Here is a 57529-nt window from a genome sequence, read left to right on the forward strand (position 1 = left end):
AATCGCTTCAGGATTTCCAGCACCTTCTACGATAACCGTGCTATCTTTGTCCACAGTTACTCTCGCTGCTTGACCAAGAGCTTCAATTGTCGCATCTTTCAACTCAAGACCTAGGTCTTCTGTGATAACTGTTCCGCCTGTCAAGATGGCGATATCTTCAAGCATGGCTTTGCGGCGGTCACCAAAACCAGGTGCCTTGACCGCTACCACGTTGAAGGTTCCACGAATCTTGTTCAAAACAAGAGTTGGAAGAGCTTCACCATCTACATCATCCGCAATAATCAATAGTGGACGATTGCTTTGGAGAATACTTTCTAGGAGTGGCAAGATTTCTTGGATATTAGAAATTTTCTTGTCTGTAATCAAAATGTACGGATTTTCAAGGTCAGCCACCATTTTTTCGCTATCTGTCACCATGTACTGTGAAAGGTAACCGCGGTCAAACTGCATTCCTTCCACAACTTCCAGTTCTGTTTCCATACCACGTGACTCTTCGATAGTGATGACACCATCTTTGCCAACTTTTTCCATGGCTTCAGAGATGTACTCACCGACTTTTTCAGAACGAGAAGACACGGCAGCAACTTGAGCAATGGCTTCTTTATTGGCAACAGGGATGGCGTTGTTTTTCAAGGCTTCTACTGCTGCTGCAACTGCTGTTTCAATCCCACGACGAATGCCGATTGGATTGGCACCCGCTGTGACGTTTTTGATTCCTTCACGGACGATTGCTTGGGTCAAGACAGTTGCAGTTGTCGTTCCGTCACCTGCAATATCATTGGTTTTTGAAGCTACTTCTGATACCAATTTGGCACCCATATTTTCAAAATGATCTTCTAATTCAATTTCTTTGGCAATGGTCACACCATCATTGGTAATCAAAGGTGAGCCAAATGATTTTTCAAGAACGACATTACGACCTTTTGGTCCCAAGGTTACTTTAACAGTGTCTGCAAGGATATCGACACCACGGACCATAGCTGAACGAGCATCTGATGAAAATTTAATTTCTTTTGACATACTTACTTTCTCCTTCTATTTTTCAATGATAGCCAAGATGTTAGCTTCGCCTACGATGATGTACTTTTCATCGCCATCTTTGACATCAAGACCTGCGTGAGCTTCAACCAAGACACGGTCTCCAGCTTTAACACTTGGAGCAACCAAGTCACCGTTCAAGGTACGAACACCTTGTCCAGTAGCCACAACTTGAGCTGTTTTGGTTTTTTCTTGGGCTGAACCTGCGAGGACAAAACCTCCAACAGTTTGTTCTTTTTCTTCTACTTTTAAGACCACACGGTCCCCTAATGGTTTCAACATCTGATTTCCTCCATAATGAGATAGATATCATTAGCACTCTTTACACTTGAGTGCTAATTCATAGTTCTATTGTATCACTTGGTCAGAAATAGTCAAGAAAAAAGTCTGACTTTCTCAAGATAAAAAGCCTGAGACCAACTCAGACTTTTTAATGCTTAAAATGGTAGTTCTTCCTCTTCCAAAACCAAGTCCGCTAAGTCTTGGCCTGCGTTATTTTCACGCATGGCACGTTGAGCACGACTTTCCAAGAGTTGGAATCCTGTCACAAGGACTTCAGTCACATAGTTCATCTGACCATTTTTCTCAAAACGACGAGTACGTAATTCTCCATCCACTGAAATGAGACTTCCTTTGGTTGCGTAGCTTGCCAAGCTTTCTGCTAGTCTACCCCATAAAACCATATTAACAAAATCAGCTTCACGTTCACCATTTTGGTCTTTATAACGACGGTTGACTGCAATAGTCGCTCGCGCTACTGACTTGTCATTGTTGGTTTTGTGCAATTCTGGTGTAGACGTCAAGCGCCCGATTAAGATAACTTTATTATACATATTTTCTTCCTCCTACTTATCTATTCGTAGGAAATCAAAAAAAGTTACAGAAATTTGTAACTTTTCGAGGAAATTTTTTAGTTTTTATGAACCATGAAACCTGTCGCCTGTTGATTGGCCATAATGGTCATATCTGTAATCTGAACACGACGAGGTTGACTGGTCACATAGACTACTGTGTCTGCAATATCCTGAGCTTGCAAGGCTTCGATTCCTTGGTAAACGGTCGCAGCACGCTCTTTGTCACCATGAAAACGTACGGTTGAGAAATCTGTTTCGACAATTCCAGGTTGAATGGTTGTCAACTTGATATCCGTTGCGATGGTATCGATTCGCAATCCATCTGAAAAGGTCTTAACTGCAGCCTTGGTAGCTGAATAGACAGCTGCACCCGCATAGGCATAGATTCCTGCGGTTGAGCCCATATTGATGATATGTCCTTGATTGGCTTTTACCATTGCTGGCAAGAAACAGCGAGTGACTGCCATCAAACCTTTGACATTGGTATCCAACATGGTCAGCATATCCAACTCTTCATAGTTTTGATATGGAGCCAAGCCAAGAGCCAAACCTGCGTTATTGACTAGGATGTCAATCTGACCTATCGTTTCTAGAATATCAGAGCAGACAGTCTTCACCATAGTCATATCCGTGACATCTAGTGTAAAGGTCCAGACGGTTTGATTTGGAAAGACTTCTGCAAACTCCGACTTAAGAGCTTCTAGTCTATCTGTCCGTCGTCCTGTTAGAACGACATTCTCACCCTGCTCCAGATAAGCACGCGCAATTGCTTCACCAATACCTGATGTCGCTCCTGTAATCACAACATTTTTTGCCATCTTATTTCCTTCTAGCTGGTCTATCAGATACTAACAACTTCTTAGGCAGTCCAGTGCTTAGCTGGATCAAATGGAGTTCCGACAACTTGGTCTTCTGATAATTCAATAATACCACGTTTTTGCGGAGCATTTGGCAAATGCAATTCACGAGGGCTACACATCATGCCAAAACTCTTTTCGCCACGAAGCTCACCTGGGAAAATAAGATTGCCTTTGGGCATCATAGCTCCAGGAAGAGCCACAATGGTTTTCAACCCGACACGCGCATTAGGAGCCCCTGCAACAATTTGCACTGTCTTGTCACTTGCGACTGCAACTTGGCAGATGTTGAGGTGGTCACTATCTGGATGGGCTACCATCTCAACAATTTCACCAACAACAAACTTAGGTTCCTTGTCATTGACAATTTCTTCTGCAAAACCTTCCGTTTGTAATTCTTGGTTCAAACGAGCGACTTGCTCATCTGTCAAAAAGACTTGACCGCGCTCTGCAATTTCAAACAAACTTGAAACTTCGAAAATATTCCACGCCACTGTTTCCCCAGTTTCTTTGAGGAAAACACGGGCTACTTTGCCTTTGCGCTCCACATCCAGTTTGGCATCTCCGCTATTTTTCGCGATGACCATAAGGACATCACCGACATGTTCTTTGTTATATGTAAAAATCATTGTTTCCTTTTTCTCCTACTTCAGTCCTGCTAAAAAGTCGTTAATTTGTTGCTTGCTTTTACGGTCGCGATTGACAAAACGACCGATTTCCTTGTCTTTTTCTAGAACAACAAGGCTAGGAATTCCGTAAACATCCCAGAGTTTGGCTAGATCCATATACTGATCTCGATCCACTCGAATAAAGGTAAACTCTGGATTACTCTCCTCAATTTCTGGTAAGGCAGGATAGATATAACGGCAATCGCCACACCAGTCTGCCACAAAAAGGAAGACTTTCTTGCCATCTTTTTCTACTAAAGATGCTAATTCTTCTAAACTTGCTGGTTGTATCATAAGACTTCCTCCTCATAGACCAGGTCTTCATTTTCATAGACAAAGGTATAATGACGGCCATCCTCAAAAATGACGCCACCAACCAAGCTCTCCAGACTGCTTTCATAAACTTGAACATAGAGGGTCGCAATTTCTCCCATGTCTGAAAAATGGTCTCGCACAATCGCTGTCAACTCTTCCTGAGTCTTCATGAGCTTGCGGTCATCTGCAACTTTTTTCGTAGCAAGGGCAAGGCTTCCAATACCAAGCAGAGCCAAGCCTGCCATCCACATTTTTTTAGCTTTCATACCATTCATTTTAACACAAAAAAGGCTTCAGGACAAATGAGGAAGCAGCAGAAAAGCAAGTAAAAATCCTCTTCCTTAAAGGAAAAGGACTTCTTATACTCAATGAAAATCAAAGAGCAAACTAGGAAGCTAGCCGCAGGTTGCTCAAAGCACTGTTTTGAGGTTGTAGATGAAGCTGACTTGGTTTGAAGAGATTTTCGAAGAGTATTATTCTTATTGCCAGGCACCTGAGTTGCCAACGTAGTAACCATCAGGCGTGTAGGTATTGCGAAGCATCTTACCTGATGAAGACAGATAATACCACTTACCATTGTCTTTGACCCAATCATTCGCAATCATGGCACCAGAAGAACTTACATAATACCATTCTCCCTTGTCATAAACCCAAGTGCTTGCTTTCATGGCTCCTGAAGTTGATAAATAGTACCACTTGCCTTGATCGTAAAGCCAGTCACTCGCAATCATGGCTCCTGATGATTTAAAGGCATACCAGTTGCTACCTTGATAAAGCCAAGTTTGATTGAACATGACTCCTTTATCATTCATAAAGTACCAAGTTCCCTTGTCATAAACCCAATCCTTCTGCACTAGTTGACCTTGTTGTTGGTAGTACCAGTTTTGGTTTGATTTTAGCCAACTTTCTGCTTTTACAATCGGATAAAGTTCTTTGAAAGATCCTCCATCATCATATTTATGACTGATAGTTTTTAGTTTTTCAAGCTTCAATTCACCATTATCATAATCTGCCCAAGCAAAGACTTTTTGACCATTGACAGTCTCTGGTAAGGTAGCAGTGTAAGTCTTGGTTTGATAATCCCATTTAGCATCTAGGTAAGTGTATTGATTATTTGATTCTTCAATACGATAGTAACCTCTCTTTCCACTATCATTATGAATATCATCCACAACTTTCGTTGACCAGGTCTTTACTTCGTTTCCGCTCTTAGCCTCGACCTTGATATCTCCTCTATAGCCATATGGAACATAGAAATTCAGGTAACGCCCTTCTTCCCCGATCATAGACTTGTCCTTTTCTTGACCTAGGAAATTGACAGTCTGATCTTGACCATCGAGACTAACCGTCCACTCGATTTTCTCAGTTTTTGGCAAATCCAAGACCTTGATATCCACTTCATGACCATTGTTAAACCGAAGAATCTTGCCATCTTGATACTGTACTCCACACTTAACAACCCATTCTTCTTTAAGCTCAAATGCCTGCCCTGAATGTGGAAAAGCCAGTAAAGCTAGACCAGCTAGAGACAAACCAAATAATGTGATTTTTTTCATCGTAGATCCTCCTTAGGATTTTTTATGTTAATTATATCACTATGTTTTTAAATTGCAAATATTATCCTAAATATGCAAGCAAAAAACCTCTGAGATTGTTCTCAAAGGTTATAATCTAGCTAATTGCTGTTCTCAACTGCTGCAGTGACAAAAGCAGTGTAGAGTTCTTCTGGGCGATTTGGACGGCTTGAAAGTTCAGGATGATACTGACAAGCCACAAAGAATTTATTTTCAGGAATTTCCACAATTTCGACCAAACGATTATCTGGAGAAACTCCTGAGAAGACAAAGCCTGCTGTCTCAAACTGCTCACGGAAGGCATTGTTAAACTCATAACGGTGACGGTGACGGCGTTGCACCACTTCTTGATTGTGATAAGCGGCAGCGGCCTTAGAGCCACGTTTCAACTTAGATGGATAAAGTCCCAAGCGAAGGGTTCCCCCCATATCCTCAACGTCAATCTGATCACGCATGATATCAATGATAGGGTATTTTGTTTCTGGTGCAAGCTCTGCAGAATTGGCACCTTCAAGACCTAAAACGTGACGAGCAAACTCGATACATGTCAACTGCATTCCCAAGCAAACTCCCAACATTGGAACATCATTTTCACGCGCATAGCGAATGGCTTGAATTTTCCCTTCAGTACCACGTTGGCCAAAACCACCTGGTACGATGATTCCGTCTGCATCAGACAAAAGCTCTGCCACATTCTCTGCTGTCACATCATTGGCATTGATCCAATTAATCTTAACTTCTGCGTCGTTGGCATAACCAGAGTGTTTCAAGGCTTCAACCACAGAAATGTAGGCATCTTGCAACTCAACATACTTACCGACAAGGGAAATCTTGACTTGTTTCTTGAGGTTCATGACCTTGTCCACCATTGCTGACCATTCTGTCATATCTGCTACTGGTGCGTCTAATTTCAAATGATCACAGACAATTTGATCCATACCTTGAGCCTGCAAATTCAGTGGAATTTGGTAAAGGTGTTCAACATCCAATGATTCGATAACAGCTTCTGGGGCCACATCACAGAACTGGGCTAGTTTGTTTTTAATTCCTTGACCAGCTGGCTCTTCTGTACGAATAACCAACATATTTGGTTGAATTCCCAATCCACGCAATTCTTTTACAGAGTGTTGAGTTGGTTTGGTTTTCATTTCACCAGCGGCCTTGAGGTAAGGAAGCAAGGTTGTATGAATGTACATGACATTATCCGCACCCACATCTGCCTTCATCTGACGAAGGGCCTCTAAGAATGGCAAGGACTCGATATCTCCTACTGTTCCACCAACCTCTGTAATAATGACATCAGAGTCGGTCGTTAGAGCGGCACGCTTGATTTTTTCTTTCAAAGCATCTGTGATATGAGGAATAACCTGAACAGTTGCCCCAAGGTATTCTCCACGGCGTTCCTTACGAAGAACTTCACTGTAGATTTTACCAGTTGTCACGTTGGAATATTTGTTAAGATTGATATCGATGAAACGTTCATAGTGACCCAAGTCCAAATCAGTCTCAGCTCCGTCATCTGTCACAAAAACTTCCCCGTGCTGGTAAGGGCTCATAGTTCCCGGATCGATATTGATATAAGGGTCAAATTTTTGAATGGTTACTTTGAGACCACGATTTTTCAAGAGACGGCCCAGACTTGCTGCGACAATCCCTTTCCCAATAGACGATACCACACCACCAGTTACAAAAATATATTTCGTAGACATAGATTCCTCTTTCTAAAATGCTCAAGGTCTTGCTGACTACGAGGGGACATAGAAAACAAGACCCTACTAATAAGAATAATCTGGGACGACTGCACCAGATTCACAACTAAAATACAAGAAGATAACTTCTTGAAAAAACAAAAATAGCTCCCTAAGAACTAGGGAGCCCCGACCTCCAAAAGAGGTGCCCGAACAATATGATACCTAAAAATAGGATAATTGTCAATAGCTAATTTCTATTCCTCGATGTTTTCAGAATCATCGTCTGAAAACTCATCATCTTCTTCGTTGAGATCCACGTCTTCTCCCAAGTCATCTGGGGCGATTTCGTTGATTTCTGCATCATAAGCTTCCACTTCATTTTTCTCATCATCTGGATTTTCATCATCGTATGAAAGAGCCGGATCTGCTTCGTATGCATCTTCGTCTTCTGGATCATCTGCATTGTAGTCAATGGCATCTGAATCACCATCCATGAAGGCATTGACACGTTTTTTCTTAGCTTTTGGTGCTACTTCATCGTCGTCATTTTCTTCAAGAGCGATGATTTCTTCATCGATTTCGTCCACACCATACCATGAACGAAGACCCCATTTGTTGTCTCCAAGTGAGATGAAGCTACCGTCAAAGTTCAGCTCCGTGTAGAACAAAGGCAAAGCTTCGCGGATATCGCTGTTTGATGTTCCAAGGTAGTTTTGAATTTCGTTTACAAGATCGCTAAAATGCATCTCATGGTCGCGACCACGAAGTTCCAAGATAGCACGTGCTACCTCAATCATAGATAGCTCACTTTTTTCTTGCCCAGCAAATACTTCTAGTTCCAAAGCGTTTCTCCTCATTTTTACTAGTATCGTCAGAGCGAACAGACTCTGACCTCATTTTATCATGTACTCTTTATTGTACGATAATTTTGCGAAATAGTCAAAGGTTAAGGGGGAGAAAGTGATAGGACTTTTTATTTCTTTGCTACCCAGCCGATGGTGTCGCTATGTGGGTTGGTACGGGCACGAATTGACTGAGCTTACTGTGTAGTAAGCTGATTTCTAAAAAAAATTATTGTTCCAATAGACTTTCCTGTATATCGATAAGTTTATCTGCATCAAATTCACTATACTTAAATATCGATGCGATAATAATCTGATTATATCTAAAATCTGTATTCAAAATATTAAACATGTCCTCAATATTCTTTTGATCAACCTCTCTCCCGCTAGGAGAATCAAGCACTATTGGGAGGGTAATCCCTAAGTATTTTTGAATTTCCGTTATATATGCCATTTTATAGCAAAATACTAATTTATGTAACACCGTTCCACTTAGGGATTTCAAATCTGAGGTAAATACAAAATTTTTATCTATATTCAAATATTCTTCAACACCTAACTTTGTAGCAAATTTTAAAATGTTATCAAAAAGATTTTGATTAGTATCATCACGTAAAGAAATTTTTATATAATTTTCAAGTTCTTTCTTTCGTTTCTTTAACCTTCGAATTTCATCCTCAATAATTTCTCTGGGTGCCACTATAAGTTGTAAACGTTGCTCAAATAATTTAATAGGATTCTCAACTCTGACAAGGTATTGAGAATTTTCAATTTCTTGTTTGAGTTCAATTTCTCTTTTGGATAATTTATCAATTTCTTGATTTAAATGAAATATTCGTAAATCAATTATTTTTTGTATATCATCAAAACCTAAAATGTTATCTCTACTTAGTTCAACTATTGCCCCTGTCGAGCATCGCACACTCAACCCCAGGCTCTCGATATATGAAAGATAGCCTTCATTTTTTGTAGCAAGTTCTTTCAAAGTTGATAATTTTTTTAATAACTCATTTTTATTACTCCTAACAATCAAAATGTCTTTTTCTATATCTGAGCTCTTATTGCTTTGGAAATTACTTTGTTCCATTAGGTTAAAATTCTCACTCTGAAATAATACAATCTTTTGTAGCTCTTTAAGTCGCTTTAATTCAGATGTTATTTTTTCTACTTCTATTTTTAAATTAGCTATATCTTTTTCTGATATGCCCTCTATTAAAGTTTCAACCTTAAATTTTATTCCTCCAATGACTGTCCCTCTATTTAGTAATGTCCACCCCTTATCTTGATCTAAATATATACACCCCAGAAGACTTTCTAGAACATTAATATTATTAGTTTCAAATACTTTACCCAAAATATAATATAAATCTCTTGGCAATTCTAAGTTTTCTGTGACACCTTCTATTTCAAGCGAAATATTATTATCTCTGCGACTTAAAATAATCTCTTTTTCAGTTTCAAGGACTAGTTTAGTTTGTAATTTTGAAAATCTAATTTTTTTCGTAGACGGTATTGGATATCCCATTGCATAAAATAATAAGCGTAACAATGTTGATTTTCCCACGCTATTGATATCACTATGAATTTCTGTTTTTTCACCAAACTCAAATAGTTTTGATTCATATCCATTAATAACCTTTAATAACTTAAATTTCATATACTTAACCCCTTTTTGACACTATTTATGTCTGAATATGAAGATAGGATTTGAAACAATATCACTTTTGTTAAATCATCTAAAAAATCGTTAGGTATTACATCTTCCAAACTTAAAATGTCATCCCTATATTTACTGTAGTATTCATTGATGAAACTAATCTCGGTATCTCTTCTTGTAGTACAACTAATAGAAAACCTATTGTATTCAGATATTACTGATGTAATAAGCTCAAAATCTAATGACTTCTTAAAAATTAACTCTGAAAAATCCGTCTTTAAACGTTCTTCACTAATTTGAGGAATATCAAAAATTTCATATACAGTATTCTCCTCAATATTAATACTGTAAAGAATAATCAACCAACCAAATTCTTGTATAGTTAAATCAACTCTTTTAGAAGCATTATTTTTAAATTCATTTTGTAAATAAGCAAAAATTCTATTTGCCTTGTAACCTTTCAGTCCAATACCATTTAAACAATTGATTACTTTCTCTTTAATAAATCGATAACGAGTCTCATCATCATCTTCAGAAAATTCAACTTTTAAAATAAAAAGTTTCTCTTTTAATTTATTTTTATCAAATATAACTTCAGATTTATCAATAATAGAATCGATTTTCTTTCGATGGCCATCAGGGAGATTCTTATATCTTCTCTTGACTCTATTACCTTCGAATAAATTATTTTTTTTATTTGCCCTTATAGGTATTTCAATATTGTTTCCATAAATCACTTCACTATATTCCTCATTAACTTTACTTACAGCATTAATTAAAGAATTAATTGCATTAGTCAAATGTTGAGTAGTTGTAGATTTTGAATGAGGATTTTCTTGTGATTTGGCTTGTATATAAATTGGCTCTTTATTGCGAAAGTAAATTTCAATATCCTCTGTGCTACCCTCTACCTTAAACTTTTCAACTTGTCTAAGATCTTGGTCCATCACCAAATATAATGCTAGATTGTATTGAAAATCCCATCCAAATGCAGAAGCTGTGGCATTTGTATCCTTATTCCTATCAGTCATTAAAAATCGTCCCTCTAAAATATTCTTAATCATTATTATACCAAAAAACACGGTTTTAAACCGCGTTTTAATAGATTAATATTATTTTTTCAAAGCATTGATAATGTTTCTCGTAAGTTTTTTACCAGCACCTTGATTTCTGGGATGAGTCCGTAGATATGCGTGAACTTTAGTACCAGTATCGGAACGAGTATAGCCATTTGTATTGACAATTTTATTTTGTAATATTTTCTTTAAAATTCCCATTTTACTTACCCTAAAAATTTCAAATTAGTTTCTTCATCTCATCAATACGTGCGACGGTCGCGTCATATTTAGCTTGGTAGTCGGCTTGTTTGTCGCGTTCTTTTTGGACGACTTCTGGTTTGGCATTAGCTACGAAGCGTTCGTTAGAAAGTTTCTTGCCGACCATATCCAGTTCTTTTTGCCATTTAGCGAGTTCCTTGTCGAGACGAGCCAGTTCTTCTTCGACATTGAGGAGGTCTGCCAGTGGCAGGTAGATTTCTGCTCCTGTGATGACACTTGACATAGCAAGTTCAGGCGCAGGAATATTTGACGCGATCTCCAAGTGTTCTGGATTTGTGAAGCGTTTGATGTAGTTGACATTGCTGTTAAAGAAGGCCTCCAAGTCGCTATCGCTTGTCTTAACAAGGATGGTGATAGGCTTGCTTGGAGCAACGTTTACTTCCGCACGCGCATTACGAACGGCACGGATCAAGTCTTTAAGACTTTCCACACCAGTGTGAGCCACAAGGTCTTCAAAGACTGGGTTGACAGTTGGGTATTCTGCTGTAACGATAGAGCCTTCTGAGATTTGTCCAAAGATTTCCTCTGTCACAAATGGCATGATTGGGTGAAGGAGACGAAGAATCTTGTCCAAAGTATAAAGGAGAACAGAGCGTGTGATGACTTTCTCTTCTTCATTATCGCTGTAAAGGACTTCCTTAGTCAACTCAACGTACCAGTCCGCAAACTCATCCCAGATGAAATTGTAGAGGATATGTCCAGCGACACCAAACTCAAACTTATCAAAGTTGGCAGTTGCTTTTCCGATAGTTTCATTGAGGTTGTGGAGAATCCAGCGGTCTGTAACGTTGCCAGCTTCCTTGTTAACAACTTTTTCGACATTGGCAGTTGCTTGCTCAAGGGTCAATCCTTCATTGTTCATGAGGATGTAGCGAGAGATGTTCCAGATCTTGTTGATGAAGTTCCACGAAGCATCCATTTTTTCGTAAGAGAAGCGCACGTCTTGTCCTGGTGCAGAACCGTTTGAAAGGAACCAACGAAGGGCATCAGCACCGTATTTCTCGATGACGTCCATCGGGTCAATCCCGTTCCCGAGAGATTTAGACATCTTGCGTCCTTGCTCATCACGAATAAGACCGTGGATAAGCACGTTTTGGAATGGCTGACGGCCAGTGAATTCCAAGGATTGGAAGATCATACGAGATACCCAGAAGAAGATGATGTCGTAACCTGTAACCAAGGTTGAAGTTGGGAAGTAACGTTTGAAGTCTTCTGAGTCGACATCAGGCCAGCCCATGGTTGAGAACGGCCAAAGTGCTGAACTGAACCAAGTATCCAAGACGTCTTCGTCCTGAGTCCATCCGTCACCTTCTGGAGCTTCTTCACCGACGTACATTTCACCCTCAGCATTGTACCAAGCAGGGATTTGGTGACCCCACCAAAGTTGACGAGAGATAACCCAGTCGTGAACATTTTCCATCCACTGGAGGAAGGTATCGTTGAAACGAGGTGGGTAGAATTCGACCTTGTCATCTGTGTCTTGGTTGGCAATAGCATTTTTGGCCAATTGGTCCATCTTAACAAACCATTGAGTAGACAAGCGTGGCTCCACCACAACACCTGTACGCTCTGAGTGACCAACACTGTGGACACGTTTTTCGATTTTGACGAGGCCACCGATTTCTTCCAACTTGGCAACGACTGCCTTACGAGCTTCAAAACGGTCCATACCTGCAAATTCGAAGGCAAGCTCATTCATAGTACCGTCGTCGTTCATGACGTTGACTTGTGGCAAGTTGTGGCGTTGACCAACCAAGAAGTCGTTTGGATCGTGGGCAGGTGTGATTTTCACGACACCAGTACCAAACTCTGGATCGGCATGTTCGTCTCCAACGATTGGGATTAGTTTGTTAGCGATTGGAAGGATAACGTTTTTTCCAATCAAGTCCTTGTAGCGTGGGTCTTCTGGATTGACCGCAACGGCAACGTCCCCAAACATAGTCTCAGGACGAGTTGTGGCAACTTCAAGGACGCGAGAACCGTCTTCTAGCATGTAGTTCATGTGATAGAAGGCACCTTCTACGTCCTTGTGGATAACTTCGATATCAGAAAGGGCTGTGCGAGCAGCTGGGTCCCAGTTGATGATAAACTCACCACGGTAGATCCAACCTTTCTTGTAAAGGTCCACAAAGACCTTACGAACAGCTTTTGACAAACCTTCATCAAGAGTGAAACGCTCGCGAGAGTAGTCTACAGAGAGCCCCATCTTGCCCCATTGTTCCTTGATGGTAGTGGCATATTCGTCTTTCCATTCCCAGACCTTGTCGAGGAATTTTTCACGACCGAGGTCATAGCGGCTGATGCCCTCACCACGCAAGCGCTCCTCAACTTTAGCTTGAGTGGCAATCCCAGCGTGGTCCATCCCTGGAAGCCAAAGTGTATCAAAACCTTGCATACGTTTTTGACGGATGATGATATCTTGCAAAGTCGTATCCCAAGCGTGACCAAGGTGAAGTTTACCAGTTACGTTTGGTGGCGGAATGACGATTGAATAAGGCTTAGCCTTTTGATCGCCTGAAGGCTTGAAAACATCCGCATCAAGCCATTTTTGGTAACGACCAGCCTCAACTTCGGCTGGATTGTATTTAGGTGAAAGTTCTTTAGACATGTGTTTGTCCTTTCTCTATTGTATTCATTTTATTTTGAATTTGCTTAGCAGCTTCTTCTGCAGACAAATTCGTATTATTTATTTTAAAGTAGTGGTGCAACTCATTCGGTTGATGTTGGGAATTTAATTGAAGGGTTTCAGCTGTCTCTAAAATTTCTCTTTCAGATACCTCAATATGTCGTTTTAAGGGTTTGTGCTTTAATCGATTCTCCGTTCGATTTCGACGTAAGCGCTCTTCAAGGCTTGTTTCCAATTCAACAAAAAGAATCTCTTGATGATAATCATCCAACAAATTCTGAATTTGCTTCAAATACATCAGCTGGTACTGATTTGAAAAATCAATCACGTCTGTTAAAATCACATATCGCTGATTTCTAGCGCTAGCTCCAAGGAAAGAAAAGGTAATTCCACGAACAAATTCCCACATTTCCTCTGTAAAGCCCTGATAGATTTCCAGTGCAAAATCGATGGCTTGATGGTTATAAAAGAGGGTAGCATCTGTCAGTCGAGATAACTCTTGACCAATCGTCATTTTTCCTGAGGCCGGAGCACCAATGATGAAAAGATGCATCAAATCACCTCCCACTCACTTCTCAGCAAACCATATATCAGACTGTCACAGCGGTTTCCTTGAACATCCTTTCTGTCTCTTATTCGAGCTTCGAGGGTAAATCCAAGCTTCTCTGAGACTCGTTGACTTTGGACATTGTATCCAAAACAAGTCAGTTCAATCTTGTGAAGATCCAAATCTTTAAAGGCTAAGTCAATCAAGGCAAGCGCTGCTTCTGGTACATAGCCTCGACCCCAATAGTCTGGATGCAAGGTATAGCCAAGCTCTAGCACATCATCCGCATAGCGGTGGTTGAAGTCAACCGAACCAATGACTTTATCTGTTCCTTTGACGACAAGCCCATAGCCAGCTGGGAGATTTTCCTTTTGATTGCGTTCTGGAAGAATATGCTCTAGATAGTAAACCTCATCTTCCAAGGTCTTGACTGGAGGAAAGCCTGCTGGATAGGCGACCTCTGGGAGACTAGCGTAGGTATACATATCCTCAGCATCTGCGACTGTCCGGACTCGTAAAACGAGACGTTCTGTTTCCAAGCGTTCTGGTAATTCAGCTCTTGACATCCTTCTTCCTCGCTTTCTTGATAAAGCTTCCCATGGGATTGACTCGGTCATCTAGATAACGATAAACGCGCTGATGGCCGTCCCCCATAAAGTAAGTCGGTGAAAAACGGTCATTTTTAAAATGCCCTTTCTCATCCAAGAGATCTGTATCAGCAAGTCGCTCGATAATCTTAGCAAAGATATGACAGATTCCATCTTCCTCGATAATCCGATCTACCTGACAGTCCAATACGACTGGACAGGCCTCTAAAATCGGTGCCTGAGTCCGTTTAGAAATCTCGTAGTCTAGCCCCAGGTGTTTCAATTTCTCTCGATGACTGATAAAACCAGCCTGCTCCATCTCGAGCATGACATTTTCATCAGGAATATTCACAGTAAACTTCTGGTAATGCTTGATTTGCTCAGCCGCATTTTCCTCAGCTCCGACACCGATGACTAGCCAATTTCCCAAGCTATAAGAGGAGCTACAGGTCGTAATATTGTGTCCAAAATTCTGATCCTGATACCCCAAAATGAAGATAGGAAAACCATAATAGAGCTTACTTGTGTTAAAAGATTGCTTCATAACAACCTCCTTTTACTAAGACGCAAAAGAAAATCCCTGCCATCTACATGACAGGGACGAATGTATTTATCCGCGGTACCACCCAAATTCGGGCAGCGCCCGCAACTTTAATCTTCCTGTTTCTCCTTTATGACGTCGTTAGCTCGCTTTGGCGTACTTGAGTACAGCCTGCAACTCGTTGCCTAGTCCTAGACGGAAACAAAAAGACACTTTTATTTCATTTTTTCATCCATTAGCAACTAGTTTTGACACATTTGTGGACTTCTCAGCACCGCCACTTTCTGTAAAATGTGGGATTCAAAACACCTCTAATGGCTCTATTGTAGCAAGATTTTTTCGGAAATGCAAGGCACAAGAAAAATTACTTGAACTTGATACCATTTTCCTTCAATTTCTTGATGGTAGCTGGGCCGATTCCTTTCAAGGCAAGGAGTTCTTTTTCAGTCCAGTTTTTGAAATCTGAAGCAGACTTGATTCCTTCATCATAGAAAGTTTTGGCACGATCAAGTGGAAGCCCACCCAAGTTTGCTGCAAAATCTTCTACAGAATTGGCTACTTTTTGAGCTTGCTCTTTAGTAGCTTCTACTGCTTGTTCAACTTTTTTAGAAACAGCCTTACCAGCTTCGCTTGCTGACTGTTCTGCACGTTTCACGACTTTTTTTGTCTCTTCTACAACCTTAGTCACAGTACTTGAAAAGGCACCGGCACGACGGAGGCTATTTCGTAATTGTTTTTTACGATTGAGTTTCTTTGACATGATAAAATCCTTTCAATAAAAAACCCCTGCTCTGACAAGGATTTAATATGAATATTCTATCAAGATTTTAGTAAAAAATCAAGAATCTATCTCGTTTAATAATTTCTCTCACCAAACAAGCCTTCTGGCAAATCATGGAATCCTTTGCCTGCTTTGAAATTTTCAAATTTTCCAAGCAAGAACTGATAAGCATCCAAGCGGCTTTCGTAGCGAATCATGGCATCTTTGGCACGCTCGTCTTGGTCTTCTTCGTAGACTTTTTGACTTTCCTTGTGCGCCATGTCGTTGATCATGATCTGGGTATTGACCCAGGCTTCAAATTCCTTCATAAATTCTTGTTCGTAACTCATTTTTTCTCCTTATTCTAATCCACGGAAATAGTCCGTGTCAATCTCACGGTAGGACTGGATATCCTGAACGTATTCCAGCACACCTTGGAATTCTCCGTTTTCATCGTGCACTGCAGCGTAGGTGATGTGGACAAACTTACCTCGCGACTCAGACTTGAACCACATTTCATACTTGTCTTTTCTTCCCTCACGAAGCCCCTTCATGATAGTCTTGACCTTGTCCAAGTACTTAGGTGGATGGCAGAGTTCAACATTGCGTCCGACTTGGGACGGCGTCCGTTTGAAAATCATCTCATCAGCTGAAGTATTGTCATTGTAATACTGGAAAATATCGTCTTTATTGACAAAGGTAATCTCCATGGGGAGATGATTGAGGATGAGATTGGCCTGCTCGACTGAAAGATAGCCATTCCCAAAAGTCTGTTGACTATGGCGGTCCAGCACTGCTTCCTTTTCCTTAGGGGTAAAGGTAATGGTGAACTGGCCTTCTGGCGTATCGATAACTTGCTGAACTTGACCTTCTGCCGTATCTAGCTGCACAGGCTCCCCTGCACTATCTTCCTCAACAAAGCTCTGTCTTTCTGGCACCCATTTCTCAGACGGACGGATGATGGCATAACCATAAGCATCGCTCTCCTCCGCAATCTGAAGCCAGTCATCCTGAGTAAAGGACTCAAGGAGAATCATGAGAAGGATGGACTCTTCCTTGAGAATCATACTTTCAAACTCTGTCGCAAAGGCTTCAAAAATTTCTTTTACAATACTAATCGACACTTCAGGTAGTGATTTGGCTTCCGCTATAGCTGTTTGAAAGAGTTCCCTGATCTGATCATCCACTCCCCACATGACCTTAGGAGGCGAATCGTGCCCATAACGCTCCATGATAGGAAAGAAGAGTTCTTCTTTACGTTGGTAATGGATGTCAAATTGTCCCACAAGACCCATTTGACGGACCAAACCCTTGCGCATCTCCGCCAGCATTTCTTCATCTTCCATAGACTCATAGGTATCTAACAATCTTCGAATGCGAATCAAGGCAGCACGGAGGGCCAGATTTTCATCCTTGAAGACACGAACTGGGTGACCTGGATGCTCGGTATCCTCTACTTCGACACCTTTAATAGCATTTTTAAAAAGATTGGCATGGACATCACAGAGTTCCATGACATCTTCAAAAGTGACGCCCGAGTCCGAGTTCATCAGCTCGTGCTCCATGAGGGAAATCTCGATGGCTGAAACACCTGTAAAGGTCGCATCAAAGAGCTCCTGAACCGACTCAGGAGAGGCGCCATTATGCAATTCTAACAAAATATCCCGTAGGACATGAATCCTTTCATCTGCCATTAGTCTAATCCAACCACTTCGTAGCCATTCGCTTCCAGTGTGCGGACAATCTTGTCCATAGGGGTTCCTTCCAGCTTAGAACCCTGTTTAAGTGATACTTTACGACCAACTGTATTGCGCATTAAGGGATTGGCAAGAGGTTTAAAACCAAGCTCGACTAGAATTTCCAAGACTTCTGGATGCTTATCCACCACTTCTGCAACAGGAATTGACACATCGATGATATTGTCCATGACGACCTCCATTGTATGTTCTAAAATGATTTTACTGCTTTTATTATACCACAAGGAAAGAGATTAAAAAACTAGCAGTGAAGTTCCTGCTAGTTCTCTGCGATTTGGATTACCATCTAAATAAGTTTAAATAGCCAATCCAATATCTTAAATAATAGCTTGTAAAACAGCAATTGGACTGCAAAAGAGATGATTATCCAAAAGAATTTCACAATTCCAATAATCGGTTTGATAAAAATAATGGCAAGAAGTCCCCAGAAAAATTTCATTCTCTATCCTCTGGCTTGATGATCCACCGAGCCGTATCCATTAGCTTGTCTGCAATAAATAATTTCCCCAGACCGACAACAACATTGTCATCTTTCTTTATCGTTTTCATTACTTTTACACCTTGCATGGTCAAAAAGTAATTCCCGTAAATTTTAGCAAAAGCTTTGATAGGATTCATCTCACTCACCCTCGATTATTTCAGCCTCTTTTCGGATTGTTTCAACATCTTCTTGATATTGAACTTCACTATAATTGACTATTTTGGATAATTCTTTCTGCAAGCTTTCACCCATTGGTTTCATAGTTGCAAAGGTTAAACCACCTGAAATGATACCACCCAAGATAGGAATGAATTTTCCCATTCCTTTGGCCAGCCCTCCCTTGGTAAGATTCACACCAAATATTCTTAAGACTTTTTTCAAAATAGGGTACCAAAGCGTCTTTGTTAAAGCTTTATTAGGTACTGTTTTCATTACTTGTTTGGCAATTGTTATACCACCTGCACGTAGCAAGGCAGCGGTTCCATTCACCCCCAACATGACACCTAGATAAAGCAAGAGGGTATTTTGAGCATCTTCACTCAACTCATCGCGTGAAGCCCAAAGATCTTCATAACCATAAATATAACCTAATTCTTGAGCCAATTTCAGAGAGAAACCATAAAATTGAGCTACATCCGCTGGTATGGTAATTGCCATGGCAAGTCCACCTGGTAATCCTGCCAAAACAGAGGTTCCACTCGCCAATAAAACATTATCCCTAATGCAGGCATTAGCCACTCGATCTAAAGTTTCTTGAGATAAGAGAGACGTTGGGCCTTGTTCTAATAAGGTAGGAATGTCCTGTGGATCCAATTCTTTGGAAAACTTATCCACTAAAAATTTCGAACGATCAACCTTAACAACTGGTAATTTTACCACTTGTTGCAATACTTGCATAGCTAACTCTTGTTCAGCCATATACAAACTCCTTTTACTTCTGTAAGTTATAGTCTATGATAGCATACTCTTTTAAAGTATGTTTCAAATTCCCCTCAAAAGTTTTCAAAACTCCTTATTTTTTTAGATAAATAGTCCAATACACAAAATCAAAATCCTTGGCAACTTATTTGTTAAAGAACCTTAATAGCCTTTGTAGAGACAACTCGAATATTCAACTCTACCTTTACAACTCGAATATTCAACTCTACCTTTACAACTTGATATTCTATCTATGAACGATAGTCTATTGTTGTTTTACCTAGAATGTCCCTTGAATACGTACTAACTATGAACTTTCGAGTCTCATTTTATAAATCCATAATTTCTTTTTTCTTTCGATCAAACTCTTCCTGAGATAGTATCCCAGCATCTAAAAGAGATTTTAGTTTTGTAAGGGCTTCGATTTGTTCATCTAATGATAAACTTGGTTTCATTGCTTTTTCATCTAAACCTTGTGCCATATTCATACCAAAAATCATCCCTGCACCATCACCTAGACCATGTTGCTCCACTCCTGATGCAATTTTTTGTTGTGCTGCAATATTAGAAGCTTTCTGCGATACATCATCATAAGCCTTTAAATTCATCTTATTTGATGAAAATTGTTTAACCAATTCCTTAGATTCTGGTGAGAACTCAATATTAGCAATGGCAACTTTTACAATCTCAAATCCAAAACGTTCTTTCCAAGTCCCTGCATACTGTCCATCATTCGATACTTGGGTTGCAAGAATTGAAGCTTGTGACGGTAATTGTGAAATACGATAAGTTGTTGACAAAGAATTGAGTGCAACAATAAAAGATTGGAGAAACTCTGTCACTATTTGTGATCTAGCTTGAGCACTGTCGAAAGTATAATAAGTCACATTGGCAGGAAGAAAATTTCTGATAAATTGCTTAGCATCTGTAATTTGGATAGAAAATGTTCCAAAAGCACGTACTTCTAAATCTGTACCATAAAACAAATCATTATACATGACTGGACCACGAGTTCCAAATTTAATATCACGAATTTCTCTCAAATTAACAAAACAAATCTGTTTTTGCTGATCACTTTGACCACCGAATCCAACACGATTAACAACATTGTCAAACAGTGACTTTTTCAATCCATCACCGTTAAAAACACTGCTCTCACCATTTTGATATTCATATCCACCTGGTTCTGTAATAATTTCCTCGATACCAGACTGACTAAAGATAAAGGCTGCAGTATTTTCTGGAATAAAAATCTTGGATCCGTTGGAAATAACACCTGCAGATCCCTTCGTATTGACACCCCTACCATTATTACTTTCTTGAACAATACCGGGACTTACAGCTGTATGTTCATCAAAAGCTTGAACTGTGATAATTTCTTTCCACTGATCTGCAAATGTCCCACCAATAGAATCTGTAATTGCTTTTATCAACCCCATTTAATTGCCCCCTTATAAACTCTGATCCATATCACAATAGGCACATCTTACTGTTTGCTTCACTTGACCTGACAAAGGTGCTCCACAAAAGCTACACTTGGTTGAAATCTTTTCTGGCTCTGCATCCTTAATCCCAAGTCCTGCTTTAAAAGTGTCAAATGTATCCTTAAATGTTTCTGCCAAAACATCTGCTCCGAATAAGCTGCTATCCCCCAAGGTTTCAAAATTGCTTGTATCACCTGATATCAATTTAATAATGTTTCTAGCCCACTTGTCAGTATCCTTAGTATTATTAAATGCAAAGATAGCTTGTCCGCCATTATAATAAATTTCTAGCCGTTTCACACCATTGGTTTTGGTTACTGAAACTTGAGGTTTCCCTTCAAAAATTTTAATCTGGTTAATGGGTATGGTAACTTGGTCTTTTTTTCCTCCCCAAAAACCTTTTTTGATATGTATTAAGTGTAGATTCGTTAAAATTAATTCATCTGTAGACAAACCATTTTTCCCAAAACTCACATGGTCACTATTCATAACCATGTATTCATGTGGCAATAATTGATAATCCATCTTGAACCCCACTCTTCCTATTAAAGACTAGCTTTCCACTGCTCCACTTGCTCATGTAGATTGTCACGATAATCTTTTAGAGTCTTAATAACTTCTTCTTTCCCTTGAATCGGTGCTTTCTTGAGTGGACCATATTGTTTTTTCAGATCTTCCATCTCTTTTTTAGTGCTATCTTTTAGTTCTTGGATAGCAGCGCTATCTTCTAAAACTGTCCCTTTAAAGGCTTCGTCTGCTTCTGTATAGTAATTATCGATTATTTTCTCATTCATAATCAAGTAATCTTCATAAGTTTTTATAGACTCAATTGTCGCATCACTAACATCTTGTGGGTTGAAATCGCCTGAACTGAGTTTTTCTTTTGCTTTAGCAAGCAACCCTTTCTTTTCAGAACTACTAGATGAAGCTTCTGTTTGATCCTCACTAGAAGAGCTACTTGTTTTTTCAGATAGAGAACTACAAGCAACTAGGGTAGAGACGGAAAGACATAGCAAAGCTAAACGACAAACTTTTTTTACATTATTCATTAATAGAATCTCCTTTTATTTATGAAATCATCATATCATATTTGCTAAAAAAAAAAAGCATTTTCTAATTAGCTAACCTTTAAAAATACAGAATTCTAGTTATAGTATATTGAATCTAGAATAGTAGGAAACGATTGCTAAAACATTTTTAGAAATTAATTTGATTTTCAATCCACTATAAAAGAATATTTTCCCATTTCAAATTCCACCTATTTTCCCCCACCAAAAAAGAGGGTTACCCCTCCTTTTTAGTTCTTATCCAGATTGCGTAGCATTTCGTCAATCTTGTTTCCATACTCGATGGACTCGTCTTTGACGAAGGTCAAATCTGGGATTTTGTACAATTTCAAATTGCGACCAAGTTCACGTTTGATGGTACCAGTTGCTTTTTCAAGCCCGATTTGGGCTTTTTGATTATCTGAAGCAAGGTTACTCAAAATGGTGTAGTAAACCTTGGCAACAGACAAGTCACCTAACATCTGAACATCTGTGATGGTCACGCCTTGGACACGCGGATCACGGACTTTCTTTTGCAAAATCTCATTGACTTCACGCTTGATTTCCATGCCCACACGATCCGTACGGAAATGATTTGCCATGATATTCCTTTCTCTACTTTGAACCAAAAGCTAGGCCAGCAGACCTAGCTATTTTTAAACTTCTTGATTTTCATTTCAAATTGAAACGAAGTTCAATTTGAAATCATCTGCTTCTTTCGCCGTGGTGAAAGTGATGGAACTGATTTATCAGTCCCATCACAGGGGATTTTTGAGACCCTAGGCTCAAAAATAAGCAATGAAACCATCGGTTTGCTTGCGTCCCTCACCACCTAAGAAAGGAGCAAAAAATCTTATCGTTTGATTTCTTCCATGACATAAGCCTCAATAACATCATCCATCTTGATATCATTGTAACCATCGATCATCAATCCACCTTCACGACCGTTTGTAACTTCTTTGACGTCGTCTTTGTAGTGTTTCAAGCTTGCAAGTTCGCCATCATAGATAACGACACCGTCACGGATAACACGAACTTTAGAGTCACGGGTAACCTTACCGTTGATAACCATGAATCCACCGATAGTTCCCACTTTAGACACCTTGAAGGTTTCACGGATAACTGCTTCACCGATAATTTTTTCTTCAAATTCTGGATCAAGCATCCCCTTCATGGCTTCTTCCATCTCTTCGATAACCTTGTAGATAATGCTGTGAAGACGGATTTCCACATCGTCAGCTTCGGCTTGTTGACGAGCTTGTGGTGTAGGGCGTACATTGAAACCAACGATAAAGGCATTTGAAGCTTCGGCAAGAGTCACGTCAGATTCGTTGATGGCACCGACTGCCGAGTGGACGATGGTCACTTTGACACCTTCCACGTCGATCTTTTGAAGTGAGGCAGAAAGGGCTTCAACAGAACCTTGTACGTCTGCCTTGATGATAACGTTAACAGACTTGAGTTCACCAGCTTTAAGGGTATCAAAGAGGTTTTCAAGGCTGACACGTTGGGTAGCTTGACGTTGTTTCATAAGGGCACGTTTGGCACGCTCTTCACCTGCTGCACGCGCAGATTTTTCATCTTCGTAAACGGCAAAGTGGTCACCCGCCATTGGCGCTTCGTTCAAACCTGTGATTGAAACTGGTGTTGATGGCCCAGCAACCTTAACACGACGACCAAGGTCGTTGGTCATAGCACGGACACGACCGAAAGTATTTCCGACAACGATTGGGTCTTGAACATTCAAGGTACCTTGTTGAACAAGAAGGGTTGCGACCGCACCTTTTCCTTTATCCAAGCGAGCTTCGATAACTGTACCGATAGCACGCACTGTTGGGTCTGCCTTGAGTTCTTGGATTTCAGCCACAAGAAGGACTGTTTCCAACAATTCTTCAATGTTTTGATTGAATTTAGCTGAGATTTCAACAAATTCAGAATCTCCACCCCAAGCAGTTGACATGACACCATGCTCTGCCAATTCACCGATAACACGTTCTGGGTTAGCACCTGGTTTATCAATCTTGTTAATGGCTACGATGATTGGAACGTTGGCCGCTTTTGAGTGGTTAATGGCTTCGATAGTCTGAGGCATAACCCCGTCATCTGCCGCTACGACCAAGATAGTAATATCGGTAACAGAAGCACCGCGCGCACGCATAGATGTAAAGGCTGCGTGTCCTGGTGTATCAAGGAAGGTAATCTTCTTGCCATTTTCAACAATTTGGTAGGCACCGATATGCTGAGTGATACCACCTGCTTCACCTGTCGCAACACGAGAGTTACGAAGGGTATCTAGGAGGGTTGTTTTACCATGGTCAACGTGTCCCATGATAGTTACAACTGGTGGACGCTCAACCAATTCATCTTCATTGAGATAACCATCTTCGACAAAGAAACGTTCGATGTCGGCATTATCCACTTCAACCTTTTGCTTAGCTTCAATACCGTAATCCACCATGAGGAGTTCGATGGTTTCTCCATCCAAGGATTGGTTTTGTGTGGCCATGACACCCATCATAAAGAGTTTCTTAACGATTTCAGCTGGTTCACGTTTGATACGTTTTGCGATTTCCGCAACCGTCATACCATCTGTATACTCAAATTCTGTTGGCAATTCATGGAATTTACGCTCTGTAACAGGTTTTGGAGCCTGATTGCGGTTGTTTTGCTTATTGCCTTTTTTATTCTTTTTGTTATTACTATTATTCCAGTTACTATTCTTTTGATTTCTCACTTGATTTTGACTACTTCGATTCTTTTGGTTTTTTCTAGGACCATCTTCTTCGCGATCATAATCGTCACGTTCTTTATCTGGTCGAGCTTGTTTTTTACGACGTGTATCCACTGCAGGTTCTTTTTTCTCAGGGACGACTTCAACCACTGCTTGAACCTGTTGCTCTTGTTGGGCTTGTTCAGCTAGTTTAGCAACCTCTTCAAAGATTTCCTCTGGCTCCTTGCGTTTGTTTGCTTGAGCTAAGGCTTCTTTAGCGGCCTGATACTGCTTGAAGCGTTCCTCACTTGAACGTGCATATTCAGCATTTTGTTCTGCTTTTAGGGCTGCTGCACGGGCTTTAAAGTCAATACGTGGAGCAGCTTGATTTGGACGTTTGTCCTCTTGTTGACGGCGCTCGTTTCCACGATTTTGCTGACCTTGCTGTTTCTTAGCTTGGTCATTAAAGCGATGATTGTCGCGGTTGCCTTGACCTTGTTTTCCACCATTACGGCCGTCGTTTTTCTGACGGTTGCCGTTTTGTTGTTGGTCACGGTTATTGCCCTTATTCTGCTTGCGTCGTTCTGCCTGCTCTTTGGCACGGGCTTCACGCTCAGCCTTGAAATTACGGCTTTGTGGCTTAGCTGCTGCTTTTTCTGTTTTAGGAGCAACTTGCTCTGCAGGTTTTGCCTCTTCCTTGGCTACAGCTGGTTTAGCTGGCTCAGATTTTTCGGCTTTTTTTTCTGCACTTGCTTTTGGTGCTACCGGTTTTTCTTCTGATTTCGGAGCAGCTGCAGACTTAAAGCTAGCAGCGATTTTTGCAGCGACAGCTTCTTCCACACTTGATGAGTGGCTTTTCACATCCAAGCCCAACTCTTTTGCACGCGCTACAACTTCTTTGCTTTCTTTTCCAAGTTCTTTTGCGATTTCGTACAATCTTTTCTTAGACAAATCATGTCCTCCTCTTCTATTCCATAAGAGACCTCATTTTCTTTGTAAATCCAGCATCTGTTACAGCCAAAACCTTTCTCGATTTCCCGACTGCTATGCTTAATTCCAGTGTTGAAAACACGGTTACAATTTCTACTTGATAATACTGACTTTTATCTTGAATCTTCTTGGTCAGATTGGGTCCAGCATCATGGGCTAGAAAGACCATCTTGGCCTTGCCGTCTTGAATGGCCTTAACCACCAATTCTTCACCCGATATGATCCGCCCTGCTCGCTGAGCAAGTCCCAAGAGATTGCTTATCTTTTGCTTATTCAAGTCCTAACTCTCTTCTTTTCACTTTGTGATCCACATAAGCGATCAACTCGTCATAAAAGCTTTCATCCACTTCCATGCTAAAGTTGCGGTTAAAGACCTTCTTCTTTTTCGCCTCTAAGGCTTCTGCATTGTCTAGCTTGATATAAGCGCCACGGCCATTAGCCTTGCCTGTAGGATCAATAAAGACTTGTCCTTCCTTGTTCTTGACAATGCGGAGCAAATCACGCTTATCAATCACTTCATTAGACACAACAGACTTGCGCAAAGGGATTTTTCTCGTTTTCATCTTCCCCTCCTCTAGCAGCTTTTATTCTTCTACAGTATCGTTTTCTGCTTCCAACTCTACCGAACCAGCTTCTTCCATGGCTTCAAATTCGCTAGCAGACTTGATATCGATACGGTAACCAGTCAAGTGAGCCGCCAAGCGAACATTTTGCCCACGACGACCGATAGCAAGAGAAAGCTTGTTATCTGGTACAACCACCAAGGCACGTTTGCTGTCGTTTTCATCAAATATAACTTGGTCAACTTCAGCAGGAGCGATAGCATTGTAGATAAATTCAGCTGGATCAGCTACCCATTCGATAACGTCGATATTTTCTTCGATTGGTACCATACGGTCGCTCTTAGCATCGTAGCGAGCTGGGTGGAATTTGCTGGTAATCTTCTTGATATTAGCACCACCACGTCCAACGATTGTACCGATAGCGTCCACATTTGGATTATGACTGCGAACGGCAACCTTCGTACGGTCACCAGCTTCACGAGCCACGCTCATAATTTCAACAGTTCCATCATAAACTTCTGGAATTTCTTGCTCCATCAAACGTTTGATCATTTCTGGATGGCTACGGCTAACAAAGACGTTGACACCACGAGGGTTGTCTTCAACTTTATAAACATATACTTCGATACGATCATGAGAAGCAAAAACTTCTCCAGGGATTTGGTCTTGTTTTGACAATTGGGCTTCAATGCTGCCAAGGTTGACATAGATGAAGCGGTTGTCAAAGCGTTCTACTGTACCAGACATGATTTCTTGTTCATGCTCTTTGTAAGTGTTATAGGTAATGGCACGTGTTTGCTTGCGCATTTTTTCCATGATGGTTTGTTTGGCAGATTGGGCTGCTACACGACCAAACTCAGCAGGTGCTTCTTCAAACTTGATTTTATCCCCAAGCTCATAGGCTGAATTAATGGCAAGAGCATCTTTTAAGCTGATTTCCAAACGGCTATCAAATACTTCATCAACCACTTCACGGACAGTATAGACTGTAAAGTCACCTGTTTTCTCGTTAAAGTCAATAGCTACACTGTCCGACTGACCATAGCGTCTGCGATAAGCGGAACGAAGCGACTCTACTACTGCGTCGATGATATCTTCTTTTTTGATTCCCTTGTCTTCTTCCAAAATGCGGAAGGCCTCTAGCATTTCTTTACTCATGTTTTCTTCACTTTTGAATCCTCAAAAGCTATCCTTTCTTTTTCTATAATTTAACTGCTAAACGTGCTTTTGATACTAAACTGTATGGAATTTGGACGGTTTTCTTACGCGTCTTGTCCATATATTCCATAGTCAACTCGTCCTCTTCGAAGGCCAACAAGGTTCCTTCAAAGACCTTTTGCTTATCGATGGCTTGGTAGAGCCCGACATGGATGTATTTCCCAACCGCTCCAGCGACGGCATCCTTGGTTTTCAAAGGACGTTCCAAGCCCGGACTGGTGATTTCTAGGAAATATTGTTCTGGGAAGGGATCTGGCTTGATGGTGTCTAGGACAGGACTGATAATTTCTGTCAAGTCTGCTGTGTCGTTCAAGGTAATTCCTTCAGGTTTATCTACAAAAATACTGAGAATCATGTCACTGCCAATCTTTCCATACTCGATATCCACGAGTTCGAAAGGCGCTTGTATGACAGGTTCTACAACTTCTCTGACTAATTCTACGATTGTTGCGATTGCGTCCACCTCCTCATAAGCAAGAGGCGAAGATATTTCCCCGCCTCACTTTTCATATTCTTACTATTAGTATAGCACGTTTGCCAACTTATGTAAAGCAAAAGCACTTATACAGCCTGATTTTAGGCTATTTCTTAAAATTCTGCCTCAACTCGATAGATAACTTGCCCCTTGTTGGAGAATTTTTGCTCGTATTCTGTCATGACATTGCCTTCAAAATCACTAGCATGTAAATCTAACCAGACACCATTGAGTTTCATGCCATACTGAGAAAAACTCACTAGGCTGTACTCAAACAAGCCACGGTTATCCGTCTTGAAATGAATTTCTCCATTTTCAGGCAAGATACGTTTGAAGGTATCCAAGAAGGTTTTGTAGGTCAAACGACGCTTTTCATGGCGTTTTTTAGGCCAAGGATCTGAAAAGTTCAGATACAAGCGATCAATCTCACCGTCTTCAAAGTAGTCTGTCAAATCAGAACCATCCACCCACAAGAGCTTGATGTTAGGCACTCCAACTTCAAGCACCTTGTCCAAAGCGTAGCTCAAAACAGACTTTTGAATATCAATCCCGATATAGTTGATATCAGGGTTTTGCTTTGCCATACCTGAAACAAAGGCACCCTTTCCACTTCCAACTTCCACATGAATGGGATTATCATTGCCAAACAAGTCCCGCCATTTTCCCTTGGCTTCCAAGGGATTGAGGACCACATACTGGGGATTTGCCTCTAGTAATTCTGTCGCCCCTTTACGATTTCTAACTCTCATCTTCTCTTTCCATACTTGTCTCGGAAGTGACGCAAGCCATGAATCTCCCGATTAACATTTTCTAAATCTTGGTTCATATAATACTTGGAAATCTGGCTCAAATAAGACAATTGACCATACCAATACAATTTATTTAATACCGTTTGATTGTACTTGTAACCGTAGTAGGTCAACCATTCCTTCCACTGATGTTCTGGAATATAATGGCAGAGCATATGGGCCACATCAAACATGCGGTCGGTCAAACGAACCGAATCCCAATCCACCAAATAAATCAAGCCACTGTCTGTCTCAATCCAATTACTATGTCGTACATCTCCATGGACAATGGTCGCATGGTCCTCTCTAAATCCTGGAATAGTCTGACGTAAATCAGCCATCACTTCACTGATAAAATGATTTTTACGCAAAGCATCTGGAGCCGTTTCTTGCCAAGACTGTAGTAAATCTACAGGTGTTTCCATAGCATAACCCAAACGATTCAACTGTGTCATCAACGGACGTGAGCGATGCAGACGAGTTAAAATATTGACGATTTGCTTACGATTCATATCATAGGGGGTCAATATCTTGCCTGTCAACCATTCTTGAGCACACATATCACGCCCATCTGCCAAACGGCGACTCCATAATAATTGTGGAGCAATTTGTTCTCTAGCTAGACCAGGTAGGATTGGAGAGGTGTTCATTTTTACAAAGATGCGCTTCCCATCAGGATAGCTACCCATATAAGCCTTGCCACTTTTCCCAGGTATGGGAGTCAGTGTTAGCTCATTATCACCCAAATCCATTTCTTTCCTCCGTATAAAGTTTCCTTACTATTCTACTAGTTTTTGGCCTATTCGTCAACCGCTCCAGACCCGATTCTCAAAGAAAAACCTCTGGATTGACTTGGGTATCATTATAGAAAGAAAAAGGAAAGCACCGTCTTCTGCTTACCTTTTCATGATTTTTATAAATAATATAAGAGTGGCCAAGCATTGTAAAACATGTGGACTAGAGTAGAAACCCATAGGTTTTGGCTCTTTTTATAAGCAAAGCCCAGCAACAAGCCCCCGAAAAGATAATAGCAAAACGAAGGAATATCATAAGGTTCATGCATGAAAGAAAAGAGAGAGGAAGTCAGTACAAGTCCTAGCCAAGAATTGTCAAAAAACGCACCCTGAAGAAGTCCTCTAAACAGGAGTTCCTCATGGATAGGTGCCAAAACCGTGACATTTACAATAAAGGAAAGCGAAAGTCCATTACTCGTTTTCTCAAGGTGTTGAGCCGAAGCACCAGAAGCAACTGAGAAAAAGGCATGATAGCTAATACTTACCAGCACAGTGAGAAGAAAAATGCCAATGAAGAGCAAGAGTTGTTTCTTGCTTAAAATCCCAAAAGAAATCATATCAAACCATTTAGCATAGCCAAAACTAAGGAAAAGCAAGAGACTCTTTATCATAATGAATGTGTACTGGTGTTGAAAATAATCCCCTTGATTAATGGAATAACCCGCTGCACCAACGATTGCAAATACTAAAAATCCCAAAAATAAGGCATGGCACTTATTAAAAATTCTCATAAAACTAGCCTCCCCACCAAACAGACTTCCTACACGTCATTCTTTAGTTCTAGCCTTTCCAAAACAAACCATTTGAGTAACCAAAATCCGACCACATAGCCAGCCCCTAAGAATATAGCCATTAAAGCTAGCAGGGAATTTAGGGAATTAAAGACCACCGCAGATACAAAGGTTAGCACAAAAACATTAAAGGCAATGGTGTCAGAAGCCAAGACTAGAATATAGGGTGTCAACCGGTCTAAAGTTTTGGAATCTAGGAAAAATAAGTGTTTATACATGATGACCTCCTCTTATCAGACTATAGACTAGCCGCAAGTTCTTCCCTACTTTTTATAATACTTCAAGCCCCAAATGAGTAGAAGCATAATAATCAAGCAGAGAATAGCGCCAATATAGGCAATTAGTTGTTGGTAAGATTCTCCTGCTGTGACACCTCTATACAAACAAATAATAGACATAAAACCTGTCAAGCCGATGAACATGAGTTGATTGGTTCTAGGACTAACCAAATCATCATCTTCAAACTCTCTTATCCTCATTTCTCTAGTGAGATAAACAGTGACCAAAATAGAAGCCAAGTTAATAACCACTAAAAGAAATTGGAAAACCAAGGAAAAATTTAAAAACTGACGAGATAGAAATAGATAAGTAGAGACAAGTAAAGGCAACTGACCTAAGAACAATCTCGCAAGGAAGATGTTCCGTTTTTTAGCAAGAAAAGTTTTCATTTCTTTGCTCCTTTCTTTTTAGTTAAGGCAAAATAGATCACAACCGCAATCATATAGGCTATGGTATAAAATAGATGATACCAAATACTCTCCCTAAGCGGATAAAGAAGGATAGACATGATCAGATATAGAACGAAAATAATCAGTATTTTTTTCTTCATAAAATTTCCTCCTAAATGTATGCTTTATCTTAGTTTAGCTACGACCTTTACACTGCTAGTATAGCACTCATTTTATCCTTGGAACACTCAAATCATAAATGGTCATCAAAACATCTTGAATTGTAAAAAATTAAAAAAGCAAGCATGAAAAACATACTTGCCCTTTACACCATATTGATACCAACTTAATTTGTAGATTTTTTATCCTGCTATCACATATCATTTTGACAGGCGAAACAATATTAAAGAAACTCCCCTGTAGATTAAACTAGCGATAAAAAATCTCTTTATCTAATTAGATCTATCTTTATTCTTCTTTGGAGATTTTAAAAATTTTTCCCTAATTAAAGAAGTAATATAAGAAACAAACATGCCAACAACAAAAGCAATAAGAAAACTTTTGAAATCCATAATTACCTCCAAGTACACAAGCTCAAGCCTTTAAGCAACCATAATAGCCAATTGTAACATTGTTTTTGCATTCACGAGGAATACCTCTTTTTACTTTCGTCCTATTACAACTTTAATAAGGTTAGTATACTACTATTTTTTAAAATTTTCCATCCAAATCACAAATGGTCATCAAAACATCTTGAATTGTAAAATATTTAAAAAGCAAGCATGGAAAACATACTTGCCCTGGGGGAACTTGACAATGTGAAAATACAAAATAGAAAACTACTCACCCTCACTTCCGTATGTTCTCATATATTCTCATAATCGCAACAAGGATAGCAGCTGTTCCACTTGCCAAAGCGATAAGGGTAATGATAATGTTGAGAATTTCAGGCGTCCTCTCTATTCTGTTGACAAGACGGACTAAAGACAATACTGTCAATAAGAGTAAAGCTACTGACCCTGTCCGAATTAAAGAAGCCATTCGGTTCTCAACTGCATATAAAAAGGCTGGTAGCATAACACAGGCTATAGCAATCACAAACAGATTGCCCCCCGTTTCTTCTCCCTTGTTCACCACGGAAATCATGAGAAGATTTGATGCTATGATCAACGTAGAGCAGATGATAAAAAAGGATTTCTTATTCATTTAATATACCTCACATACTATAGCAAAAGTCTGGCTCGATAAAGACAAACTTTATCTGTTAACTTCTGCCAATTTTTTCACAAATTTTCTAATAATAAACCTACAGCAAGTGAACCGTTAAAACCTGACGAAAGACTTGATCTTGACAGGTGGTATTGAGACTAGTATTGGGATAACTTTCCACAATCTTCATGACGGTATAGAGGCCAACTCCTCTCTCCTCCCCTTTAGAACTTGCTCCAAAGGAGAAGATTTCAGAAATATCTATGCTATCTTCTTTGATGGAGTTTTCAATGATAAAGGTCTCCTGTTCTCCATTTTTAAAAAAAGCGATTGAAACATGAGGTTGACTAGCCTCTATACTAGCTTCAATAGCGTTGTCACAAAGGATAGACACAATAGTCAGAAAATCAAGCAGGCTCATCCCCTCTACCTGAATCTCCTCAGGAACTTCGACATTAAAGATAATCTTCTTATCTATGGCTTTTAGAAATTTCCCCGCGAGGAGACTTTTGAGGGCACGGTCACGAATATTCACCAATCTGCCCAGGTCATATTTATTGTCCTGCAATTTCTGACTAGAATCCTTTAAAACAGAGTCGTAAATCTCTTTTATCTGCTCTATATCCTCCTCTTCAATACCCAGACGTAAACTGGTTAAGAGGTTGGTGTAGTCATGTCGAAAGCTCCGCACTTCCTTATAAAGCTCCTCTATATGCCGACTATAGCGTTCCATATCTCTATAGCGCAAGGTCTGCTCTTGGTTCAGTTTTTCCTGAAGTTTTTCCTTCAAATAGGTATCCAGCTTCTTGATAATCCCCATAAAAAAGAGCAAGTAAAACACTAGAATCAGATGGCGAACAGTCGTTGATTGAATACCTTGTACATATTCAAAATAAGACAGACTTTGCATCACTAGATAGTAAGCCCCCATTATCCAGTTAATCTTAGTCAGGGACTTTTGAAAACCTTTATCTAGAAACTCCTTTCTCAAGCTAGTGAAATCATAGTCTAACCATCTCAAAAAGGCTAGAGAAATGAAGAAATTGAAAATTATTATACATAACCAAGTAAATGAGTAGTCATTATATAGTTGCCCTTGCTCTAAAAACGGAAGCAAAAAATAGGAAACACCTCTATAAAAGAGATTTACCAATATCATTGGAAAGAGACCATAAAAGATAAGGAGTTTTTTAGGAAGCCCTCTAAACAATAAGAAAGATAAGCCGATACCGTACAATGGTTCCGTAAAATAAGATAGGTAAGTATTTCCTACTATATAGTTAATTGTTACAAAAACAAATGCCAACAGTATCTTAAAAAGAAAGGCCTTAAAAATCCTCTCAAAAGTGAGACCAATTCCATCCACCTTAAAGAAAATGACAATTTCTAGTCCATGAGTAACAAGTGTATACAACAATATCCAAGCAATATTCATAAACTCTCCTAGCTCAGTGTAAGTTATTGATGGCTTCAGACACTTCCCTGACCTTATAACGCGCGATCATACAGCTTCCACCATTGGGAAAGTAAAGAAGTTTTTCTTTCTTATCCAAACGAACCACATTTGCAGGATTGATGAGAAAAGAGCGGTGGCACTGCAAGAGACGGGGTTCCTGCTTGAAAACCTCCTCTAAACTCGCTGTAAATTCCAACCTATCCGTCTTAGTATAGAGAATAACACGATGGGCTCTGGGCGATGTTTCGAGATAGTAGACCTCTTTAAAAGGATACTGGAATTGGGCAAATTTTGATTTAAAGTAAAAGCAATCTTCCGCCAGACTTTTACTGTCTTGACTATTGGCATAGAGAAGGGCTGTCTCGATCCGAGATTCAAACTCCTCTACTGACAAGGCCTTATCAATGTAGTCCAGAGCAGACACTTGGTAGCGAAAAGATAGAGGCATAAACTCCGAGTGAGTCGTCACAAAGACGATGAGAGCATAAGGATCTCGATCCCGAATTTTTCTAGCCACTTCCAGCCCCTTCATCTCCTCATTTCGAATCTCAATATCCAAAAAGAATAGCTGATGGGCTCCCTTCTCATGCACCTCTGACAGCAGCTGGTCTGGTTTGCCAAAAACTTCAAAAGAACTGGGAGTGATCTGATGTTCCTTCAAAAGTTTCTCAATCGTCGTTTCAATTCTAGTCTGTTGGGAAAAATCATCTTCTAAAACAAATATTCTCATCTTCTTACTCCCCTTGTTTCAATTTCTTCCTAAAAAGAGAATAGCAAAAATACTTTGATACAAGCCCACCAAATCTTAAACAGGCCTTCAAAGCTCCTGAAAGGTGTCTAATTCCTCAAATAAGCATGATAATCTTACAACTATTTTATCATAAAATTCACTCAGCGCAATTCAAGACATTTCAATGACAATTAAAGATTTGAGACTGAAAAAACCTCTAAAAGTGATAGACTGACAGTATCAAAATACACTTGCTATAATCAAGACTAGCACCCAGATTAGAGGAGGAATTCTCATGACAGATACAGACCCTATCAAAAGAGCTCAGGCTTTGATTACTGACTTAAACAAAGCCTATCAAGCATGCAAACAGGCAACCGCTGACGACATCCGCTTTCAGGAACAATTAAACTCTATTCTTGGCTTTCTAGCCAAGGCTGAGACAGTGGATAATCGAGTCTTGATTGAACTGGAAAAATTTTACCAGACTTCCAGTCTTCTCATGGGACTCAGCGCTCTTGATCCAGACGCTCCTACTCGCGCCGCTTGGCGTGCCTATGACCGCTTCCACTTTGACCAAGTCAAGACCAAGTTGAGTCTCTACGGACCAACCATTATCCTGTAGAAAATAAAAGAAGCTGAGACAAACTGAACTCAACTTCTTTTTTAATATCATATAGGCAATGTTAGTCCTGCATCTGACGTTTGACCTGATAAGGTAAGTACAAGACTAGTAAAACCAAACCAGCTCCCAGCAAGGCTAGAAGGGCTAGTTTTTCTTGGAAGGTAATCAACCCAACAACTAATTCCACAAGTAAAACAAAACTGTTCAATCCTCGGACTACAGCCTGCAAGCCTTTTTCCTTTTGCCCCTTGTCCAGTGGAAAGAGTTGGGTCAAATACTGGTAGTCAAAGGCATGATAGAGGGCCAGCAACTGGAAGAGCAAGAGGTAGTTAAAGAGAACCACCACTGCTGTCGCAATCCAAGCTTGCTCGATAAAGACCTGCGCCAGCAAGGAAAGTAGGAGCAGACGGAGACTGAGCGCAAAGAGGTCTCCATTTCGCAAATAAGAACGTAGATAGAGATTTTGCCAAATCTTCCCAGGCACCTTCTGAACAGCCTTTAGGATAAAGTCCAGATAGGCACGACGCTTGACGCTGTTTGAAATTCCCTTGACCTGCGTAAAGAGGGCAAAGAAACGAAGCAAGACTTGCTTACGCTTGCTTTCTTGGGAAATGACATAGTCCCAGTTCAGTCCAGTTTCCGTGAAAAATTTGCTGGCCTTTTGACGAAAGAGGAAATATTTTCCTACCCCCAATAAAAGCACATAGACCAGAAAAAGTGGCAAGCCATAACCCATCGCCAAAAATAGGGGCGCAAATAACAGCAAGAAAAGGGTCTGGACAAAGAGCCAAAAGACTAGGGAAATGCCAGTTTGACGCTTGAGATGGAGTTTGATTTCCTCTTCTCCGACTAAGAGAAAGAGCTTGTCTGGAGCCTCCATATAGGTGGCAATTCCTCCCCAAAGTAAAAGTAAAACAGACGTAATTCCTACAAACAAAAGGATGGGCCAATGATTTTCAGGAAAATGTTGCAAGAGTTGACTGTACTGGTAGGCTAGAAAACCGATGAGAACCAGCAGGAATAAGACAAAGTGGTCATTGAGAACATAACGCAGATAACCAAGACACTCCTTACGAAAAGCCTGCTTTCTCTTTAAAAACAAGTCTTTCATAGCTCCTCCTCTTTGGTCAGAGCCAAGTAGATATCATTCAAACTAGCCTCAGGCATGTTAAAGGCTTCGCGCAGTTGCAGGAGATTGCCTTTGGCACGCACCTCTCCCTTGTGAAGAATGACAAAGGCATCACACATCTTCTCCGCAGAATCCAGCACGTGGGTACTCATGAGAATGGACTTACCCTTTTGCTTTTCCACTTCCAAAAGCTGAATCAAGTCTGCAATAGCCAATGGATCAAGACCAAGGAAAGGCTCATCCACGATAAAGAGACTTGGATCCACCACAAAAGCACAAATAATCATGACCTTCTGCTTCATCCCTTTTGAAAAATGAACAGGGAACCAGTCCAATTTCTGATCCAGACGAAACATTTTTAATAAAGGTTCTACTCGATCAAAAGCCACTTTCTGCTCAATACCATAAGCCATGGCAACCGTTTCGATATGCTCTCTGAGGGTCAGTTCCTCATACAGACTAGGTGTCTCAGGAATGTAGCCAATCTGCTTGCGGTAACTTGTCGCATCTTCTTGCAGGGTCAAGCCATTGATATTGATAGAACCACTATAGGGTGTTAACAGACCGATAATTTCATTAATAGTCGTCGATTTCCCAGCACCATTGAGACCAATCAGACCGACCAGCTGCCCACTTTCAACAGTAAAGGACACATCTTTCAAGACAGGGACATGAACATAGCCACCTGTCAGGTTTTTAATTTCTAACATATTTTCTCCAAATCTGGTATAATGTAGCTATATTATATCAAAATTCAATACAGTAGAGGTAGATTTTATGTCAGATTGCATTTTTTGTAAAATCATCGCAGGGGAAATTCCTGCTTCAAAAGTATATGAAGATGAGCAGGTTCTTGCCTTTCTTGATATCTCTCAAGTGACACCAGGCCACACCTTGGTCGTGCCAAAGGAACACTATCTCAATCTTTTAGAAATGGACGCTACTAGCGCCAGCCAACTCTTTGCCCAAGTACCAAAAGTAGCTCAAAAAGTCATGAAAGCTACCAAGGCTGCTGGCATGAATATCATTGCCAACTGTGAAGAAGTCGCTGGTCAAACCGTCTTTCATACCCACGTTCACCTCGTGCCTCGCTACAGTGCGGACGATGACCTCAAGATTGATTTTATCGCCCACGAACCAGACTTTGACAAACTTGCTCAAGTCGCTGAAACCATCAAAAATGCCTAAGGAGTTGCCATGAAATTATCCAACCTACTGCTATTTGCAGGAGCTGCAGCCGGAAGTTATCTGGTCACAAAAAATCGCCAAACCATCACAGATGAAGTCTTGAATACCACTGACCGCGTTCAAGCTATCAAGGACGATGTAGATATTATCCAAAACAGCCTGCAAATCATCGACCAGCAAAAAGAACTCATCAAGGAATACCAAGAAGACCTCACTTACAAGTTTAAGGTCTTGGAAAAAGATATCCAGACTAGACTAGCTGTTATCAAAGAAACACAGGAAATTGAAGATAAGTAAAAAGAGCCCAACGGCTCTTTTTACTTTTATTCTCCTTCAAAGGCATCTTTAATATGGTCAAAGAAGCCCTTTTTCTTTGGATTGACTTTTAAATCACCAGCAGCTGCGAATTCTTTCAAGGCTGCTTTTTGGCGGTCGTTCAAGCCTGTCGGTGTTACGACATTAACTGTAACGTATTGGTCACCAACTGCACCACCACGAAGGCTCGGAGCTCCCTTGCCACGTAGACGGAATTTCTTACCAGTCTGAGTTCCCTCTGGGATAACCAATTCAACATCACCGTGAACAGTTGGAATATCTACTGTATCACCAAGAGCTGCTTGGACAAAGTTGAGGTTGAGATTGTAGAAGATAGTGGTTCCTTCACGTTCAAACTTGTCGCTGGCTTCCACAGAAACCACTACATACAAGTCACCATAAGGTCCACCGTTAAATCCAGCTTCACCTTGACCAGCCAGGCGAATTTGTTGACCAGTTTCCACACCAGCAGGGATTTTCACATGTACGCTATGGGCTTGTTTTTCATGCCCTGTTCCGTGACATGTTGTACATGGATCTTTGATTTCTTTTCCACGACCGTGACAGACATCACAGGTTACTTGACGACGCATCATACCAAGCGGAGTCTGCGTATCGACGTTAATGACACCAGCACCATGACAGCGTCCACAAGTGACTGGACTTGTTCCTGGCTTAGCACCTGAGCCATTACATGTACTACAGCTTGCTTCACGATTGTACTTAACCTCTTTTTCAGCTCCAAAAATAGCTTCTTCAAAGGTCAAATTCACACGATACTGGAGATCATCCCCTTGACGAGGAGCATTTGGATTGCGTGAAGCACCGCCTCCGCCGAAGAAACTTGAGAAGATATCTTCAAAACCACCGAAGCCTCCTGCCCCATCGAAACCGCCGAAACCACCAGCTCCACCAAAACCACCGTTGGCTCCAGCAGCACCGTATTGGTCATAGGCAGCACGTTTTTGGTCGTCACTCAAAGTCTCATAGGCTTCCTGAACTTCCTTGTATTTTTCCTCAGCACCAGGCTCCTTGTTGATATCTGGGTGGTATTTTTTCGAAAGCTTACGATAAGCCTTTTTGATTTCGTCTGCCGAAGCGTTTTTTGACACCCCCAGACGATCATAAAATTCAGTATTGTTCATACAAGATACCAAGACCGTAAAATTCGACTGAAAAATAGGAAATCTGACGCTGAAGCGATGCTCCTAGGCAGATTTATCTTTTTTCCGAGAATTTAGGTCGGGTTCAATTCCTTTCTTTTATATTGAGTAAGAAATTTGGGAACCCGTGTTCAGTTACGAACACCCTTGTTCCTTTCTATAATTTATAAGTAAATATTTAGAGGGCATTTTCTATACTCTGTTTCACTTCATCATACTCTTTGTCCGATAGAGTAAAAATCAAATTCTCTTCTGAATATTCGTTCTGTTCTTTAAAATAGTTGTCAGTATTTTCTGCCAAACCTAGACCAAGAATCACTTTTCTTGCAAACTCTAGATGTGCAAAGCCTATAGCCGTAATGATATTTTTATCTTGAACAACCAGTTTGGGTTGGAAATTCTCACGTGGAAGAAATTCAAAATAGTCAAAGAAGTTTTGCCAAATCCCACCTGTAAATTTCGTGTCGTTCAACAAGCCTGCTTTCGCCAATAAAAGGGGCGCTGAAGAAATAGCTGCAATTAGGATATCTTGCTCATTAAGACTTCTCAAAAACGAGATCAATTTCTCATCTTGTAGAGCAGGACCTATATTTACCATTCCTGGCAAAATCACACAAGAATAATCTTCTATACGGATTTGATCCAATGTTTTCGTCGGTTGACAGGGCAAACCATCCTCAGAGACCACCATCAAATGATCTGAAGCTACATAATCAATCGTGATATCAAAAGACAGAGCTAAAGTACTTGTTAAAGAGGCTATCTCATAAAGAGAAAAATTAGGATAAATGACACAAAGTACTTTTTTCATACGCAACATCCTCTATTTTATCGAAAAACAGAGGCTGGGTTGCAACCTCTGGATTTCTTCCTATCACATTAACATTTAAGTAAAGCACCGTAGAAGGACAATCAGTCTAATGATTAGTCATTCTTGACGAGTTAGGCTTAACTGAGTTTCGGCTAAAAACTTCGGAAAAAAGATAAGCCATCTTTTGTGCATCGCACAAGGCGATGGCTTCCTATTTTTCTTTCGTTTTCTTAACGCCTCAACATCTTATTTTTCCGTAAACTCTCCGTCTACGACGTCATCGCCTGCGTTTCCTGTTGCCTGTGCACCTTCTGCTCCTGCTTGAGCTTGTTGGGCTGCTGCGGCTTGTTCGTAGAGTTTAACAGCAAGGCCTTGAGCTTTTTCGTTCAATGCTTCAAGTTTTGCTTTCATTTCGTCCAAGTTGTTATCTTCTTGCGCTTTCTTAAGGTCATCAAGGGCAGCTTGGGCAGCATCACGTTCTGCATCAAAGCCTTTGCCTTCAGTTTCCTTGATTGTCTTTTCAGTCGCAAAGATAGCTTGGTCTACTTCGTTACGAAGGTCTACTTCTTCTTTACGTTTCTTATCTGCTTCAGCGTTTGCTTCTGCATCTTTCATCATGCGGTCGATTTCTTCGTCAGTCAAACCTGAGTTAGATTGGATCACAATTGTTTGTTCTTTTTGAGTTCCAAGGTCTTTGGCCTTAACAGACACGATACCGTTCTTGTCGATATCAAATGTTACTTCGATTTGTGGGATACCACGAGGTGCAGCTGGGATATCTGTCAATTGGAAGCGTCCAAGAGTCTTGTTATCTGCTGCCATTGGGCGTTCACCTTGAAGAACGTGGATATCAACGGCTGGTTGGTTGTCTGCTGCTGTTGAGAAGACTTGTGATTTAGATGTTGGAATAGTTGTGTTACGGTCGATGAGTTTTGTGAAGACACCACCCATTGTTTCGATACCAAGTGACAATGGTGTTACATCAAGAAGAACAACGTCTTTGACATCACCAGTGATAACACCACCTTGGATGGCAGCACCCATAGCAACTACTTCGTCAGGGTTTACTGATTTATTTGGTTCTTTACCAGTTTCAGCCTTAACTGCTTCTACAACAGCTGGGATACGAGTTGAACCACCAACAAGGATAACTTCGTCGATTTCTGACAAGCTCAAACCTGCATCTGAAAGGGCTTGACGAACTGGAACTTTTGTACGTTCTACAAGGTCACGAGTTAAATCGTCAAATTTCGCACGAGTCAAGGTCATTTCCAAGTGAAGAGGTCCAGCCTCACCTGCAGTGATAAATGGCAAGCTGATTTGAGTTGAAGTCACACCAGAAAGGTCTTTCTTCGCTTTTTCAGCAGCATCTTTCAAACGTTGCATTGCCATCTTGTCAGTAGACAAGTCAATACCATTTTCTTTCTTGAATTCTGCTACCAAGTGGTCAATGATTTTTTGGTCAAAGTCATCACCACCAAGTTTGTTGTCCCCTGCAGTTGACAATACGTCGAAGACACCGTCACCCAATTCAAGGATAGATACGTCGAATGTACCACCACCAAGGTCAAATACCAAGATTTTTTCTTCTTTATCAGTCTTGTCCAAACCGTAAGCAAGGGCTGCTGCAGTTGGTTCGTTGACGATACGTTCTACTTCAAGACCAGCGATTTTACCAGCGTCTTTTGTTGCTTGACGTTGAGCATCGTTGAAGTAAGCTGGAACTGTGATAACTGCTTTAGTTACTTTTTCGCCAAGGTAATCTTCAGCGTAGCCTTTCAAATATTGAAGAATCATAGCTGAGATTTCTTGTGGAGTGTATTCTTTTCCATTTGCAGAAACTTTTTCAGAAGTTCCCATCTTAGATTTGATAGAGATAACTGTATCTGGATTTGTAACTGCTTGACGTTTTGCAGCATCACCAACGATGATTTCGCCGTTTTTAAATGATACTACAGATGGAGTTGTGCGGTTACCTTCTGGGTTTGCGATGATTTTTGATTCAGTTCCTTCAAGAACTGCAACTGCTGAGTTTGTTGTACCTAAGTCAATACCGATAATTTTAGACATGTGTTTTTCTCCTTATTAGTAAATTTTCTTTTTTTATATTTCCCTTAAGTGGTGGGGACGTGAGCAACTCCCTACGGGATTTCATCACTTATTTTTGAGCCTATTGTCTCAAAAATCCCCTGTTTCAGTAGCCAAAGCTACTGAAACTTTCACCACGGTGGGAAATATCTTCCTTGCAAGCCTCCGGCTTGCCTCTTATCTTTCTTCATAGTTTATTGTCGTTTCGGACAAATTTTCTATTATATATGTTGCAACCGTCAGAATTGCCTAATCGAACACGCCCTAAGCTCTGGGTAAAAAAGATAGATTTCCTTGTGTTCATCGAACACTTCGTCAATCTCCTATTTTTACTGTGAGCTTTTTACGGGCTTTGTATCTTAGTTGTACACCACTACCATTGCTGGGCGTAGGATGCGGTCATGGAGCTTGTAGCCTTTTTGGAAGACTTGGGCGATGGTATCTGCTGGGTGTTCATCGTCTGCTGGGAGAGTTTGGATGGCCATATGGTAGTTATGGTCAAATTCACCATCAGCTGCGATTTCTTCAATTCCTTCTTCTTTCAAAGCATGAATCAAGCTTTCTTGCACCATCTCCAATCCCTTTTTGACATCGTCTGTCAAGCCTTCAACTGCGAGTGCACGCTCAAGGTTGTCAAGCGATGGTAAGATTGCTTTTGCCAAGTCTTGGCTACGATAACGTTGCAAGTTTTGACGCTCTTCATTGGCACGGCGTTGGATATTTTGCATTTCTGCATGAGCACGAAGGTATTTGTTCTCAAACTCATCTGCACGTTCATTTGCCAAGTCCAACTCAGATTTCTCAGGAGTCATTTCTTCAGTTGTTTCCACAACTTCCTCTTCTTGAACTTCTTCTACTTCTTCATTTTTTATATCTTGGGCCATTTTCGCCTCCTTTAATGATTTCAATCTTAATGTACTTCGTAATGATTACTGCTGAGGTAGCGGTAAAAATCTGTCAACTTCATAGTCAAAACACGATTGACTACATTGACTTGGTTGATTAGCTGTTGGTAATCCAGATTAACCGGACCGATAATGGCTAGAATTCCAACTCCCCGATAAGGAATGAGGAACTTGCTACTAATCACCGCTAGGTCAGCTAGACAAGACTCTTGACTGTCCGCAACACGAACATTTTGCATCTGATCCTCATGCAGCCCCTCACGAATCTCCAGAGCCACCTTTTGCGGTTGGTCAAAGAACTGATAGGCTGCTAGATTGGCAAAATTCAAGAGATTGACCTTGCCCGCTACCACAATATTTTCGTTGAACATTTCCTTAAAAATGTGCTCAAAGAGATCCATGACATTGTCCGTCGTTGTAAAGTAACGCTGGATAATCTGCGGAATCTCCGTTCGAATCTTGTAGTGAATATCTAGAACGGTGTGACCGAGGAAGCGTTCCTGAATGATGCTCTTCAGTTTCAGCAAGTCCTCCTGCAAGAAGTTCCTTGGAATCAGAAACTGACTGGTAACCGTTCGCGACTCGTCTAGGGTGAATACTGCCAAGGCTGTATGTTGCCCCAAAACAACGATATCAAAGGCTGTCAAACGTTGCCTGCTCGGTTCAACATCCAGTGCTACTACCGTACAGCCACTCAGGTCTGTCAGTAGATTAGCAGCCTCTTGCAGAATATCCTCCAATTTGAAGAATTCCTGATCAAAGGCTTTGACAATCTCATAAACCTCATTTTCAGCTAGTCGGTCAAAATCCAGTGAGTGTTTCACATAGTACTGAAAACCAGCAACACTTGGCATCCGACCACTTGAAGTATGGGCCTTTTCAAGCAAACCTTGCTTTTCTAGAGCTGCCATATCATTACGAATGGTTGCACTGCTAGAGTTAATAGACTCTTGCAAAGCTTTGGATCCGACAGGTTCGTGCGTTTTGGTAAAGATGTCAATAATCAGATTTAAAATATCCTGCTGACGCTCTGTAACCATCTCATCACTCCTCTCTGTCTGATTGATTAGCACTCGATGCACTCAAGTGCTAACTTATGATTCTATTATACACCCTTAAAAGAGAATGTCAAGATAAAAACTCAAAAAATTAGCACTCTTTTACCAAGAGTGCTAAAAATCAGTCTGAGGACCTAGAAAAAAGACCGCCCTCAGGCAATCTTTCTTCTATATTAGTATTAGTAAAGGTCCAAATAATTATCAATTTCCCATTGTGAAACGAAGGTTGCATAACTTGCCCATTCGATTCATTTGGCTTCAAGGAAACTAGTATAGATATGTTCTCCGAGAGCCGCTCTGACAACTTCATCTTCAGTCAGAGCTTTCAAAGCGTTGTGAAGGGTTGATGGAAGGTCTGTAATACCAGCTTCCTTGCGCTCTTCTGCTGTCATGATGTAGATATTTTCTTCGATAGGAGCTGGTGCTTCGATTTTATTTTCAATACCATGCAAACCAACCTCCAAAAGAACCGCCATAGCAATGTATGGGTTAGCCATTGGATCCACTGAACGCAACTCAAGACGAGTTCCCATACCACGTGAAGCAGGCACGCGCACAAGTGGCGAACGATTACGACCAGCCCAAGCAATGTAAACCGGCGCTTCATAACCTGGAACCAAACGTTTGTATGAGTTAACCGTTGGGTTCATGATGGCAGTATAGTTGTAAGCATGTTTGATCAAACCACCAAGGAAATGGTAGGCCGTTTCTGACAACTGCATTCCTTTTGGATCATTTGGATCAAAGAAGGCATTGTTTCCTTCTGCATCAAACAAGGACATATTACAGTGCATACCTGATCCAGCAATACCAAATTTTGGTTTTGCCATAAAGGTTGCGTAAAGACCATGTTTGCGAGCAATGGTTTTAACAACAAGTTTAAAGATTTGAATCTTATCACAAGCACGAAGAACTTCATCGTACTTAAAGTCAATCTCGTGTTGTCCAACCGCAACCTCGTGGTGACTCGCTTCTACTTCAAATCCCATTTTGGTCAAGACATTCACAATCTCACGACGTGTATTATCCGCAAGGTCAGTAGGTGCCAAATCAAAGTAACCACCCTTGTCATTTACTTCAAGTGTTGGGTCTCCATTTTCATCCAATTTAAATAGGAAGAATTCTGGCTCTGGTCCAAGGTTGAAGGACTTGAATCCCACTTCTTCCATGTGACGAAGAGCACGTTTCAAATTGCCACGAGGGTCACCTGCAAATGGTTCACCTTCTGTTGTATAGACATCACAGATCAAACCTGCAACACTTCCATTTTCATCTCCCCAAGGGAAGACTGTCCATGTATCCAAGTCTGGGTACAAGTACATATCCGACTCATTGATACGTACAAAACCTTCAATAGAAGATCCATCAAACATAGCCTTGTTTGACAAGACTTTATCTAACTGTTCATCTGTAGCAGGAATTTCGACGTTTTTCATGGTTCCCAAAATATCTGAGAACATGAGACGAATAAAGGTAACATTTTTTTCCTTGACTTCACGACGAATATCTGCAGCTGTGATTGGCATGAGTTTTCTCCTTAATGTATGACTACTTGCGGTTGCCTAACCGCGACCAAAAGGTGACCGTACTGAAGCAAAGCGACCCTGTTGGAGGAGTTCATTATGAAGTGCACGACGCACCTCAGTCTGACTCACCGCTTTCTTGGATTTCGCTTCACGTTCAGCATATTTTTTCTTAATGGCAGCGATATTATAACCTTCAGAGATATAATCTTTGATTTCAAGCAGACGATCCATGTCATTCAAGGAATACATGCGACGATTTCCTTCGTTTCGATCAGGTTTGATCAACTCTTGATCTTCATAATAACGAATCTGACGCGCCGATAGATCGGTCAACTTCATAACACTGCCGATAGGAAAAACAGCCATATTTCGGCGAAATTCTTTTTCCTTCATTTACAATTTCCTTCTTTCTGTCTATTATAGTCTAAAAAAAGACAAACGTCAATTGATAATGTTATAAAATGTAACATTATTTTTCTTTTTTCTCTAAAAAGAGCCGAATACGATCAATATCGTAATTTACGAGAATTGCGACAAAAACTCCCATGAAAGTTTCTGATACACGTGCAAACACGTACAAAATTGTTTCGCCGCTCGGAATCGATAGGGTAATGATTAACATGGCTGCTACACCACCAATAACCCCTGCTTTGTTATTCATGGCTACATTTGTCATAATGGTTAACATGGTGCAGATTGGAACAACAACTAAGGTTACCCAAAAGGCTTCGTGGAAAAAACTATTTATTAGGAAGAAAACCAAGGCATAGAGGCCACCGATACTATTTCCTAGAATACGCGAAGTCCCAAAATGAACACTCTTATCAAAGCTCTCCCTCAGACTAAAAACCGCTGTCAAAGCACCGATTTGAAGACCTTTCCAGCCAAAAAAGCCAAAAATCAAGAGAACTAGAAAAACAGCAATACCTGTTTTAAAGGTTCGCATACCAAGTTTGAACTGGGATTTATCGAATTTATATTTTTTAAAATAACTCATAATCTCAACTTTCTATTTCCATTTTATCATAATTTGGGTGATTTTATGAGGAATAGTTGAGAGGAAGCGTTTTTATTTTAAGCAAAAGAAAAGAGGAACTTTCATCCCTCTCTTCTTTGATTCATTATAAAACCTTATTTTTCTGTCAAGGCTGCAAGTCCTGGAAGAACTTTACCTTCAAGAAGTTCCATTGATGCTCCACCACCAGTAGAGATCCATGAGAATTTGTCTGCGCGGCCAAGGTTAATCGCTGCGGCAGCTGAGTCACCACCACCAATGATTGATTTAACTCCTGGTTGTTTCACGATAGCGTCCATCACACCGATTGTACCAGCTTGGAAATCTGGGTTTTCAAATACACCCATAGGTCCGTTCCATACAACTGTTTTGGCACCAGTCAAAGCTTCGTCAAATTTAGCGATAGATTTTGGACCGATGTCAAGACCAAGGAAGCCTTCAGAAACTGCTTCACCTTCAGTGTCACGCACTTCAGTGTAGCCAGCAAATGCGTTAGCTTCTTTTGAGTCAACTGGCAAGATCAATTTACCGTTTGCTTTTTCAAGAAGAGCTTTCGCAACATCCAATTTGTCTTCTTCTACAAGTGAGTTACCGATTTCGATACCTTGTGCTTTGTAGAATGTGTAAGTCATACCACCACCGATAAGGACTTTATCAGCTTTTTCAAGCAAGTTTTCGATAACACCAATCTTGTCTGAAACTTTTGAACCACCAAGGATCGCTACGAATGGACGTTCTGGAGTTTCAACTGCTTCTTGGATGTAAGCAATTTCGTTTTCAAGAAGGAAACCAGCAACTGCTTTTTCAACGTTTGCTGAGATACCAACGTTAGATGCGTGTGCACGGTGAGCTGTACCGAATGCATCGTTTACGAAGATACCATCTCCAAGTGATGCCCAGTATTTACCAAGTTCAGGATCGTTTTTAGATTCTTTCTTGCCGTCAACATCTTCATAACGAGTGTTTTCAACCAAGAGAACTTGTCCATCTTCAAGAGCGTTGATAGCTGCTTCCAATTCAGCACCACGAGTAACACCTGGGAAAACAACGTCTTGGCCAAGTTTTGCTGCCAAGTCTGCTGCTACAGGAGCAAGTGATTTACCAGCTTTATCAGCTTCTTCTTTCACACGTCCAAGGTGAGAGAAAAGAATTGCACGTCCACCTTGTTCGATGATGTACTTAATAGTTGGAAGAGCTGCTGTGATACGGTTGTCGTTAGTGATTACGCCATCTTTCAATGGTACATTGAAATCAACACGAACGAGGACTTTTTTACCTTTCAAGTCAACGTCTTTAACAGTAAGTTTTGCCATGTTACAAAAACCCCTTTATTTATTTTATTCGAAACTATTATATCACACTTTGGAAATATAAGGAAAGATTTCACAAGATTTTTCGATATTTAATCTTTGTGACATGCTAGAGTATATTATTTTTACTTTTTCTCACGAATTTTCGGTAAATTCGCAAACTAAGTTCCACCGCTAGTAGAAGTGGAAGTTAGTCTGATAAAAATCCTAAAAACCAGTGGAAATCCGTGTCAGGGTAAGTTCCACTGGTTTTACTAATGCTTGATTTCATCGCTTTTGTAACCAAAAGGAATCGAAAAAAAGAGCGCACAAAATCCCCTCATCTGAAAGCGTTTCAGATTAAGTTCCGCTATGGTGGAAGTTAGTCTGAGACGTTTGAATGCGGTTAAAGGTTAGTTTTTAGAACTTATGTTGGAGTAATTTCGAAGACTGACAGACGTCTTCTGCAGGTATTTTAGAAATACCTAGAAGCTTAGGAATCTCTTCTCCATAGGTAAAGGCAAAGAGCTCATAGGCTGACTTTCCATTCAAAGCAGCACGTTTGACACTGTTGACATGAGAGCAGACGAGATTGATGTCCTCTTGAGTTAAGTTGTCAAAAGCAGTTCCCTTAGGTAGAATGTCTCGAATCAGTGTGTGGTTTTTCTCAATTCTCCCTTTCTGGTCAGAGCGATTAGGGTCACAAAAGAAGAGTTTACTCTCTCCTCGCACATCCATTTCGATATCATCAACCCTGGCAAACTCTCCACCATTATCGGTAAGAATGACAGGAAAGAGTTGGAAGAAATCTTTATCAGCTTCATGAAGAGTGTCTTGATGGTATAGAGGTGTTTGGTAACCTCAAGGGCAGTTTTATTATCCAGAAGCCTAGCGAAGATAAAGTTACAGAAAGACAGGTTGAAGGTAAGTAGGACTTTACCTCCCATCCTCCCCAGAACTGTGTCCATTTCCAGCCAAGAGTCTAGTTGATTAAGGACTAAATAGTTTTGGAAATCCTCATAGGAACGGCCTTTTTTAGCTTCTTTAGGGATGGAAGGTAGTTTCCTTTTCCGTCTTTCTTTGAATTTAACGGCTCTGGCTAGGTCAATATGAGCGATAGATAGGTATCCTTTTCGGATGTGTCGATAGACGGTTGAGGAACTGACATCAAGGTTATGAGTTTTGAGGATATGATAGATGTGTTGTCCCTTTTTAACACCATCAGAAATGACTTTGTCCATGTCCCAGAAGGCCTTGGAATTAAGGGGAGTTCCTTCACGAGCTTCGACAAGAGTTTGTTCGTACTGTTTTTGAGCTTGTTTAGCAAGGTAGAAGATTTTTTTAAATCCACAATTTTGTCTTCTTTTAGGGCATCCATTACAGACAAAGGGAGCCTTATCGAGTAAAGGGCAAGGAAGGTTATCGCATGTAGACTCTCGGACTTGTCTGTTTCGTTTGACTTCTTTGGAAACAGTAGTTGGGTCTTTTAGAATGGATTGTCCGATAGCTTTGAAGGTTTCACCGCACTCTAAGCCTAATTGGATATCATTACGGTCTGAAAGGGTAAGGTGTTTATGTTTTGTCATAGTAGACCTCATTTCTAACTCAAACGTCTCACACTTAATTCCACCATAAAAATCCGTTTTAGACTAATTTCCACTTTGGTTGGGCAAGTGGAAGTTACTTTGAGAAATTAGCCTCACGAATTTTCTTTCTAAAATCTTAGCTTAACACTTGTTAGATTTACTTTTATCCTTTAAAATAGAATAGGAGAAATTCCGTTATTATTTTTCGGAGGAAAAAGAAATGTCCATCAATTGGCAGGAAATTTTATTTCACTTTTTAGGTGGTCTGGGACTATTCTTATATAGTATCAAGACCATGGGAGACGGTTTGCAACAAGCTGCTGGAGATCGCCTTCGTTTTTACATTGACAAGTACACTAGCAATCCCTTTTTAGGTGTTCTAGTCGGAATTGTCGTGACTGCCCTGATTCAGTCAAGTACAGGTGTTACAGTTATCACGGTTGGACTGGTCAGCGCTAGTCTTCTCACTCTTAGACAGGCTATCGGAATTATCATGGGAGCCAACATCGGAACCACCGTTACTTCCTTTATCATTGGTTTCAAGCTTGGTGAGTATGCTTTACCCCTGATTTTCCTTGGAACCATGTTCCTCTTCTTTACCAAAAATAGAACAGCAAACAATATCGGACGCATCCTGTTTGGTGTAGGAGGAATCTTCTACGCCCTCAACCTTATCAGTGCCGGTATGAGTCCTCTTAAAGATCTACCACAATTCAAGGAATATATGGTAACCTTGGGACAAAATCCTGTATTAGGAGTTTTTGCCGGTGCAGTGATTACCGTTCTCATCCAAGCTTCTTCTGCGACAATCGGGATTTTGCAAGGTCTCTATGCAGGTGGATTCCTTGACCTTAAAGGTTCGCTACCAGTTCTCTTCGGGGATAATATCGGGACAACCCTAACAGTTATCATCGCGGCAGCTGGAGCCAATATCTCTGCAAAACGCGTTGCTGCAACCCACGTTACCTTTAACGTTTTGGGAACTATTCTTTGCTTAATCTTATTAGGTCCATTTACGTCTATGATTGAGTACTTCCAGGCACTCCTTCACCTCTCACCTGAGATGACCATCGCCTTCTCTCACGGTGCCTTTAACGTAAGTAACACCATTGTACAATTTCCATTCATTGGAGCCTTGGCCTACTTTGTAACCAAGCTCATCCCTGGTGAAGATGAAGTTGTCAAGTACGAGCCACTTTATCTTGATGAGCATTTGATTAAACAAGCTCCATCAATCGCTCTCGGAAATGCGAAAAAAGAACTCCTTCACTTAGGAAATTATGCTTCTAAAGCCTTTGACCTTTCATACAACTACATCATTGACCTCAATGAAAAGGTTGCTGAAAAAGGCCACAAGACAGAAGAAGCCATCAATACCATTGATGAAAAATTGACTCGCTATCTTATTACTCTTTCAAGCGAAGCTCTTAGCCAGAAAGAAAGTGAAGTGCTCACCAACATCCTGGATTCATCCCGCGATTTGGAACGGATTGGGGACCACGCAGAAGCGCTAATCAATCTGACTGACTACCTTCAACGTAAAAATGTTGAGTTCTCTGAAGCTGCTTTACAGGAATTGGCTGATATCTATCAAAAAACCACTGGCTTTATCAAGGATGCCCTTGATAGTGTGGAAAACAATGATATCGAAAAAGCTCAAAGTCTGATTGAACGCCATAAAGAAATCAACAATATGGAACGTGTTCTCAGAAAGACCCACATCAAGCGCCTCAACAAGGGCGAGTGTTCAACACAAGCTGGGGTCAACTTTATCGACATCATTTCCCACTATACTCGTGTATCTGATCACGCTATGAATCTTGCTGAAAAGGTCATCGCTGAACAAATCTAATGCTCTTCGAAAATCAAATTCAAACCACGTCAGCTTCGCCTTGCCGTATATATGTTACTGACTTCGTCAGTTCTATCCACAACCTCAAAACCATGTTTTGAGCAGCCTGCGGCTAGCTTCCTAGTTTGCTCTTTGATTTTCATTGAGTATAAAGATCTATCCATTTGGTGGGAGCCCACTGAAAAAGTCATCAACTTGATGGCTTTTTTGTTATACTAGAGATGAGGTGAAATGATGCTTGATAATCAGTTAACTATGGATGTCAGTCCTTATTCTAGTTTGTATGATATCGTGGTTCCTAAAAACCACTTTTTACGTCAGCTAACTGAACTCTGTGATTTTAGCTTTATTTATGATGAACTAGAAAAGAATTATCGTCCCGATTTTGGGCGTAAAGCTTATTCACCGATTATGATGTTCAAATATCTCTTGTTAAAAGATATTTATAAGTTATCAGATGTAGATGTGGTAGGACGTTCCTTGTCAGATATGGCCTTTAAATTTTTTCTTGGTCTAGCTCCTGAAGATTCTGTTATCGAGCCATCCTCTCTGACAAAATTTAGAAAGCTAAGAATTAAAGATGACAAACTGCTTGATGTATTGATTCAGAAGTCTGTTCAAATTGCACTCGAACATAACTTGATTAAGAGTAAAATCCTCATTGTGGATGCCACTCACACCAAATCTCATTATAATCATAAGAAACCCCAAGAAATCCTTAGAGAGCGTTCAAAAGCTTTACGTAAAACAATTTATCAACATTCAGAAGATATCAAAATAGAATTTCCAAAGAAACCTCAAGAAGATAACCTCGAAGCAGAGTTGACCTATACAGAGGAGTTAATGGCTGTGGTTGAAAAACACGAGGAACTCTTAGCCCTACCGGCTGTTTCTCAAAAGTTCAATTACCTAAAAGAGGCTGTCGAGGACGACTTAGAACATTTGGAAGCTTCTGTTAAGGAGGAGGCTAGGCTCGGACATAAGACAGCCGACAGCTCTTTCTATGGATATAAAAGTCATATCGCTATGACGGATGAACGGATTATTACTGCTTGTGTGGTTACTTCTGGTGAACAAAGCGATGGGAAATATTTACCTGAATTATATGCCAAAACAAAGGAAAATAGTCTGGACATCGAGACTATTATTGGTGATGCGGCTTATTCAGGAAAGGACAACATTCAACTAGCTCGCAAAGAAAAGATTCATTTGGTTTCAAAACTGAATCCTTCTGTTTCAAAAGGTTACCGTAAAGAAGAGGATGCGTTTGAATTTAATAAAGATGCAGGGCTATTTGTCTGTCCAGAAGGACACATGGCTGTTCGCAAAGCAAGGACAGGGAAAAAATATCAAAATAAGAATCAAGTTGTCACTCATTACTTTGACATTGAGAAGTGCAAGAGTTGCCTTTCCAAGGAAGGATGTTATAAGGAGGGGGCAAAGTCTAAAACTTATTCAATAGCCATTAAGAGTGACGACCATCTTTTCCAGAAGAAATTTCAGGAAACACCTTATTTTAAAGAAATGGCCAGACATCGCTATAAAATCGAAGCAAAGAATGCCGAACTAAAACAGAGACATGGCTTTGATGTCGCGAGAGCATCGGGTCTTTTCAGCATGGAGTTACAGGCAGCAACAACCATTTTCGTGGTCAATATGAAACGAATTATGACCTTAATAAATACAAAATAACCGAGGAATTCGCTCAAATTAACGAGAGATTCCTCGGTTTTCATTTCATTAAAAGTAAGAGACCTGTTTTTTCAGTGGACTCTCCTAAATGGGATGGCTTTTTCTTCTCCTAATCAAGAATAGCTTTTCTGCCATATAAAAAAATGCTTTGATTCACAATGGAATCAAAGCATTTTAAAGAGCTCCCCGTACATAAGCGCAGAAGCCGCAGTTCCTCGATACTTAACTTCTTCTCTTTTAATAAAACGAGCCAAGTTGAGCAACTCAGGTGCTGGATGTTTGGGATTTAGGAGCAATTCATGATTGACCAGACCTGAGAGACGAACTGCCAGCAATTGCTCATTTGTAGTAGGCAGTTTTTTAGCCGTCTCTAGGAGAGCAGCAACTAAATCTTCACTCAAATCATGTCGAGCATGATTGTAAAGATCTTTTACAAGGCTTTCTAGGTTTGGTTCTACCATCCCTACCACCTCCCTTATGGTTTAATAATTTTTAATCAAGTCAACTGTTGAACGATCCAATTTTTTCACCAAGGCTTGCAAGAAGGCTTGCGCTTCTAGGAAGTCATCCATCGCATAGAGGGTTTGATGAGAGTGGATATAACGAGCGCAGACACCTATAGTTGTAGAAGGAACACCTCCATTTTTCAGATGAGCTGCGCCAGCGTCCGTTCCGCCTTTTCCACAGTAGTATTGGTACTTGATACCAGCTTCTTCAGCTGTTGTCAAAAGGAAATCCTTCATCCCTGGGAGGAGTAAGTGACCTGGATCGTAGAAGCGAATCAAGGTTCCATCCCCAATCTTGCCTTGGCCACCGTAGACATCACCTGCTGGTGAGCAATCAACTGCTAGGAAGACTTCTGGATCAAACTTGGTTGTAGATGTATGAGCACCACGAAGACCAACCTCTTCTTGGACGTTCGAGCCAAGATAGAGTTCATTTCCGAGTTTTTGACCTGACAAGGCTTCTGCCAGCTCGCTTACCATGAGGACTCCGTAGCGGTTGTCCCAAGCTTTTGAGATGATATTTTTTTCATTTGCTGTCAAGATTGCAGAACTATCTGGAACAATGGTGTCACCAGGACGGATGCCAAAGCTTTCTGCCTCAGCCTTATCCGCAAACCCACCATCAAAAATAATATCTGAAATAGCTGGCATGGTTGGTCCACCTGTTCCACGTGTCAAATGTGGCGGAACAGAACCCGAAATCACTGGTATTTCACGACCATCACGAGTCAAGAGTTTGAAACGTTGGCTGCTGACCACCATAGGATTCCAACCACCGATTTCAACCACACGGAAGGTACCGTCTGGCTTGATTTCGCTAACCATAAAACCAACTTCATCCATATGAGAAGCGACCAAGACGCGCGGTGCATCCGCAGCGTCTGAATGTTTGATACCAAAAATACCACCCAAGCCATCTGTTACGACCTCATCCACGTGCGGTGTCAACTTTTCACGAAGATAGGCACGAACAGGCGCTTCATGACCTGAGATCGCAGCAAGTTCTGTTACTTCTTTGATTTTTGAAAATAATGTTGTCATTTCAGTTCCTTCTTTCTTTCATCCATTTTACCACTTTTTATAGGAGAAGGATAGTGGGAAGGTGGATTTCTAAATTAGTATCATATTCTTGCTGTATCTTAGAAAAAGATTTTATTCTCTTTCATGTGAGGTAAAATCTAAAAAACTTTCCAAGATTAAGCAAATCATTAATTTCCAAATAAAAAAACAATTCGATAATATATTCGTTCAGTTTTTCACAAAATTCGCAGAAAATAGTTGACTTTCCCTTCTTCTTTTTTTAAAATGGAAAAAAACTAGAAAAGGAAAAAATCATGACAAAAACAATTCTTGTTACAGGTGGAGCTGGCTACATTGGCTCCCATACCGTTAAAGCTCTTTTAAATGCTGGCTACCAGGTGCATGTCCTAGATAATCTCTCTACAGGAAATCGTTCAGCTGTAGATAGTCGTGCTAGCTTTAAACAACAGGACGTTTATGATGCTAGTGCCTTAAAAACCTACTTGGAAGAAAACAAGATTGACGCTGTTCTTCATTGTGCAGGTGAGATTGTTGTGAGCGAAAGTATTGAAAATCCAAGTAAATACTTCACTGCCAATGTTGCTGGTATGAACCAAGTTCTCAAAGTCTTATCTGAAGTTGGCATTCAAAAAATCATGTTCTCTTCGACTGCCTCCCTCTATGGTAATAACTGTATTGACAAGCCAGCTACTGAAGATACCCTGCTCGACCCCGTCAACCCTTATGCAGAGACAAAACTGATGGGCGAACGAATGATTTACTGGATGGCTAATCGCTACGATTGGAAATATGTTATTTTCCGTTACTTTAATGTTGCTGGGGCTGAAATGGATGCTTCAAATGGTCTGCGTGTAAAAAATCCAACTCACATCATTCCCAATATCAACAAGACCGCATTGGGACAAAATGATAGCCTCAAAATATTTGGAGATGACTACGATACACGTGATGGTTCATGTATTCGAGATTACATTCATGTCTTGGATCTTGCACAGGCTCATGTTAAAGGAATGAACTACCTCTTTCAAGAAGACAGTTCTTCTCAAATCTTTAACTTAGGGACTGAAAAAGGCTATACCGTCAAAGAAATCTTTACAACTGCTGAAGAACTACTAAACCAAAAAATCCCACACGAGATTGTTGCGCGTCGTGCTGGTGACCCAGCTAGCGTTCTAGCAGATGCTTCAAAAGCTAAAAAATACCTTGATTGGAAGGCTAGTTACTCTCTTGAAGATATTATTTTATCGGATTATCATTGGCGTGTTAAAGAAGGCAAAAACATTTTAGAATAGGAAAACAGAGGAGAAGGTCCTGGTACTCTCTCCTTGTTTTATTCATTAAATTGTCAGAAAATTTATTGACAGATTAAAGAAATCGTGTTACAGTAATATCCGCAGGTATCTTTCGATACCAAATCTATTTGAAAGGACGGGGCATGAAACTTTCTCATTATTTAATTGGCTTACTTCTACTCCTAGTCTTTCTCTCTATTAGCATTGGGACCAGTGATTTTTCATGGGGAAAGCTCTTTGCACTGGATCATGAAACTTGGCTTCTCTTTCAAGAGTCCCGTCTTCCAAGAACCATTAGCATTCTCCTGACGGCCTCTAGTATGAGTATGGCAGGACTTCTCATGCAGACTATCACTCAAAATCAGTTTGCTGCTCCAAGTACAGTTGGGACCACTGAAGCCGCCAAACTAGGAATGGTATTGAGCCTCTTTGTCTTTCCATCGGCTAGTCTGAGCCAAAAGATGCTCTTTGCTTTTGTTTCATCCATCACATTCACCCTCTTCTTTCTAGCCTTTATGACTATTTTCTCTGTAAAGGAAAGGTGGATGTTGCCTCTGATTGGAATCATCTATAGCGGGATTATCGGTTCTGTGACAGAAGTTATCGCCTACCGTTTCAATCTGGTTCAGAGTATGACAGCTTGGACCCAGGGCTCCTTCTCCATGATTCAGACCCATCAGTATGAGTGGCTTTTCTTAGGGCTCATTATCCTGGTAGCCGTTTGGAAATTATCCCAAACTTTTACCATCATGAATCTAGGGAAAGAAACCAGCGAGAGTTTGGGGATTTCATACTCCCTACTTGAAAAACTGGCCCTCTTTCTGGTGGCGCTAACGACTAGTGTCACCATGATTACCGTAGGTGGCTTGCCATTTCTCGGGGTCATCGTTCCCAATCTTGTTCGCAAGCACTATGGAGATAATCTAAGTCAGACCAAACTCATCGTCGCTCTGGTTGGCGCCAATCTAGTTCTGGCCTGCGATATCCTATCCCGAGTTCTAATTCGGCCCTATGAGCTGTCTGTCAGTCTCTTGCTAGGAATCATCGGTAGCCTCGTCTTTATCCTACTTCTCTGGAGAGGGGGACGAAAAGATGCAGTTTAAAAGCAAACATATCAAACTCTTCTGCCTTCTCATTATTCTGGCCATCGGAGCTTGTCTTCTCTACTTTTGGCCCATCACTCACTTGTCATCCTTTGCTTGGAAGTTGCGTTCCCAAAAGATCATCGTTTATCTCTTGGTAGCCATCGCGACTGGGATTTCAACCATTAGTTTTCAAACCCTGACGGAAAATCGCTTCCTGACGCCTAGTATTTTAGGAATCGAATCCTTCTACGTCCTACTACAAACCCTACTACTGGTTTTTGAAAGTAAGTTTCTTCAACTCGGGAAGTCTCCCATCTTAGAATTCCTAGTTTTACTTCTGCTTCAATCCCTCTTCTTTCTTGCCTTACAAGGCTACTTGAAGACACTGATGAAGCAAGATCTGGTCTTCATCCTGCTGATCTGTCTAGCCCTTGGAAGTCTCTTTCGAAATATCAGTACCTTCCTCCAGGTCCTAATGGATCCAAACGAATACGATAAACTGCAAAACAGTCTCTTTGCCTCCTTTCAACATCTCAACACTTCCATCCTAGCCATCGGCTCTCTGATTATCCTTGCTTTGACAATCTTTTTCTTTCGGAAAGCAGTCATTCTGGATGTCTTGCACCTACAAAGAGAAACGGCTCAGATATTGGGACTCGATGTTGAAAAAGAACAGAAAGAACTCCTCTGGGGCATCGTACTTTTGACCTCAACGGCCACTGCCTTGGTAGGTCCTATGGCCTTCTTCGGCTTTATGCTAGCCAATCTCACCTACCTAATCGTCAAAGACTATCGGCACAAGTTGCTCTTTATCGTGGCCATTCTGATCGGATTTATCAGTTTGACCTTGGGGCAGGCCCTGATTGAACGAGTCTTTGCACTGGAAATTCGCATCAGCATGATCATCGAGAGTGTAGGGGGGCTCCTATTCTTTATCTTACTATACAGGAGGGCGCGTCAGTGAAACTGGAAAACATTGGCAAATCCATTCAAAAACAGGATATTTTGCAAGGCATTTCGCTTGAAGTCAGTCCTCAGAAACTGACAGCCTTCATTGGTCCAAATGGTGCTGGAAAATCGAGTCTCCTCTCCATCATGAGCAGACTGACCAAGAAAGATCAGGGAATTCTTAGTATCAAAGGTCGTGAAATCGAGAGCTGGAATTCGCAAGAACTGGCCCAAGAACTGACTATCCTAAAGCAGAAAATCAATTACCAAGCCAAATTGACTGTTGAAGAACTGGTCAGTTTTGGACGTTTTCCCTACAGCCGAGGTCGACTGAGACCAGAAGATTGGGGAAAAATCCGAGAAACTCTGGACTATCTGGAACTGACAGACTTAAAAGACCGCTACATCGATAGCCTGTCTGGGGGCCAGCTCCAGCGCGTCTT

General features: G+C 40.7%; 61 protein-coding genes and 2 pseudogenes (2 of these 63 running past the window's edge). 9 read left to right on the plus strand and 54 right to left on the minus strand.

What is annotated here, in order from left to right:
* From groL to FQT24_RS06155, 40 genes are all read right to left on the minus strand, one after another.
* Window positions 1–1020, minus strand: partial view of a chaperonin GroEL gene (gene groL / locus FQT24_RS05945; RefSeq protein WP_143952463.1) — the 5' portion only. The gene continues 603 nt to the left of window position 1, outside the view; the window shows 1020 of its 1623 coding nt (coding positions 1–1020); the start codon lies at window positions 1018–1020; the stop codon falls past the left edge of the window.
* A gap of 15 nt (window positions 1021–1035) precedes the next feature.
* Entirely contained in the window at window positions 1036–1320 is a 285-nt protein-coding gene (gene groES / locus FQT24_RS05950; protein ID WP_000917337.1) for a co-chaperone GroES, read from the minus strand.
* 155 nt (window positions 1321–1475) lie between these two features.
* Entirely contained in the window at window positions 1476–1871 is a 396-nt protein-coding gene (locus FQT24_RS05955; protein ID WP_000282439.1) for a single-stranded DNA-binding protein, read from the minus strand.
* Window positions 1872–1948: 77 nt separating this feature from the next.
* Entirely contained in the window at window positions 1949–2710 is a 762-nt protein-coding gene (locus FQT24_RS05960) for an SDR family NAD(P)-dependent oxidoreductase (RefSeq protein ID WP_143952464.1), read from the minus strand.
* Window positions 2711–2751: 41 nt separating this feature from the next.
* Window positions 2752–3378, minus strand: coding sequence for a YtpR family tRNA-binding protein (gene ytpR, locus FQT24_RS05965; RefSeq protein ID WP_143952465.1), 627 nt, complete (start codon window positions 3376–3378; stop codon window positions 2752–2754).
* Window positions 3379–3393: 15 nt separating this feature from the next.
* Complete coding sequence (locus tag FQT24_RS05970; RefSeq protein ID WP_049499813.1) at window positions 3394–3711, minus strand: thioredoxin family protein; 318 nt, start codon at window positions 3709–3711, stop codon at window positions 3394–3396.
* Complete coding sequence (locus FQT24_RS05975) at window positions 3708–4007, minus strand: DUF4651 domain-containing protein (protein ID WP_001013971.1); 300 nt, start codon at window positions 4005–4007, stop codon at window positions 3708–3710. The genes FQT24_RS05970 and FQT24_RS05975 overlap by 4 nt, the downstream gene beginning before the upstream one ends.
* A gap of 204 nt (window positions 4008–4211) precedes the next feature.
* The gene (locus FQT24_RS05985; RefSeq protein WP_185952551.1) at window positions 4212–5288 is read right to left on the minus strand and encodes an N-acetylmuramoyl-L-alanine amidase family protein; all 1077 of its coding nucleotides are present in this window, start codon (window positions 5286–5288) and stop codon (window positions 4212–4214) included.
* Window positions 5289–5407: 119 nt separating this feature from the next.
* Complete coding sequence (locus tag FQT24_RS05990; protein ID WP_143952466.1) at window positions 5408–7015, minus strand: CTP synthase; 1608 nt, start codon at window positions 7013–7015, stop codon at window positions 5408–5410.
* 236 nt (window positions 7016–7251) lie between these two features.
* A complete protein-coding gene (gene rpoE, locus FQT24_RS05995) occupies window positions 7252–7839 on the minus strand; it encodes a DNA-directed RNA polymerase subunit delta (protein WP_031227756.1) in 588 nt (195 codons plus the stop codon).
* Between the two features lie 229 nt (window positions 7840–8068).
* A complete protein-coding gene (locus tag FQT24_RS06000; protein WP_143952467.1) occupies window positions 8069–9496 on the minus strand; it encodes a hypothetical protein in 1428 nt (475 codons plus the stop codon).
* Window positions 9493–10560, minus strand: coding sequence for a hypothetical protein (locus FQT24_RS06005; RefSeq protein WP_143952468.1), 1068 nt, complete (start codon window positions 10558–10560; stop codon window positions 9493–9495). The genes FQT24_RS06000 and FQT24_RS06005 overlap by 4 nt, the downstream gene beginning before the upstream one ends.
* A gap of 232 nt (window positions 10561–10792) precedes the next feature.
* Complete coding sequence (locus tag FQT24_RS06010; RefSeq protein ID WP_143952469.1) at window positions 10793–13441, minus strand: valine--tRNA ligase; 2649 nt, start codon at window positions 13439–13441, stop codon at window positions 10793–10795.
* Window positions 13434–14012, minus strand: a complete 579-nt coding sequence (locus FQT24_RS06015) for an AAA family ATPase (RefSeq protein WP_143952470.1) — start codon at window positions 14010–14012, stop codon at window positions 13434–13436. The genes FQT24_RS06010 and FQT24_RS06015 overlap by 8 nt, the downstream gene beginning before the upstream one ends.
* A complete protein-coding gene (locus tag FQT24_RS06020) occupies window positions 14012–14572 on the minus strand; it encodes a GNAT family N-acetyltransferase (RefSeq protein ID WP_143952471.1) in 561 nt (186 codons plus the stop codon). The genes FQT24_RS06015 and FQT24_RS06020 overlap by 1 nt, the downstream gene beginning before the upstream one ends.
* Window positions 14559–15137 carry a flavin reductase family protein gene (locus FQT24_RS06025; protein ID WP_143952472.1) on the minus strand — a complete coding sequence of 193 codons (579 nt, stop codon included), beginning with the start codon at window positions 15135–15137 and terminating at the stop codon, window positions 14559–14561. Before FQT24_RS06025 ends, FQT24_RS06020 begins: the two co-directional genes overlap by 14 nt.
* Before the next feature lie 361 nt (window positions 15138–15498).
* Window positions 15499–15894 carry a helix-hairpin-helix domain-containing protein gene (locus FQT24_RS06030; RefSeq protein ID WP_000038631.1) on the minus strand — a complete coding sequence of 132 codons (396 nt, stop codon included), beginning with the start codon at window positions 15892–15894 and terminating at the stop codon, window positions 15499–15501.
* Between the two features lie 95 nt (window positions 15895–15989).
* Window positions 15990–16244, minus strand: a complete 255-nt coding sequence (locus FQT24_RS06035) for a DUF1912 family protein (RefSeq protein WP_000119707.1) — start codon at window positions 16242–16244, stop codon at window positions 15990–15992.
* 9 nt (window positions 16245–16253) lie between these two features.
* Window positions 16254–17588 (minus strand): DUF438 domain-containing protein, encoded by a 1335-nt coding sequence (locus FQT24_RS06040; protein ID WP_143952473.1) that lies wholly within the window; start codon window positions 17586–17588, stop codon window positions 16254–16256.
* Window positions 17588–17821, minus strand: a complete 234-nt coding sequence (locus tag FQT24_RS06045; RefSeq protein WP_000368740.1) for a DUF1858 domain-containing protein — start codon at window positions 17819–17821, stop codon at window positions 17588–17590. The genes FQT24_RS06040 and FQT24_RS06045 overlap by 1 nt, the downstream gene beginning before the upstream one ends.
* Window positions 17822–18086: 265 nt before the next feature.
* Window positions 18087–18269: a hypothetical protein gene (locus FQT24_RS06050; protein ID WP_033676265.1), complete on the minus strand. Its 183-nt coding sequence runs from the start codon at window positions 18267–18269 to the stop codon at window positions 18087–18089.
* Window position 18270: 1 nt separating this feature from the next.
* The gene (locus tag FQT24_RS06055) at window positions 18271–19050 is read right to left on the minus strand and encodes a hypothetical protein (RefSeq protein ID WP_143952474.1); all 780 of its coding nucleotides are present in this window, start codon (window positions 19048–19050) and stop codon (window positions 18271–18273) included.
* Between the two features lie 329 nt (window positions 19051–19379).
* Window positions 19380–20489: an SPFH domain-containing protein gene (locus FQT24_RS06060; RefSeq protein WP_143952475.1), complete on the minus strand. Its 1110-nt coding sequence runs from the start codon at window positions 20487–20489 to the stop codon at window positions 19380–19382.
* 12 nt (window positions 20490–20501) lie between these two features.
* Complete coding sequence (locus FQT24_RS06065) at window positions 20502–21059, minus strand: C1 domain-containing protein (protein ID WP_143952476.1); 558 nt, start codon at window positions 21057–21059, stop codon at window positions 20502–20504.
* A gap of 20 nt (window positions 21060–21079) precedes the next feature.
* Window positions 21080–21583: a hypothetical protein gene (locus FQT24_RS06070; RefSeq protein WP_143952477.1), complete on the minus strand. Its 504-nt coding sequence runs from the start codon at window positions 21581–21583 to the stop codon at window positions 21080–21082.
* A 248-nt stretch (window positions 21584–21831) separates the two neighbouring features.
* A complete protein-coding gene (rbfA, locus tag FQT24_RS06075; protein WP_001273601.1) occupies window positions 21832–22182 on the minus strand; it encodes a 30S ribosome-binding factor RbfA in 351 nt (116 codons plus the stop codon).
* Window positions 22183–22433: 251 nt separating this feature from the next.
* Window positions 22434–25241, minus strand: a complete 2808-nt coding sequence (gene infB / locus FQT24_RS06080) for a translation initiation factor IF-2 (protein WP_143952478.1) — start codon at window positions 25239–25241, stop codon at window positions 22434–22436.
* A gap of 16 nt (window positions 25242–25257) precedes the next feature.
* On the minus strand, window positions 25258–25557 hold the full coding sequence (locus tag FQT24_RS06085; RefSeq protein ID WP_102210536.1) for a YlxQ-related RNA-binding protein: 300 nt from the start codon (window positions 25555–25557) through the stop codon (window positions 25258–25260).
* Complete coding sequence (rnpM, locus tag FQT24_RS06090) at window positions 25550–25843, minus strand: RNase P modulator RnpM (protein ID WP_143952479.1); 294 nt, start codon at window positions 25841–25843, stop codon at window positions 25550–25552. The genes FQT24_RS06085 and rnpM overlap by 8 nt, the downstream gene beginning before the upstream one ends.
* Before the next feature lie 21 nt (window positions 25844–25864).
* Window positions 25865–27001: a transcription termination factor NusA gene (gene nusA, locus FQT24_RS06095; RefSeq protein WP_049502004.1), complete on the minus strand. Its 1137-nt coding sequence runs from the start codon at window positions 26999–27001 to the stop codon at window positions 25865–25867.
* 43 nt (window positions 27002–27044) lie between these two features.
* A complete protein-coding gene (gene rimP / locus FQT24_RS06100; RefSeq protein WP_000338691.1) occupies window positions 27045–27524 on the minus strand; it encodes a ribosome maturation factor RimP in 480 nt (159 codons plus the stop codon).
* 125 nt (window positions 27525–27649) lie between these two features.
* Window positions 27650–28285, minus strand: coding sequence for a tRNA (guanosine(46)-N7)-methyltransferase TrmB (trmB, locus tag FQT24_RS06105; protein ID WP_001266094.1), 636 nt, complete (start codon window positions 28283–28285; stop codon window positions 27650–27652).
* The gene (gene ccrZ / locus FQT24_RS06110; RefSeq protein ID WP_143952480.1) at window positions 28282–29076 is read right to left on the minus strand and encodes a cell cycle regulator CcrZ; all 795 of its coding nucleotides are present in this window, start codon (window positions 29074–29076) and stop codon (window positions 28282–28284) included. Before ccrZ ends, trmB begins: the two co-directional genes overlap by 4 nt.
* 161 nt (window positions 29077–29237) lie before the next feature.
* Window positions 29238–29849 (minus strand): CPBP family intramembrane glutamic endopeptidase, encoded by a 612-nt coding sequence (locus FQT24_RS06120; RefSeq protein WP_143952482.1) that lies wholly within the window; start codon window positions 29847–29849, stop codon window positions 29238–29240.
* A 29-nt stretch (window positions 29850–29878) separates the two neighbouring features.
* On the minus strand, window positions 29879–30127 hold the full coding sequence (gene blpZ, locus FQT24_RS06125) for an immunity protein BlpZ (protein ID WP_000276503.1): 249 nt from the start codon (window positions 30125–30127) through the stop codon (window positions 29879–29881).
* A 45-nt stretch (window positions 30128–30172) separates the two neighbouring features.
* Window positions 30173–30577: an immunity protein gene (locus tag FQT24_RS06130; RefSeq protein WP_070526476.1), complete on the minus strand. Its 405-nt coding sequence runs from the start codon at window positions 30575–30577 to the stop codon at window positions 30173–30175.
* A 452-nt stretch (window positions 30578–31029) separates the two neighbouring features.
* Window positions 31030–31149 (minus strand): PncF family bacteriocin immunity protein, encoded by a 120-nt coding sequence (locus tag FQT24_RS11070; protein WP_060627126.1) that lies wholly within the window; start codon window positions 31147–31149, stop codon window positions 31030–31032.
* A gap of 277 nt (window positions 31150–31426) precedes the next feature.
* Complete coding sequence (locus tag FQT24_RS11230) at window positions 31427–31618, minus strand: hypothetical protein (protein WP_260666390.1); 192 nt, start codon at window positions 31616–31618, stop codon at window positions 31427–31429.
* A 265-nt stretch (window positions 31619–31883) separates the two neighbouring features.
* A complete protein-coding gene (locus FQT24_RS06150; RefSeq protein ID WP_143952484.1) occupies window positions 31884–33221 on the minus strand; it encodes a sensor histidine kinase in 1338 nt (445 codons plus the stop codon).
* 13 nt (window positions 33222–33234) lie between these two features.
* Window positions 33235–33972 (minus strand): response regulator transcription factor, encoded by a 738-nt coding sequence (locus tag FQT24_RS06155; protein WP_143952485.1) that lies wholly within the window; start codon window positions 33970–33972, stop codon window positions 33235–33237.
* 295 nt (window positions 33973–34267) lie between these two features.
* On the opposite strand from FQT24_RS06155, the gene FQT24_RS06160 reads away from it, so the two are divergent.
* On the plus strand, window positions 34268–34597 hold the full coding sequence (locus tag FQT24_RS06160; protein WP_143952486.1) for a helicase BlpT: 330 nt from the start codon (window positions 34268–34270) through the stop codon (window positions 34595–34597).
* A gap of 61 nt (window positions 34598–34658) precedes the next feature.
* On the opposite strand, the gene FQT24_RS06165 is transcribed toward FQT24_RS06160, so the two are convergent.
* Both FQT24_RS06165 and FQT24_RS06170 read right to left on the minus strand, forming a co-directional pair.
* Window positions 34659–35708 (minus strand): ABC transporter permease, encoded by a 1050-nt coding sequence (locus FQT24_RS06165; protein ID WP_143952487.1) that lies wholly within the window; start codon window positions 35706–35708, stop codon window positions 34659–34661.
* Window positions 35705–36436, minus strand: a complete 732-nt coding sequence (locus tag FQT24_RS06170; RefSeq protein ID WP_023940790.1) for an ABC transporter ATP-binding protein — start codon at window positions 36434–36436, stop codon at window positions 35705–35707. Before FQT24_RS06170 ends, FQT24_RS06165 begins: the two co-directional genes overlap by 4 nt.
* A gap of 67 nt (window positions 36437–36503) precedes the next feature.
* Here FQT24_RS06170 and FQT24_RS06175 point away from each other — a divergent pair, with 67 nt between their 5' ends.
* Window positions 36504–36914, plus strand: coding sequence for an HIT family protein (locus FQT24_RS06175; protein ID WP_143952488.1), 411 nt, complete (start codon window positions 36504–36506; stop codon window positions 36912–36914).
* A gap of 9 nt (window positions 36915–36923) precedes the next feature.
* Complete coding sequence (locus FQT24_RS06180; RefSeq protein WP_000777754.1) at window positions 36924–37211, plus strand: hypothetical protein; 288 nt, start codon at window positions 36924–36926, stop codon at window positions 37209–37211.
* Window positions 37212–37237: 26 nt separating this feature from the next.
* Here the strand turns inward: FQT24_RS06180 and dnaJ are convergent, their stop codons facing one another.
* The 10 genes and pseudogenes from dnaJ to FQT24_RS06230 form a co-directional block, all read right to left on the minus strand.
* Window positions 37238–38374, minus strand: coding sequence for a molecular chaperone DnaJ (gene dnaJ / locus FQT24_RS06185; RefSeq protein WP_001066308.1), 1137 nt, complete (start codon window positions 38372–38374; stop codon window positions 37238–37240).
* Between the two features lie 196 nt (window positions 38375–38570).
* Window positions 38571–39203: a DJ-1/PfpI family protein gene (locus FQT24_RS06190; RefSeq protein WP_143952489.1), complete on the minus strand. Its 633-nt coding sequence runs from the start codon at window positions 39201–39203 to the stop codon at window positions 38571–38573.
* Window positions 39204–39449: 246 nt separating this feature from the next.
* Window positions 39450–41273: a molecular chaperone DnaK gene (dnaK, locus tag FQT24_RS06195; RefSeq protein ID WP_000034667.1), complete on the minus strand. Its 1824-nt coding sequence runs from the start codon at window positions 41271–41273 to the stop codon at window positions 39450–39452.
* A gap of 377 nt (window positions 41274–41650) precedes the next feature.
* Window positions 41651–42175 (minus strand): nucleotide exchange factor GrpE, encoded by a 525-nt coding sequence (grpE, locus tag FQT24_RS06200; protein ID WP_143952490.1) that lies wholly within the window; start codon window positions 42173–42175, stop codon window positions 41651–41653.
* 26 nt (window positions 42176–42201) lie between these two features.
* Complete coding sequence (hrcA, locus tag FQT24_RS06205) at window positions 42202–43236, minus strand: heat-inducible transcriptional repressor HrcA (RefSeq protein WP_020902187.1); 1035 nt, start codon at window positions 43234–43236, stop codon at window positions 42202–42204.
* A gap of 197 nt (window positions 43237–43433) precedes the next feature.
* A pseudogene (gene glnA / locus FQT24_RS06210) lies at window positions 43434–44780 on the minus strand (type I glutamate--ammonia ligase).
* 36 nt (window positions 44781–44816) lie between these two features.
* Window positions 44817–45173 carry a transcriptional repressor GlnR gene (glnR, locus tag FQT24_RS06215; protein WP_000659548.1) on the minus strand — a complete coding sequence of 119 codons (357 nt, stop codon included), beginning with the start codon at window positions 45171–45173 and terminating at the stop codon, window positions 44817–44819.
* A gap of 76 nt (window positions 45174–45249) precedes the next feature.
* On the minus strand, window positions 45250–45777 hold the full coding sequence (locus tag FQT24_RS06220) for an FUSC family protein (protein ID WP_000119914.1): 528 nt from the start codon (window positions 45775–45777) through the stop codon (window positions 45250–45252).
* A 134-nt stretch (window positions 45778–45911) separates the two neighbouring features.
* Window positions 45912–47108, minus strand: coding sequence for a phosphoglycerate kinase (locus FQT24_RS06225; RefSeq protein WP_001096743.1), 1197 nt, complete (start codon window positions 47106–47108; stop codon window positions 45912–45914).
* Window positions 47109–47504: 396 nt separating this feature from the next.
* Window positions 47505–48670: pseudogene (locus FQT24_RS06230) on the minus strand (IS30 family transposase).
* A 220-nt stretch (window positions 48671–48890) separates the two neighbouring features.
* On the opposite strand from FQT24_RS06230, the gene FQT24_RS06235 reads away from it, so the two are divergent.
* Window positions 48891–50522 (plus strand): Na/Pi cotransporter family protein, encoded by a 1632-nt coding sequence (locus tag FQT24_RS06235; protein WP_024057392.1) that lies wholly within the window; start codon window positions 48891–48893, stop codon window positions 50520–50522.
* Window positions 50523–50756: 234 nt separating this feature from the next.
* Entirely contained in the window at window positions 50757–52214 is a 1458-nt protein-coding gene (locus FQT24_RS06240) for an IS1182 family transposase (RefSeq protein ID WP_049550857.1), read from the plus strand.
* Window positions 52215–52378: 164 nt separating this feature from the next.
* Here FQT24_RS06240 and FQT24_RS06245 read toward each other — a convergent pair whose 3' ends face one another.
* Together FQT24_RS06245 and pepA are read right to left on the minus strand one after the other, a co-directional pair.
* On the minus strand, window positions 52379–52675 hold the full coding sequence (locus FQT24_RS06245; RefSeq protein ID WP_143952491.1) for a bacteriocin immunity family protein: 297 nt from the start codon (window positions 52673–52675) through the stop codon (window positions 52379–52381).
* A gap of 21 nt (window positions 52676–52696) precedes the next feature.
* Window positions 52697–53761 (minus strand): glutamyl aminopeptidase, encoded by a 1065-nt coding sequence (gene pepA, locus FQT24_RS06250; protein WP_102210560.1) that lies wholly within the window; start codon window positions 53759–53761, stop codon window positions 52697–52699.
* A gap of 293 nt (window positions 53762–54054) precedes the next feature.
* Between pepA and galE the strand changes: the two genes are divergently transcribed.
* The 4 genes from galE to FQT24_RS06270 form a co-directional block, all read left to right on the plus strand.
* The gene (gene galE, locus FQT24_RS06255; RefSeq protein WP_143952492.1) at window positions 54055–55053 is read left to right on the plus strand and encodes a UDP-glucose 4-epimerase GalE; all 999 of its coding nucleotides are present in this window, start codon (window positions 54055–54057) and stop codon (window positions 55051–55053) included.
* A gap of 143 nt (window positions 55054–55196) precedes the next feature.
* On the plus strand, window positions 55197–56156 hold the full coding sequence (locus FQT24_RS06260; protein WP_185952552.1) for an ABC transporter permease: 960 nt from the start codon (window positions 55197–55199) through the stop codon (window positions 56154–56156).
* Entirely contained in the window at window positions 56146–57102 is a 957-nt protein-coding gene (locus tag FQT24_RS06265; protein WP_143952494.1) for an iron chelate uptake ABC transporter family permease subunit, read from the plus strand. Before FQT24_RS06260 ends, FQT24_RS06265 begins: the two co-directional genes overlap by 11 nt.
* On the plus strand, window positions 57099–57529 hold the 5' portion of the coding sequence (locus tag FQT24_RS06270) for an iron ABC transporter ATP-binding protein (protein WP_143952495.1). It continues 322 nt past the right edge of the window; only the first 431 of its 753 coding nucleotides appear in the window; the start codon lies at window positions 57099–57101; its stop codon lies off the right edge, out of view. Before FQT24_RS06265 ends, FQT24_RS06270 begins: the two co-directional genes overlap by 4 nt.

The sequence above is a fragment of the Streptococcus mitis genome (assembly GCF_901542415.1).
Taxonomy (GTDB): domain Bacteria; phylum Bacillota; class Bacilli; order Lactobacillales; family Streptococcaceae; genus Streptococcus; species Streptococcus mitis_BL.

What these genes read in the sequence shown, in the direction of transcription:
- groES (WP_000917337.1), bottom strand. Translation starts at nt 1,320, where the DNA reads ATGTTGAAACCATTAGGGGACCGTGTGGTCTTAAAAGTAGAAGAAAAA.
- FQT24_RS05955 (WP_000282439.1), bottom strand. Translation starts at nt 1,871, where the DNA reads ATGTATAATAAAGTTATCTTAATCGGGCGCTTGACGTCTACACCAGAA.
- FQT24_RS05960 (WP_143952464.1), bottom strand. Translation starts at nt 2,710, where the DNA reads ATGGCAAAAAATGTTGTGATTACAGGAGCGACATCAGGTATTGGTGAA.
- ytpR (WP_143952465.1), bottom strand. Translation starts at nt 3,378, where the DNA reads ATGATTTTTACATATAACAAAGAACATGTCGGTGATGTCCTTATGGTC.
- FQT24_RS05970 (WP_049499813.1), bottom strand. Translation starts at nt 3,711, where the DNA reads ATGATACAACCAGCAAGTTTAGAAGAATTAGCATCTTTAGTAGAAAAA.
- FQT24_RS05975 (WP_001013971.1), bottom strand. Translation starts at nt 4,007, where the DNA reads ATGAATGGTATGAAAGCTAAAAAAATGTGGATGGCAGGCTTGGCTCTG.
- FQT24_RS05985 (WP_185952551.1), bottom strand. Translation starts at nt 5,288, where the DNA reads ATGAAAAAAATCACATTATTTGGTTTGTCTCTAGCTGGTCTAGCTTTA.
- FQT24_RS05990 (WP_143952466.1), bottom strand. Translation starts at nt 7,015, where the DNA reads ATGTCTACGAAATATATTTTTGTAACTGGTGGTGTGGTATCGTCTATT.
- FQT24_RS06000 (WP_143952467.1), bottom strand. Translation starts at nt 9,496, where the DNA reads ATGAAATTTAAGTTATTAAAGGTTATTAATGGATATGAATCAAAACTA.
- FQT24_RS06005 (WP_143952468.1), bottom strand. Translation starts at nt 10,560, where the DNA reads ATGATTAAGAATATTTTAGAGGGACGATTTTTAATGACTGATAGGAAT.
- FQT24_RS06010 (WP_143952469.1), bottom strand. Translation starts at nt 13,441, where the DNA reads ATGTCTAAAGAACTTTCACCTAAATACAATCCAGCCGAAGTTGAGGCT.
- FQT24_RS06015 (WP_143952470.1), bottom strand. Translation starts at nt 14,012, where the DNA reads ATGCATCTTTTCATCATTGGTGCTCCGGCCTCAGGAAAAATGACGATT.
- FQT24_RS06020 (WP_143952471.1), bottom strand. Translation starts at nt 14,572, where the DNA reads ATGTCAAGAGCTGAATTACCAGAACGCTTGGAAACAGAACGTCTCGTT.
- FQT24_RS06025 (WP_143952472.1), bottom strand. Translation starts at nt 15,137, where the DNA reads ATGAAGCAATCTTTTAACACAAGTAAGCTCTATTATGGTTTTCCTATC.
- FQT24_RS06030 (WP_000038631.1), bottom strand. Translation starts at nt 15,894, where the DNA reads ATGTCAAAGAAACTCAATCGTAAAAAACAATTACGAAATAGCCTCCGT.
- FQT24_RS06035 (WP_000119707.1), bottom strand. Translation starts at nt 16,244, where the DNA reads ATGAGTTACGAACAAGAATTTATGAAGGAATTTGAAGCCTGGGTCAAT.
- FQT24_RS06040 (WP_143952473.1), bottom strand. Translation starts at nt 17,588, where the DNA reads ATGGCAGATGAAAGGATTCATGTCCTACGGGATATTTTGTTAGAATTG.
- FQT24_RS06045 (WP_000368740.1), bottom strand. Translation starts at nt 17,821, where the DNA reads ATGGACAATATCATCGATGTGTCAATTCCTGTTGCAGAAGTGGTGGAT.
- FQT24_RS06050 (WP_033676265.1), bottom strand. Translation starts at nt 18,269, where the DNA reads ATGAATCCTATCAAAGCTTTTGCTAAAATTTACGGGAATTACTTTTTG.
- FQT24_RS06055 (WP_143952474.1), bottom strand. Translation starts at nt 19,050, where the DNA reads ATGGCTGAACAAGAGTTAGCTATGCAAGTATTGCAACAAGTGGTAAAA.
- FQT24_RS06060 (WP_143952475.1), bottom strand. Translation starts at nt 20,489, where the DNA reads ATGGGGTTGATAAAAGCAATTACAGATTCTATTGGTGGGACATTTGCA.
- FQT24_RS06065 (WP_143952476.1), bottom strand. Translation starts at nt 21,059, where the DNA reads ATGGATTATCAATTATTGCCACATGAATACATGGTTATGAATAGTGAC.
- FQT24_RS06070 (WP_143952477.1), bottom strand. Translation starts at nt 21,583, where the DNA reads ATGAATAATGTAAAAAAAGTTTGTCGTTTAGCTTTGCTATGTCTTTCC.
- rbfA (WP_001273601.1), bottom strand. Translation starts at nt 22,182, where the DNA reads ATGGCAAATCATTTCCGTACGGATCGTGTGGGCATGGAAATCAAGCGT.
- rnpM (WP_143952479.1), bottom strand. Translation starts at nt 25,843, where the DNA reads ATGAAAACGAGAAAAATCCCTTTGCGCAAGTCTGTTGTGTCTAATGAA.
- nusA (WP_049502004.1), bottom strand. Translation starts at nt 27,001, where the DNA reads ATGAGTAAAGAAATGCTAGAGGCCTTCCGCATTTTGGAAGAAGACAAG.
- trmB (WP_001266094.1), bottom strand. Translation starts at nt 28,285, where the DNA reads ATGAGAGTTAGAAATCGTAAAGGGGCGACAGAATTACTAGAGGCAAAT.
- ccrZ (WP_143952480.1), bottom strand. Translation starts at nt 29,076, where the DNA reads ATGGATTTGGGTGATAATGAGCTAACACTGACTCCCATACCTGGGAAA.
- FQT24_RS06120 (WP_143952482.1), bottom strand. Translation starts at nt 29,849, where the DNA reads ATGAGAATTTTTAATAAGTGCCATGCCTTATTTTTGGGATTTTTAGTA.
- blpZ (WP_000276503.1), bottom strand. Translation starts at nt 30,127, where the DNA reads ATGTATAAACACTTATTTTTCCTAGATTCCAAAACTTTAGACCGGTTG.
- FQT24_RS06130 (WP_070526476.1), bottom strand. Translation starts at nt 30,577, where the DNA reads ATGAAAACTTTTCTTGCTAAAAAACGGAACATCTTCCTTGCGAGATTG.
- FQT24_RS11070 (WP_060627126.1), bottom strand. Translation starts at nt 31,149, where the DNA reads ATGGATTTCAAAAGTTTTCTTATTGCTTTTGTTGTTGGCATGTTTGTT.
- FQT24_RS11230 (WP_260666390.1), bottom strand. Translation starts at nt 31,618, where the DNA reads ATGGCTTCTTTAATTCGGACAGGGTCAGTAGCTTTACTCTTATTGACA.
- FQT24_RS06150 (WP_143952484.1), bottom strand. Translation starts at nt 33,221, where the DNA reads ATGAATATTGCTTGGATATTGTTGTATACACTTGTTACTCATGGACTA.
- FQT24_RS06155 (WP_143952485.1), bottom strand. Translation starts at nt 33,972, where the DNA reads ATGAGAATATTTGTTTTAGAAGATGATTTTTCCCAACAGACTAGAATT.
- FQT24_RS06160 (WP_143952486.1), top strand. Translation starts at nt 34,268, where the DNA reads ATGACAGATACAGACCCTATCAAAAGAGCTCAGGCTTTGATTACTGAC.
- FQT24_RS06165 (WP_143952487.1), bottom strand. Translation starts at nt 35,708, where the DNA reads ATGAAAGACTTGTTTTTAAAGAGAAAGCAGGCTTTTCGTAAGGAGTGT.
- FQT24_RS06170 (WP_023940790.1), bottom strand. Translation starts at nt 36,436, where the DNA reads ATGTTAGAAATTAAAAACCTGACAGGTGGCTATGTTCATGTCCCTGTC.
- FQT24_RS06175 (WP_143952488.1), top strand. Translation starts at nt 36,504, where the DNA reads ATGTCAGATTGCATTTTTTGTAAAATCATCGCAGGGGAAATTCCTGCT.
- FQT24_RS06180 (WP_000777754.1), top strand. Translation starts at nt 36,924, where the DNA reads ATGAAATTATCCAACCTACTGCTATTTGCAGGAGCTGCAGCCGGAAGT.
- dnaJ (WP_001066308.1), bottom strand. Translation starts at nt 38,374, where the DNA reads ATGAACAATACTGAATTTTATGATCGTCTGGGGGTGTCAAAAAACGCT.
- FQT24_RS06190 (WP_143952489.1), bottom strand. Translation starts at nt 39,203, where the DNA reads ATGAAAAAAGTACTTTGTGTCATTTATCCTAATTTTTCTCTTTATGAG.
- dnaK (WP_000034667.1), bottom strand. Translation starts at nt 41,273, where the DNA reads ATGTCTAAAATTATCGGTATTGACTTAGGTACAACAAACTCAGCAGTT.
- grpE (WP_143952490.1), bottom strand. Translation starts at nt 42,175, where the DNA reads ATGGCCCAAGATATAAAAAATGAAGAAGTAGAAGAAGTTCAAGAAGAG.
- hrcA (WP_020902187.1), bottom strand. Translation starts at nt 43,236, where the DNA reads ATGGTTACAGAGCGTCAGCAGGATATTTTAAATCTGATTATTGACATC.
- glnR (WP_000659548.1), bottom strand. Translation starts at nt 45,173, where the DNA reads ATGAAGGAAAAAGAATTTCGCCGAAATATGGCTGTTTTTCCTATCGGC.
- FQT24_RS06220 (WP_000119914.1), bottom strand. Translation starts at nt 45,777, where the DNA reads ATGAGTTATTTTAAAAAATATAAATTCGATAAATCCCAGTTCAAACTT.
- FQT24_RS06225 (WP_001096743.1), bottom strand. Translation starts at nt 47,108, where the DNA reads ATGGCAAAACTTACTGTTAAAGACGTTGACTTGAAAGGTAAAAAAGTC.
- FQT24_RS06235 (WP_024057392.1), top strand. Translation starts at nt 48,891, where the DNA reads ATGTCCATCAATTGGCAGGAAATTTTATTTCACTTTTTAGGTGGTCTG.
- FQT24_RS06240 (WP_049550857.1), top strand. Translation starts at nt 50,757, where the DNA reads ATGCTTGATAATCAGTTAACTATGGATGTCAGTCCTTATTCTAGTTTG.
- FQT24_RS06245 (WP_143952491.1), bottom strand. Translation starts at nt 52,675, where the DNA reads ATGGTAGAACCAAACCTAGAAAGCCTTGTAAAAGATCTTTACAATCAT.
- pepA (WP_102210560.1), bottom strand. Translation starts at nt 53,761, where the DNA reads ATGACAACATTATTTTCAAAAATCAAAGAAGTAACAGAACTTGCTGCG.
- galE (WP_143952492.1), top strand. Translation starts at nt 54,055, where the DNA reads ATGACAAAAACAATTCTTGTTACAGGTGGAGCTGGCTACATTGGCTCC.
- FQT24_RS06260 (WP_185952552.1), top strand. Translation starts at nt 55,197, where the DNA reads ATGAAACTTTCTCATTATTTAATTGGCTTACTTCTACTCCTAGTCTTT.
- FQT24_RS06265 (WP_143952494.1), top strand. Translation starts at nt 56,146, where the DNA reads ATGCAGTTTAAAAGCAAACATATCAAACTCTTCTGCCTTCTCATTATT.